Source organism: Sphingobium sp. CFD-1 (genome assembly GCF_024611115.1).
Classification (GTDB): domain Bacteria; phylum Pseudomonadota; class Alphaproteobacteria; order Sphingomonadales; family Sphingomonadaceae; genus Sphingobium; species Sphingobium baderi_A.
In genome coordinates this window covers 1,729,642-1,784,790 of the sequence record NZ_CP084398.1, presented here as the reverse complement: position 1 = coordinate 1,784,790, position 55,149 = coordinate 1,729,642, and the positions used below count along the sequence as shown (strand labels likewise).

The 55,149-nt window shown below is 64.3% G+C and carries 55 protein-coding genes and 5 pseudogenes (2 of these 60 cut by a window edge); 8 read left to right on the top strand and 52 right to left on the bottom strand.

Annotated elements, in window-relative coordinates; genetic code table 11:
• The 15 genes and pseudogenes from trbJ to LDB26_RS09025 all read right to left on the bottom strand — a co-directional run.
• Positions 1 to 239: the 5' portion of a P-type conjugative transfer protein TrbJ gene (gene trbJ, locus LDB26_RS09095; RefSeq protein WP_257541804.1), read on the bottom strand. 544 nt of this gene lie to the left of the window's left edge; 239 of the gene's 783 nt are visible here — the first part of the coding sequence; it begins with the start codon at positions 237 to 239; its stop codon lies beyond the left edge, outside the window.
• Positions 236 to 2,692 (bottom strand): conjugal transfer protein TrbE, encoded by a 2,457-nt coding sequence (gene trbE, locus LDB26_RS09090; RefSeq protein WP_257541802.1) that lies wholly within the window; start codon positions 2,690 to 2,692, stop codon positions 236 to 238. Before trbE ends, trbJ begins: the two co-directional genes overlap by 4 nt.
• 11 nt (positions 2,693 to 2,703) lie before the next feature.
• Positions 2,704 to 2,985 (bottom strand): VirB3 family type IV secretion system protein, encoded by a 282-nt coding sequence (locus LDB26_RS09085; protein WP_257541800.1) that lies wholly within the window; start codon positions 2,983 to 2,985, stop codon positions 2,704 to 2,706.
• Complete coding sequence (locus tag LDB26_RS09080; RefSeq protein ID WP_257541798.1) at positions 2,985 to 3,317, bottom strand: TrbC/VirB2 family protein; 333 nt, start codon at positions 3,315 to 3,317, stop codon at positions 2,985 to 2,987. Before LDB26_RS09080 ends, LDB26_RS09085 begins: the two co-directional genes overlap by 1 nt.
• Complete coding sequence (gene trbB, locus LDB26_RS09075) at positions 3,314 to 4,306, bottom strand: P-type conjugative transfer ATPase TrbB (RefSeq protein ID WP_257541795.1); 993 nt, start codon at positions 4,304 to 4,306, stop codon at positions 3,314 to 3,316. The genes LDB26_RS09080 and trbB overlap by 4 nt, the downstream gene beginning before the upstream one ends.
• Before the next feature lie 143 nt (positions 4,307 to 4,449).
• A complete protein-coding gene (locus LDB26_RS09070; protein ID WP_257541793.1) occupies positions 4,450 to 4,911 on the bottom strand; it encodes a CopG family transcriptional regulator in 462 nt (153 codons plus the stop codon).
• 10 nt (positions 4,912 to 4,921) lie between these two features.
• Complete coding sequence (locus tag LDB26_RS09065; protein ID WP_257541791.1) at positions 4,922 to 6,910, bottom strand: conjugal transfer protein TraG; 1,989 nt, start codon at positions 6,908 to 6,910, stop codon at positions 4,922 to 4,924.
• Positions 6,911 to 7,063: 153 nt separating this feature from the next.
• Complete coding sequence (locus tag LDB26_RS09060) at positions 7,064 to 7,963, bottom strand: LysR family transcriptional regulator (RefSeq protein ID WP_257541789.1); 900 nt, start codon at positions 7,961 to 7,963, stop codon at positions 7,064 to 7,066.
• Between the two features lie 80 nt (positions 7,964 to 8,043).
• On the bottom strand, positions 8,044 to 9,297 hold the full coding sequence (locus LDB26_RS09055; protein WP_257541787.1) for an MFS transporter: 1,254 nt from the start codon (positions 9,295 to 9,297) through the stop codon (positions 8,044 to 8,046).
• Positions 9,284 to 10,572: pseudogene (gene hemA / locus LDB26_RS09050) on the bottom strand (5-aminolevulinate synthase). The gene LDB26_RS09055 and the pseudogene hemA overlap by 14 nt, the downstream one beginning before the upstream one ends.
• Before the next feature lie 8 nt (positions 10,573 to 10,580).
• Positions 10,581 to 11,408 (bottom strand): pyridoxal kinase, encoded by an 828-nt coding sequence (gene pdxY, locus LDB26_RS09045; protein ID WP_257541785.1) that lies wholly within the window; start codon positions 11,406 to 11,408, stop codon positions 10,581 to 10,583.
• Positions 11,408 to 12,142, bottom strand: a complete 735-nt coding sequence (locus tag LDB26_RS09040) for a YggS family pyridoxal phosphate-dependent enzyme (protein ID WP_257541783.1) — start codon at positions 12,140 to 12,142, stop codon at positions 11,408 to 11,410. The genes pdxY and LDB26_RS09040 overlap by 1 nt, the downstream gene beginning before the upstream one ends.
• Complete coding sequence (gene glyA / locus LDB26_RS09035; protein WP_373886181.1) at positions 12,135 to 13,403, bottom strand: serine hydroxymethyltransferase; 1,269 nt, start codon at positions 13,401 to 13,403, stop codon at positions 12,135 to 12,137. Before glyA ends, LDB26_RS09040 begins: the two co-directional genes overlap by 8 nt.
• Positions 13,379 to 14,083, bottom strand: a complete 705-nt coding sequence (locus LDB26_RS09030) for a glutamine amidotransferase (protein WP_257541778.1) — start codon at positions 14,081 to 14,083, stop codon at positions 13,379 to 13,381. The genes glyA and LDB26_RS09030 overlap by 25 nt, the downstream gene beginning before the upstream one ends.
• A gap of 26 nt (positions 14,084 to 14,109) precedes the next feature.
• Entirely contained in the window at positions 14,110 to 14,346 is a 237-nt protein-coding gene (locus LDB26_RS09025) for a thioredoxin family protein (protein ID WP_257541776.1), read from the bottom strand.
• A gap of 113 nt (positions 14,347 to 14,459) precedes the next feature.
• Here LDB26_RS09025 and LDB26_RS09020 point away from each other — a divergent pair, with 113 nt between their 5' ends.
• A complete protein-coding gene (locus LDB26_RS09020) occupies positions 14,460 to 15,896 on the top strand; it encodes a PLP-dependent aminotransferase family protein (RefSeq protein ID WP_257541774.1) in 1,437 nt (478 codons plus the stop codon).
• 40 nt (positions 15,897 to 15,936) lie between these two features.
• Here LDB26_RS09020 and LDB26_RS09015 read toward each other — a convergent pair whose 3' ends face one another.
• On the bottom strand, positions 15,937 to 17,082 hold the full coding sequence (locus tag LDB26_RS09015) for an MFS transporter (RefSeq protein WP_257541772.1): 1,146 nt from the start codon (positions 17,080 to 17,082) through the stop codon (positions 15,937 to 15,939).
• Positions 17,082 to 17,996, bottom strand: coding sequence for a DMT family transporter (locus tag LDB26_RS09010; protein WP_257541770.1), 915 nt, complete (start codon positions 17,994 to 17,996; stop codon positions 17,082 to 17,084). Before LDB26_RS09010 ends, LDB26_RS09015 begins: the two co-directional genes overlap by 1 nt.
• 97 nt (positions 17,997 to 18,093) lie before the next feature.
• On the opposite strand from LDB26_RS09010, the gene LDB26_RS09005 reads away from it, so the two are divergent.
• Positions 18,094 to 18,612 carry a MarR family winged helix-turn-helix transcriptional regulator gene (locus LDB26_RS09005; protein ID WP_257541767.1) on the top strand — a complete coding sequence of 173 codons (519 nt, stop codon included), beginning with the start codon at positions 18,094 to 18,096 and terminating at the stop codon, positions 18,610 to 18,612.
• Here LDB26_RS09005 and LDB26_RS09000 read toward each other — a convergent pair.
• The 9 genes and pseudogenes from LDB26_RS09000 to LDB26_RS08960 form a co-directional block, all read right to left on the bottom strand.
• Entirely contained in the window at positions 18,601 to 19,722 is a 1,122-nt protein-coding gene (locus LDB26_RS09000) for a DUF3363 domain-containing protein (protein ID WP_257542037.1), read from the bottom strand. The two genes, LDB26_RS09005 and LDB26_RS09000, sit on opposite strands and share 12 nt — an antisense overlap.
• Positions 19,723 to 20,977: 1,255 nt before the next feature.
• On the bottom strand, positions 20,978 to 21,910 hold the full coding sequence (locus LDB26_RS08995; RefSeq protein ID WP_257541764.1) for a lytic transglycosylase domain-containing protein: 933 nt from the start codon (positions 21,908 to 21,910) through the stop codon (positions 20,978 to 20,980).
• Complete coding sequence (locus LDB26_RS08990) at positions 21,907 to 22,254, bottom strand: DUF736 domain-containing protein (RefSeq protein WP_257541762.1); 348 nt, start codon at positions 22,252 to 22,254, stop codon at positions 21,907 to 21,909. The genes LDB26_RS08995 and LDB26_RS08990 overlap by 4 nt, the downstream gene beginning before the upstream one ends.
• Before the next feature lie 67 nt (positions 22,255 to 22,321).
• Positions 22,322 to 22,867 (bottom strand): S26 family signal peptidase, encoded by a 546-nt coding sequence (locus LDB26_RS08985; protein WP_257541760.1) that lies wholly within the window; start codon positions 22,865 to 22,867, stop codon positions 22,322 to 22,324.
• Positions 22,864 to 23,382 (bottom strand): DUF2840 domain-containing protein, encoded by a 519-nt coding sequence (locus LDB26_RS08980; protein ID WP_257541757.1) that lies wholly within the window; start codon positions 23,380 to 23,382, stop codon positions 22,864 to 22,866. The genes LDB26_RS08985 and LDB26_RS08980 overlap by 4 nt, the downstream gene beginning before the upstream one ends.
• Complete coding sequence (locus tag LDB26_RS08975; RefSeq protein WP_257541755.1) at positions 23,379 to 23,633, bottom strand: hypothetical protein; 255 nt, start codon at positions 23,631 to 23,633, stop codon at positions 23,379 to 23,381. Before LDB26_RS08975 ends, LDB26_RS08980 begins: the two co-directional genes overlap by 4 nt.
• Positions 23,630 to 24,283 (bottom strand): ParA family partition ATPase, encoded by a 654-nt coding sequence (parA, locus tag LDB26_RS08970; protein WP_257541753.1) that lies wholly within the window; start codon positions 24,281 to 24,283, stop codon positions 23,630 to 23,632. The genes LDB26_RS08975 and parA overlap by 4 nt, the downstream gene beginning before the upstream one ends.
• Before the next feature lie 203 nt (positions 24,284 to 24,486).
• A pseudogene (locus LDB26_RS08965) lies at positions 24,487 to 25,320 on the bottom strand (replication initiator protein A); the annotation flags it as partial.
• Positions 25,321 to 25,593 carry an AlpA family transcriptional regulator gene (locus tag LDB26_RS08960; RefSeq protein ID WP_306812059.1) on the bottom strand — a complete coding sequence of 91 codons (273 nt, stop codon included), beginning with the start codon at positions 25,591 to 25,593 and terminating at the stop codon, positions 25,321 to 25,323.
• Positions 25,594 to 26,055: 462 nt separating this feature from the next.
• Between LDB26_RS08960 and LDB26_RS08955 the strand changes: the two genes are divergently transcribed.
• Positions 26,056 to 26,349 (top strand): DUF2285 domain-containing protein, encoded by a 294-nt coding sequence (locus LDB26_RS08955; protein WP_257541749.1) that lies wholly within the window; start codon positions 26,056 to 26,058, stop codon positions 26,347 to 26,349.
• A gap of 39 nt (positions 26,350 to 26,388) precedes the next feature.
• On the opposite strand, the gene LDB26_RS08950 is transcribed toward LDB26_RS08955, so the two are convergent.
• The 11 genes and pseudogenes from LDB26_RS08950 to LDB26_RS08900 form a co-directional block, all read right to left on the bottom strand.
• Positions 26,389 to 26,910 carry a DUF2285 domain-containing protein gene (locus LDB26_RS08950; RefSeq protein WP_257541747.1) on the bottom strand — a complete coding sequence of 174 codons (522 nt, stop codon included), beginning with the start codon at positions 26,908 to 26,910 and terminating at the stop codon, positions 26,389 to 26,391.
• 46 nt (positions 26,911 to 26,956) lie between these two features.
• The gene (locus LDB26_RS08945) at positions 26,957 to 27,172 is read right to left on the bottom strand and encodes a transcriptional regulator domain-containing protein (RefSeq protein ID WP_257541745.1); all 216 of its coding nucleotides are present in this window, start codon (positions 27,170 to 27,172) and stop codon (positions 26,957 to 26,959) included.
• 249 nt (positions 27,173 to 27,421) lie between these two features.
• A complete protein-coding gene (locus tag LDB26_RS08940; RefSeq protein WP_257541743.1) occupies positions 27,422 to 27,823 on the bottom strand; it encodes a single-stranded DNA-binding protein in 402 nt (133 codons plus the stop codon).
• Positions 27,824 to 28,549: 726 nt separating this feature from the next.
• On the bottom strand, positions 28,550 to 28,966 hold the full coding sequence (locus LDB26_RS08935; protein ID WP_257541741.1) for a hypothetical protein: 417 nt from the start codon (positions 28,964 to 28,966) through the stop codon (positions 28,550 to 28,552).
• 165 nt (positions 28,967 to 29,131) lie between these two features.
• On the bottom strand, positions 29,132 to 30,064 hold the full coding sequence (locus LDB26_RS08930) for a DUF2493 domain-containing protein (RefSeq protein ID WP_257542033.1): 933 nt from the start codon (positions 30,062 to 30,064) through the stop codon (positions 29,132 to 29,134).
• 332 nt (positions 30,065 to 30,396) lie between these two features.
• Positions 30,397 to 31,434, bottom strand: a complete 1,038-nt coding sequence (locus LDB26_RS08925) for a toprim domain-containing protein (RefSeq protein ID WP_257541738.1) — start codon at positions 31,432 to 31,434, stop codon at positions 30,397 to 30,399.
• Positions 31,435 to 33,297, bottom strand: a pseudogene (locus LDB26_RS08920) (strawberry notch C-terminal domain-containing protein); the annotation flags it as partial.
• Between the two features lie 45 nt (positions 33,298 to 33,342).
• Entirely contained in the window at positions 33,343 to 34,347 is a 1,005-nt protein-coding gene (locus LDB26_RS08915; RefSeq protein ID WP_030540398.1) for a tyrosine-type recombinase/integrase, read from the bottom strand.
• Positions 34,344 to 35,258 carry a tyrosine-type recombinase/integrase gene (locus LDB26_RS08910; protein ID WP_030540399.1) on the bottom strand — a complete coding sequence of 305 codons (915 nt, stop codon included), beginning with the start codon at positions 35,256 to 35,258 and terminating at the stop codon, positions 34,344 to 34,346. The genes LDB26_RS08915 and LDB26_RS08910 overlap by 4 nt, the downstream gene beginning before the upstream one ends.
• A complete protein-coding gene (locus tag LDB26_RS08905; protein WP_030540400.1) occupies positions 35,252 to 36,799 on the bottom strand; it encodes a tyrosine-type recombinase/integrase in 1,548 nt (515 codons plus the stop codon). The genes LDB26_RS08910 and LDB26_RS08905 overlap by 7 nt, the downstream gene beginning before the upstream one ends.
• Positions 36,800 to 36,947: 148 nt before the next feature.
• Positions 36,948 to 37,274: pseudogene (locus tag LDB26_RS08900) on the bottom strand (hypothetical protein); the annotation flags it as partial.
• A gap of 130 nt (positions 37,275 to 37,404) precedes the next feature.
• On the opposite strand from LDB26_RS08900, the gene LDB26_RS08895 reads away from it, so the two are divergent.
• Genes LDB26_RS08895 through LDB26_RS08885 form a run of 3 tightly spaced genes read left to right on the top strand, consistent with a single transcriptional unit; the run spans position 37,405 to position 40,990 of the window.
• The gene (locus LDB26_RS08895) at positions 37,405 to 38,637 is read left to right on the top strand and encodes a site-specific integrase (RefSeq protein ID WP_007015824.1); all 1,233 of its coding nucleotides are present in this window, start codon (positions 37,405 to 37,407) and stop codon (positions 38,635 to 38,637) included.
• The gene (locus LDB26_RS08890) at positions 38,634 to 39,989 is read left to right on the top strand and encodes a tyrosine-type recombinase/integrase (RefSeq protein ID WP_009823940.1); all 1,356 of its coding nucleotides are present in this window, start codon (positions 38,634 to 38,636) and stop codon (positions 39,987 to 39,989) included. The genes LDB26_RS08895 and LDB26_RS08890 overlap by 4 nt, the downstream gene beginning before the upstream one ends.
• Entirely contained in the window at positions 39,986 to 40,990 is a 1,005-nt protein-coding gene (locus LDB26_RS08885) for a site-specific integrase (protein ID WP_009823939.1), read from the top strand. The genes LDB26_RS08890 and LDB26_RS08885 overlap by 4 nt, the downstream gene beginning before the upstream one ends.
• 107 nt (positions 40,991 to 41,097) lie before the next feature.
• Here the strand turns inward: LDB26_RS08885 and LDB26_RS08880 are convergent.
• Positions 41,098 to 43,341: pseudogene (locus LDB26_RS08880) on the bottom strand (strawberry notch-like NTP hydrolase domain-containing protein); the annotation flags it as partial.
• Between the two features lie 166 nt (positions 43,342 to 43,507).
• Here LDB26_RS08880 and LDB26_RS08875 point away from each other — a divergent pair.
• Both LDB26_RS08875 and LDB26_RS08870 read left to right on the top strand, forming a co-directional pair.
• Positions 43,508 to 43,783, top strand: a complete 276-nt coding sequence (locus LDB26_RS08875) for an AbrB/MazE/SpoVT family DNA-binding domain-containing protein (RefSeq protein ID WP_257541734.1) — start codon at positions 43,508 to 43,510, stop codon at positions 43,781 to 43,783.
• Positions 43,770 to 44,159: a type II toxin-antitoxin system VapC family toxin gene (locus tag LDB26_RS08870; RefSeq protein WP_257541732.1), complete on the top strand. Its 390-nt coding sequence runs from the start codon at positions 43,770 to 43,772 to the stop codon at positions 44,157 to 44,159. The genes LDB26_RS08875 and LDB26_RS08870 overlap by 14 nt, the downstream gene beginning before the upstream one ends.
• A gap of 6 nt (positions 44,160 to 44,165) precedes the next feature.
• Here the strand turns inward: LDB26_RS08870 and LDB26_RS08865 are convergent, their stop codons facing one another.
• From LDB26_RS08865 to LDB26_RS08800, 14 genes are all read right to left on the bottom strand, one after another.
• Positions 44,166 to 44,810, bottom strand: coding sequence for an antitoxin of toxin-antitoxin stability system (locus tag LDB26_RS08865; RefSeq protein ID WP_257541729.1), 645 nt, complete (start codon positions 44,808 to 44,810; stop codon positions 44,166 to 44,168).
• Positions 44,803 to 45,219: a hypothetical protein gene (locus tag LDB26_RS08860; protein ID WP_257541727.1), complete on the bottom strand. Its 417-nt coding sequence runs from the start codon at positions 45,217 to 45,219 to the stop codon at positions 44,803 to 44,805. Before LDB26_RS08860 ends, LDB26_RS08865 begins: the two co-directional genes overlap by 8 nt.
• A 65-nt stretch (positions 45,220 to 45,284) precedes the next feature.
• On the bottom strand, positions 45,285 to 45,833 hold the full coding sequence (locus tag LDB26_RS08855) for a hypothetical protein (protein ID WP_257541725.1): 549 nt from the start codon (positions 45,831 to 45,833) through the stop codon (positions 45,285 to 45,287).
• A gap of 200 nt (positions 45,834 to 46,033) precedes the next feature.
• Positions 46,034 to 46,198 (bottom strand): hypothetical protein, encoded by a 165-nt coding sequence (locus LDB26_RS08850; RefSeq protein WP_257541723.1) that lies wholly within the window; start codon positions 46,196 to 46,198, stop codon positions 46,034 to 46,036.
• Positions 46,199 to 46,616: 418 nt separating this feature from the next.
• Positions 46,617 to 46,910, bottom strand: a complete 294-nt coding sequence (locus tag LDB26_RS21640; RefSeq protein ID WP_373886196.1) for a hypothetical protein — start codon at positions 46,908 to 46,910, stop codon at positions 46,617 to 46,619.
• Positions 46,911 to 47,002: 92 nt separating this feature from the next.
• Entirely contained in the window at positions 47,003 to 47,479 is a 477-nt protein-coding gene (locus tag LDB26_RS08840) for a hypothetical protein (RefSeq protein WP_257541718.1), read from the bottom strand.
• Between the two features lie 99 nt (positions 47,480 to 47,578).
• Complete coding sequence (locus tag LDB26_RS08835; protein ID WP_257541716.1) at positions 47,579 to 49,708, bottom strand: ParB/RepB/Spo0J family partition protein; 2,130 nt, start codon at positions 49,706 to 49,708, stop codon at positions 47,579 to 47,581.
• 159 nt (positions 49,709 to 49,867) lie between these two features.
• Positions 49,868 to 50,815: a hypothetical protein gene (locus LDB26_RS08830; RefSeq protein ID WP_257541714.1), complete on the bottom strand. Its 948-nt coding sequence runs from the start codon at positions 50,813 to 50,815 to the stop codon at positions 49,868 to 49,870.
• Entirely contained in the window at positions 50,815 to 51,768 is a 954-nt protein-coding gene (locus LDB26_RS08825) for an ArdC family protein (protein WP_257541712.1), read from the bottom strand. Before LDB26_RS08825 ends, LDB26_RS08830 begins: the two co-directional genes overlap by 1 nt.
• Before the next feature lie 81 nt (positions 51,769 to 51,849).
• Positions 51,850 to 53,058 (bottom strand): MFS transporter, encoded by a 1,209-nt coding sequence (locus tag LDB26_RS08820; protein ID WP_257541710.1) that lies wholly within the window; start codon positions 53,056 to 53,058, stop codon positions 51,850 to 51,852.
• Complete coding sequence (folE, locus tag LDB26_RS08815; RefSeq protein ID WP_257541708.1) at positions 53,055 to 53,681, bottom strand: GTP cyclohydrolase I FolE; 627 nt, start codon at positions 53,679 to 53,681, stop codon at positions 53,055 to 53,057. Before folE ends, LDB26_RS08820 begins: the two co-directional genes overlap by 4 nt.
• Before the next feature lie 23 nt (positions 53,682 to 53,704).
• Positions 53,705 to 54,439, bottom strand: coding sequence for a hypothetical protein (locus LDB26_RS08810; RefSeq protein ID WP_257541706.1), 735 nt, complete (start codon positions 54,437 to 54,439; stop codon positions 53,705 to 53,707).
• A 19-nt stretch (positions 54,440 to 54,458) separates the two neighbouring features.
• Positions 54,459 to 54,932, bottom strand: a complete 474-nt coding sequence (locus tag LDB26_RS21635) for a hypothetical protein (protein ID WP_373886180.1) — start codon at positions 54,930 to 54,932, stop codon at positions 54,459 to 54,461.
• Positions 54,933 to 54,969: 37 nt separating this feature from the next.
• On the bottom strand, positions 54,970 to 55,149 hold the 3' end of the coding sequence (locus LDB26_RS08800) for a glutamine amidotransferase (RefSeq protein ID WP_257541704.1). 570 nt of this gene lie beyond the right edge of the window; the window shows 180 of its 750 coding nt (coding positions 571-750); its start codon lies beyond the right edge, outside the window — the gene reads right to left on this strand; its stop codon occupies positions 54,970 to 54,972.

Below are 55,149 nucleotides of genomic sequence, written 5' to 3'. Positions count from 1 at the left end.
GCCTGATTGATGAGCATGGTCGCTTCGTTCTGAAGCGAGGTGATCTGGTTGTTGATCTGCTGCAGCGTGCGCGCGGCCGTGAGCAGGTTCTGCGCATAGTTGCTGGGATCATAGACGATCCCGCCCAGGCCGAACTGCGCGTGTGCCGGGCTGTTCAGCATGGGCGAAAGTGCGAGCGGCACGGCCAGCATGGTCGCGGCCAGGAACATGGCGCGCGGGCGAAAACTACGAATGGTCATGATTGGGACTCCTTCTCGGTCTGGGGGATGAGATTGCTGAGGTCGGGGATCAGGTCGGCCGCCCAATCGACGCCGCGCAGGCGTAGCCACTGGCCAAGGAAGCCATCCCGGCCATGCTCGGCGACGAGTTCGGCGATGCGGTTGTGATCGGATTTGGACGATGCGGCGCAAAGCGCGAGGCCGACTTCGCTGAGGCCCAGCTCGAACAGGCGATTTCCCCTGCGGCTCTGGCAGTAGTAATCCCGCTTGGGCGTTGCCCGCGCGAGGATCTCGATCTGCCGGTCATTGAGGCCGAAGCGGCGATAGATGGCGGTAATCTGCGGTTCGATCGCGCGTTCGTTCGGCAAGAGCAGCCGTGTCGGGCAGCTTTCGATGATGGCGGGCGCGATATTGCTGCCGTCGATGTCGGAGAGCGACTGCGTGGCGAAGATGACGCTGGCGTTCTTTTTCCTGAGCGTCTTCAGCCATTCGCGGAGCTGGCTCGCGAAGCCTTCATCGTCCAGCGCCAGCCAGCCCTCGTCGATGATGAGCAGGGTCGGCCGCCCGTCGAGCCGGTCGCCGATGCGGTGGAACAGATAGGCGAGCACGGCGGGCGCCGCGCCGGTTCCGACCAGTCCCTCGATCTCGAACGCCTGCACATCCGCCGAGCCGAGGTGTTCGGTCTCGGCGTCGAGCAACCGGCCATAGGCCCCGCCGATGCAATAGGGCCGCAATGCCTGTTTCAGATCGTTGGATTGCAGCAGCACCGTCAGGCCGGTGATGGTGCGCTCCCCGACCGGAGCCGACGCGAGCGAGTTCAGCGCCGTCCAGATATATTCCTTGGTCTCTGGCGTTACCGGGACACCTTCCCGACCGAGAATGGCGGCGATCCAGTCGGCAGCCCATGCGCGCTCATAGGTATCGTCGATACGGGCGAGCGGCTGGAGCGAGACGGATGCCTCGTCCCCTTCCGTCAGCCCGCCGCCGAGGTCGTGCCAGTCGCCGCCCATGGCGAGGGACGCGGCCCGGATCGAGCCGCCGAAGTCGAACGTGAAGATCTGCGATCCCGCATAGCGGCGAAACTGCAAGGCCATGAGGGCGAGCAGCACGGATTTGCCCGCGCCGGTCGGGCCGACGACGAGGGTGTGGCCGACGTCGCCGACATGAAGGGATAACCGGAACGGGGTGCTTCCCTCGGTCTTGCCATAGAGCAAGGGGGGCGACCCGAAGTGCTCATCCCGTTCCGGCCCCGCCCACACCGCCGAGAGGGGGATCATGTGGGCGAGATTCAAGGTGCTGATCGGCGGCTGCCGAACATTGGCGTAAGCATGGCCGGGCACGCTGCCGAGCCAGGCATCGACTGCGTTGACGGTTTCGGGCATCGCTGTGAAGTCGCGGCCCTGAATGATCTTCTCGGCGAGGCGCAGTTTCTCGTCAGCAATGCGCGGGTCGGCATCCCAGACGGTGATGGTGGCCGTGACATAGGCCAGGCCGGCGACGTCGGCCCCGAGTTCCTGCAGGGCCATGTCGGCATCGAGGGCCTTGTTCGCCGCGTCCGTATCCACGAGGGCGGATGCCTCGTTGGTCATGACTTCCTTGAGAATCGCGGCGATCGACTTGCGCTTGGCGAACCACTGCCGCCTGATCTTCGTCAGCAGCCGGGTCGCATCCGTCTTGTCCATGAGGATGGCGCGCGTGCTCCACCGATAGGGGAACGGCAGCCGGTTCATGTCGTCGAGCAGGCCCGGCGTCGTCGCGGTCGGAAAGCCGATGATGGTCAGGACGCGCAGATGCTGGTCGCCAAGGCGCGGCTCTAGGCCGCCGGTCAGCGGCTGATCGGCGAGCAGCGCGTCGAGGTGCATCGGCACTTCGGGAACGCGGACGCGGTGCCGGTTGGTGGAAACCGTCGAATGGAGATAGGTCAGCGTGCCGGTGTCATCGAGCCAGCGGCATTCCGGCATGAAGCCGTCGAGCAGCGCCAGCACCCGGTCGGTGCGATCCACGAAGCCGCGCAGCAGCTCCCATGGATCGACGCCGGATTGTTCGCGCCCCTCATAGAGCCAGGTTTCCGCACGGGCGGCGTCCTCGGCGGGCGGCAGCCAGAGGAAGGTCAGGAAGTAGCCGGACACGAAATGCGTGCCCGCTTCCTCGAAACCGGCCTTGCGCTCGGCGTCGAGCAATGCCGATGCGGCTTCGGGAAACTGGCTCGCGGGATAGGTCGCGGCTTCGCTGCGCTGTGCCTCGACGAAAATGCTCCAGCCGGAGCCGAGACGACGCACGGCGTTGTTGATCCGGCCCGCGACCGCGACCAACTCGGCTGCGACGGCGGAGTCGAGATCGGGACCGCGAAACTTCGCCGTTCTCTGGAACGAGCCGTCCTTGTTCAGCACGACGCCGGAGCCAACCAGCGCAGCCCAGGGCAGGAAGTCCGCGAGACGGCTGGCGGTGCGGCGATATTCGACAAGGTTCATCATGTGCGCCTCCGTCAGACCGACAAATGACTGGGGATGCGCAGATGCCTGCGGCCAACCTCGACAAAGAGCGGATCACGTTTCGCGGCCCAGACCGCTGCGACATGGCCGATGGCCCAGATGGCGAGACCGACCAGCCAGAGGCGCAGGCCGAGGCCCACGGCGCCGGCCAGCGTTCCGTTCAGAATCGCGATCGAACGCGGAGCGCCGCCGAGCAGGATATGCTCGGTCAGCGCCCTGTGGACCGGGATCGTGAAGCCAGGCACCGCGTCGAGTTGTTCGAGGCCGCCCGCCATCAGACGAGCGCTCCGCCGCCGAACGAGAAGAACGAGAGGAAGAAGCTCGACGCCGCGAAAGCGATGCTGAGGCCGAACACGATCTGGATCAGCCGCCGGAAACCGCCCGACGTGTCGCCGAACGCCAGCGCCAGGCCGGTGGCGATGATGACTATGACCGCGATAATCTTGGCGACTGGCCCCTCGATCGACTGGAGGATGCTCTGAAGCGGCGCTTCCCAGGGCATGGACGAGCCGGATGCGTGTGCGGCGGGCGCCAGGATCAGGCTGATGGAAACGGCGGCCGCCGATGTCGCCACGAAGCGGCAGGCGCGGGAGAATGTAGGGATCATGAGGGGTCTCCTTTCGAGGTGGTTGCCAAAGCGATGGGATGGGTGATGCGGTAGTCGCCGTCCGGTCCCAGCCCTTCGACGCGGGCGAGTTCGGCCAGCCGGCGTGCGGAACCGCGCCCGGCGAGGACGGCAACAAGGTCGATGGTCTCTGCGATCAGGGCGCGCGGGACCGTGATGACGGCTTCCTGGATGAGCTGTTCGAGGCGGCGCAGCGCGCCGATGCCGGAACCGGCGTGAATGGTGCCGATGCCGCCGGGATGTCCGGTGCCCCAGGCTTTGAGCAGATCGAGGGCTTCGGACCCGCGCACCTCACCGATGGGAATGCGATCAGGCCGCAAGCGAAGGCTGGACCGGACCAGATCGGAAAGCGTCGCCACGCCATCCTTGGTCCGCATGGCGACAAGGTTGGGCGCGGCGCATTGCAACTCGCGCGTGTCCTCGATGATGACGACGCGATCCTGCGTCTTCGCCACCTCGGCCAGCAGCGCATTGGTGAGCGTCGTCTTGCCGGTCGAGGTGCCGCCCGCGACGAGGATGTTGGCGCGTGCGGCAACGGCTTCTCGCAAGGTCATGGCCTGATCGGCGGACATGATGCCGGCCGCCACATAGTCTTCGAATGTGAACACCGCGACGGCGGGCTTGCGGATGGCGAAGGCGGGCGCGGAGACAACAGGCGGCAGAAGCCCTTCGAACCGCTCGCCGGTCTCGGGAAGCTCCGCCGAGACGCGGGGCGCGCGGGTGTGAACCTCCGCTCCGACATGATGGGCGACCAGCCGGACGATGCGCTCGCCATCGGCGGGGGACAGCATCTCGCCGGTATCGGCCAGACCTTCGGACAGTCGGTCGATCCAGATACGGCCGTCCGGGTTCAGCATCACCTCGATGACGCCGGGGTCTTCGAGAAACCGGGCGATGGAAGGCCCAAGCGCCGTGCGCAGCATCCGCGCTCCGCGTGCGATGGCCTCCGGTTTGTGCTGATGCGTCGTCATGTCGGCCCCATTCCGGCGGGGCGCAACAGACGGACCCCGCAACGGGGTCGATTAAAAGGGCCTGAAATTGGGCTGGTTCAACAAGTATTTACGCCCGTGCGGCGACCGGCGGCCATCGGCGGCAAATAGGATGGGTTGAAATCCTAGTCAGCATCGCCATCGGTCTTCGTCTGATCTTGCGGCGGACTGTCGTGAAGCGAATCCATGTCACGCGACAGTTCCTTCAGGAACCTGTCTCCGTTCGCCAGCCTGCGGCCGAGGTTCTGCATGAAGCCCTCGAACCTTTCATTCCCCTTGATCCGCGCTGACTGCCTGGCGCTGTCCGGCAAAGGCGGGGTCATCGTCAGCCAGAAGTGAACGAACAAGGAAAGGGTCTCGCCGAGCACGGCGAGATCCTCGTCCAATGTTCCGATCTGCCGGCCGATCTTGTCCAGGCGGCGCGACATGGCCGCTTCGAGCCGATCCGACGTGTCGCCCGACAGGAAGGAAGCGACCGCCGCCTCGACAATGGCGGACTTCGATACCTGCCGGCGCAGTGAGAGCGCCTCGACCTGTTTGAGCAAGTCGGGCGCGAAATAGACATTCATGCGGGTGCGGGTCGTCATGGGCGGCGCCTCAAAGATCGATGCCGTCATCGGGGTCGAGCGTCGCCTGCCGGGCGATCAGCCGCATACGCGCGCGAAGCGCGCGGGCCTTGGCGGCGTCCACGTCCGGTTCGTCGTCCAGAATGTCGAACTCCTGGGCCGGCGGTGTCGGCGGCGGGACGATTTCCTCTTGGCTTGGCAATTCCGGCTCACGGCGGATACCGGCATTGTCGGGATCGCTGTCGGTCCCGGTCGTGGCGTTGGTCGCGGGCTGGTTCGCCGTCCCGATGACGCGGCTTGTCCAGTCGTCGGTTGGCGCGGGCGGCCCGGCCGTTGCGGCGGCCAGTTCGGGCGGCGGCAGGATGCGTTCCTGAAGGCGTGCATCCTCGAAATAGCGCGCCTTCTTCGCCCGGATTGGCGGGGTGCCGGCGACCATGACGATTTCATCGGCGGGCGGAAGCTGCATGATCTCGCCGGGGGTCAGTAGCGGCCGTGCGGTCTCCTGCCGCGACACCATGAGATGGCCGAGCCACGGCGCAAGACGATGGCCGGCATAGTTGGTGGAATCGCGCATCTCGGTCGCGGTGCCGAGCGAATCCGACACACGCTTGGCGGTGCGCTCATCGTTCGTGGCGAAGGCGACGCGCACATGGCAGTTATCGAGAATGCTGTTGTTCGGGCCATAGGCGCGCTCGATCTGGTTGAGCGATTGGGCGATCAGGAAGCTCTTGAGACCGTAGCCCGCCATGAAGGCCAGGGCGGACTCGAAGAAATCGAGCCTGCCCAATGCGGGAAACTCGTCCAGCATCATCAGCAGGCGATGCCGTTTGCCCGATAGCGTCAATTCTTCGGTGAGCCTGCGGCCGATCTGGTTGAGGATGAGCCGGATCAGCGGTTTCGTCCGGTTGATGTCGCTCGGCGGAACGACAAGGTAGAGGCTGACGGGCAGCTTGCTTCCGACAAGATCGGCAATGCGCCAGTCGCAGCGCGCCGTGACGCGCGCGACAACGGGGTCGCGATACAAGCCCAGGAACGACATGGCGGTGGACAGCACGCCCGACCGTTCATTCTCGCTTTTGTTGAGCAGTTCGCGCGCCGACGAGGCGATGACGGGATGAACTCCTGCGTCGCCCAGGTGCTGTGTTTCCATCATCGCGCGCAAGGTCGCCTCGACCGGGCGGCGTGGATCTGACAGAAAGTTGGCGACGCCCGCCAGCGTCTTGTCCGGCTCTGCATAGAGGACATGCAGGATCGCGCCGACCAGCAGGCTGTGGCTGGTCTTTTCCCAGTGGTTGCGCTTGTCGAGACTGCCTTCCGGGTCGACCAATATGTCGGCGATATTCTGCACGTCGCGGACTTCCCACTCGCCCTGCCGCACTTCCAGCAGCGGGTTGTAGGCTGAAGACTTCGCGTTCGTGGGATCGAACAACAGGACGCGGCCATGCTTCGCGCGGAAGCCGGCTGTCAGGGTCCAGTTCTCGCCCTTGATGTCATGAACGATGCAGCTTCCCGGCCAGGTCAGCAGCGTCGGCACCACGAGGCCGACGCCCTTGCCGGACCTCGTGGGGGCGAAGCACAGGACATGCTCGGGACCGTCATGGCGCAGATAGTCGCGATCATAGCGTCCGAGCAGGACGCCATCGGGGCCAAGGAGACCGGCGCTGCGGATTTCCTTGGTCTCGGCCCATCGCGCCGAACCGTAAGTGGCGACGTTGCGGGCTTCGCGCGCCCGGATGATCGACATGAAGATGGCGGCGGCGATGGCGAGGATGCCGCCGGACGTGGCGATGACCGCCCCCTCCATGAAGATCGTCGGCGCATAGGCGTCGAAGGAGAACCACCACCAGAAGAAGGCGGGCGGATGGTAGAACGGCCAACCGGCTAAATCGAACCATGGGTTTCCGAGCTGAGGCTGAAAGCCGAGCCGGAACGCCACCCATTGCGTTGCGGCCCATGTCATCACCATGACAATGGTGATGACGATAGCAATTTGACCCCAGAGTATTCGACCTCCGCGCATACAGACTCCAATCGGCAAGAGAAGTGGAGCCGATCAGAAGATGGGCAAATTCGCAGGGATCAACAATAAAGGCGCAGTCGTAGGGCTGCCGGATACCATCGGCGGTAAATCGGAGGGGTTGCGGGGCGCGCCATCCGGCACCGTCAGGGTGAGTTACCGCGAATCAGGCTTCGGATGCTGGCGGCCTATGTTTGTCGCCAGAGTGAGCAGGTTGAAAAGCGCCGGATCATGGTTTCGTGGCGACCAGACGGCCGAGAAGGCGACGGCTTCAGGTTCGTCGCGGATCGGCAGGAAAGTGACGTTCGCCGTGCTTGCCGCCACGCCTTCCTCGACGAACAGCGAAATGCCATGCCCCGCGGCAATCATCGACAGGAGCGCGGTGCGCCCCACATCGATACGCTGGATCAGGGGCGTGGGCCATTTCCCGGCGGAGCGGACCACGATCATGTCATGCACCTGCGGGCCGGTGCCGCCATGGCGAACGAGGAAGGTTTCTTCCGCAAGCTCTCGCCATTCGACATCCGACCGGGCCGCCAGGGGATGATGCGCGGGCAGCCCCACCATCAGGCGGTCGCGCCAGATCACGCGGGAATTGAGGTCGGGAATCTCGTGGGTGCAGGCCATGAAGGCGACATCGAGCCTGCCTTCGCGCACCATGATCTGCGCCTCGCGCGCCGTGCCTTCGGCGATGTGCAGGCGGATGCCGGAATGCTCACTGCGGAACCGTTCAAACAGACGGTCGAGAGTGCAGCCTGGCGTGAGGGCATGGACACCGACGCAAATGTCGCCGTCCTCGCCGCGTGCCTGCATCCCGGCTGATATGATCGCGTGGTCGATGATGCCCAGGGCGTCGTGGACCTGATCGACAAAACGGCGGCCGGGCTCGGTGAGCCGGACGCCGCGTGTGTTGCGGTCGAAAAGAACCACGCCCAGATCCTTTTCCAGCGCCTTGATCCGCTGGCTGACGCTGGATTGGCTGGTGCCAAGCGCCTGCGCGGCGCGATGGAAGCTGAGATACTCGGCAACGGCAAGCGTCTGTATCAGCGTTGCCATCGGGAAGCGCCTGCTGAGAAGCGAAGGCGGCCCTCTTCCATCCGACTGTCGCAAAGGCCGCCTGCGCATTGCTCGCCCACCTAACCGATCGGCAGGCGGCGGGTCGCAGCCCATATCGACAGAGCGGCAGCGCTGAACGCGGCTCCCAGCAGCGCCACGCCTTGCCAGCCCGCCAGGGCGTAGATCATGGTGGAGGTGAACGCTCCGGTCGCGCTCCCTATGGAATAGAACACCATGTAGCCGCCAACGAGGCGGCTGCGCGCTTCGGGATGGCGATTGAGAATGATGCTCTGGTTGGTGACGTGGACCGCCTGCACGGCAAGGTCGAGAAGGACGACGCCGACGAGGAAGATCGGGATCGAGCGCGGCAGAAAGGCAATCAGTCCCCATGATGCCAGCAGCAGCAGGAGCGATACGCCGCTTGTCCATTGACCCCATCCCCGATCCGCGAGCTTGCCCGCTCCGGTCGCCGCCAGTGCTCCGGTGAGGCCGACGAGACCGAACAGGCCGATCTGTGTGTGCGAGTAGGAAAAGGGCGCGGCGCTGAGCGGCAACACCAGCGCGGTCCAGAGCGTGGCGAATGCCGCGAAGATGAGCATCGCCAGGAGACCACGAACGAGAAGTGTGCGGTCTGTCAGGAAAAGGACCGGCGTGGAACGAAGGATTGTCCCATAGCTGTCGGTGCTGCCTGATGATCTGCTCGAAGGAAGGACACGCGAGAGAAGGATGACCATGGCGAGCGTCAGAGCGGCGGAGGTCATATAGACTGCCCGCCAGCCTCCGAGATCGGCCAGAAGTCCGGCGACGAAACGCGCTCCGAGAATGCCGATGACGATGCCGCTGGGCACGATGCCTACGGTCGCGCCGCGTTCCTCGGGCCGCGCCAGAGTCGCGGCGAAGGCAACGAGGATTTGGATGACGACGGCCATCAGGCCCATCGCCACGAGGCTGACGAACAGCACCGCCGCCGATGCCGCCAGTGCGATCGAAACGAGGGCGATCACCGACAGGATGCCCTGACAGACGATGAGTCGGCGGCGATCGACAATATCGCCGAGAGGGACGATGAAGATCAGCCCCAGGCCGTAGGCGATCTGGGTCAGCGTCACGACGAGGCCGATGGTGGCCGGTGCAGTCTCGAAATCCCGCGCCATCGTGTCCAGTAATGGCTGCGCGTAATAGGTATTGGCGACGCTGAGGCCGGCGGCGAGCGCGAACAGCCACGTCGTGGTTCTGGACAACCCGGTGTCGCGCGGAATGGCCGTGGTCGGCGCCGGGCCGGTGGCAGGCGCATATTCGCGCGGAGGCGTTCCTGTTTCATCACGAGGCTGCATCGGCATCCTCCCGGATGGAAACGGGCGAGACAGAAGCGGGAATGGCCGGTCCCGCCTCCCGCGTGAGTTCTCTCCAGCGGGGAAAGGCTTCGCGCGCCGCGACCAGCGCCGCGATGAGTGCATCTTCGTCCTCGTCCGTGTGAAGCGGTGTCGGCGTGATGCGCAGCCGCTCGGTCCCGCGCGGCACGGTGGGATAGTTGATCGGCTGAATGTAGATTCCATCCTCGGCCATGAGCCGGTCGGTGACGGCTTTTGCGAGCGCTGCATCACCGATCATCACCGGCAGGATATGGCTTGGACTCGGCAGGACCGGGAATCGTTTGCGAGCATCTTGGCCTTGAGCGAGGCCGCGCGCCTCGCGAGCGCAACGCGCGCCGAGCCATCTTCCCTCACATGACGAAGGGCGGCGCGGATGCCCGATACGACCGAGGGCGGCAGAGCGGTGGAGAAAATGAAGCCGGGAGCATGGCTGCGGACGAAATCGACCGCATCGCGACTGCCAGCAATATATCCGCCGATCGCGCCGAAGCCTTTGCTGAGCGTGCCCTGGAACATGTCGATGCGGTCGAGCAGGCTGTCCCGCTCCGCCACGCCGGCCCCGCGCGCGCCATAGAGGCCGACCGCATGCACTTCATCGACATAGGTGAACGCGCCATGCCGCCGGGCGACGTCGCAGATCGCCTCCATGGGGGCGAAATCGCCATCCATGGAATAGCAGCTCTCGAAACATATGATCTTGGGCCGGTATTTGCAGACGGAAGCGATCTTCCGTTCGAGATCGCGCCAGTCGTTATGTCTGAAAATCCGCTTGTCGGCGCCCGAGTGGCGAATGCCCTCGATCATCGACGCATGGTTGAGTTCGTCGGAAAAGATGACGCAGCACGGCAGGAAACGGCCAAGCGATGACAATGCGGCGTCGTTCGCCACATAGCCGGATGTGAACAGCAAGGCGGATTCCTTGCTGTGCAGGTCGGCCAGTTCCCGTTCGAGCAGAACATGCTCATGGGTTGTCCCTGAAATGTTGCGCGTGCCGCTCGCGCCCGCGCCGTATTGCTCCAGCGCAGTCGCCGCCGCGCGAATGACGTCTGGATGAACACCCATCGCCAGATAGTCGTTGGAGCACCAGATGGTGACACGGCGGCCCGCCCTGTGGTCGTAGGCATGGATGCCGCTGCGCGCATCCCGTTCGAGATCGGCGAAAATCCGATAGCGCCCCTCGCGGCGCAGGGTTTGCAGCGTTTCGGCGAAGCAGGATGCGAAATCGAAGCCGTTCATGGGTTCCATCAATCAGATTGGGTGGCGACATGCGCCGTCATCGGAAAAAGACACATCTCCTCCGCGCCGGCCTGCCGTGTGCGCTCCAGCACCCGGTATGTGCCCGCGACGGCGCGGCGTAGCGCGGTTTCAAGGTCCATGCCCTGCGCGACATGAGCGGCGACCAGGCCGCTCAGGAGATCGCCGGTCCCGCATGGGCGGATCGGCAGGCGCGGCGTGGCGATCCGCGTCGTCAGCCCGTTCGCGCAAAGCACCGTCTCGAGCTGGCCATCCGGCGTATCGGCAAGCGTGCATCCGGTTGCGATCACGGCCAGTCGCTCGCCGTGCGCAATGCGGTCGCTCGCCGTCAGCAGCCCCGCCGTGTCACGCGCCTTCATCCCGGCCAGAAGCTCCAGCTCGAACTGGTTGGGCGTGATGATCGAGGCGAGCGGGACGAGCCGGTCACGGAATATGTCGGTCAGGCCGTCCGCGACGAAGATGCCGAGATCCTCGTCGCCCATGACGGGATCGCAGAGATAGACGAGGCTCGGATTGCGTGTCCGGGCGTCGGCTACGAAGCGGGCCACATGCCCGGCGATCTCCGGCGACCCGAGATAGCCGGTGAGCAGCACCGTGGCGCGTTCGACCAGCCCGCGTTCCTCGACCCCGCGCAGCAGGTCCGCCACAAGTTCGGCGTCCAGCACCGTGCCCCGCATCGTGGGGTAATGGGGATGATTGGAAAGGAGCGCCGTGGGAACGGCGGCCACCGTCACGCCTTCGGCCTGCATGGGATAGACGGCGGCGCTGTTGCCGACATGGCCGTGGACGACCTGGCTCTGGATCGAGATGACCAGCATCAGGCGGTCCCCGCCGCGCCCGGCCAATAGTGGGAGTCGGGAAGCGGCCGCGCGCCGAACACCGCCTGTCCCACCCGCACGATGGTCGCGCCTTCCTCGATCGCCCAGGCATAATCGCCTGACATGCCCATGGAGAGGTCGGCAAGGTTCGCGCCTTGCGGGGCGTCGGCCAGCGCGCGGTCCCGTATGCTGCGCAGCACACGAAAGCAGCGGCGCACCTCGGCTTCATCGGGCGTGAAGGTGGCAAGCGTCATGAACCCCCTCGGGCGCAGCGCGTCGAAGGCGGAGAGTTCGCGCAGAAACGCAGGCACGTCGTCGGGCGTAAGACCATATTTGCTGGCTTCGCCCGATGTGTTGACCTGCACCAGCACGTCGAGGCCGTGCCCGAGATGCTGGAGACGCTTTTCGAGTGCTGTCGCGAGAGACAGGCGGTCGAGCGATTGCACCTCATGCGCGAAGCGCAGCGCATCCTTCACCTTGTTGCTCTGGAGATGGCCGATCATCGACCAGCGGACAGGCTCGCCGGTGAGCGCCTGCGCCTTGCCGCGTCCCTCCTGCACCTTGTTCTCGCCAAGGTCGGTCGCGCCGGCGCGGATCGCATCCAGCACACGTTCGGGCGGTACGGTCTTCGTCACGAGGACGAAGCGCACCGCATCCGGCGAGCGTCCCGACCGGATCGCGGCGTCGGCGATCTTCTGCCGGACGGCTGCGAGGCTGGCGCCGATGTCAGCCATCTGCTCTTCCCTCGACCGGCCAGGCTTCGGTCAGCCGGCGAACCCGGTCGCGCACCGATGGATCGGGCTCGTGTCCGGCCCGAAGCGCGCCGAGCACTTCAAGGATCAGCGCGCCCACCTCGCGGAACGCCGCTTCGTCGAAGCCCCGCGAGGTCGCGGCGGGCGTGCCGAGACGGATGCCGGAAGTGACGGTCGGCGGCAGCGGGTCGAACGGAACCGCGTTCTTGTTGGCGGTCAGGCCGAAGCGCTCCAGCGCTTCGACCGCCGCCTTGCCGGTGACGCCGAAGGGCCGCAGATCGACCAGTAGGAGATGACAGTCGGTCCCGCCCGTAACGAGGCGCAGCCCCCCCGCGATCAGCACATCGCCGAGCGCCCGCGCATTGGCGACGACGGCGCGGGCATAGTCGCGGAACGTCGGTTGCAGGGCTTCATCGAAGCTCGCGGCCTTCGCGGCGATGACGTGCATGAGCGGGCCGCCCTGCGTGCCGGGAAACACCGCCTTGTCGATCTTCTTCGCCAGGACGGAATCTTCTGTGAGGATAAGGCCCCCACGCGGTCCCCGTAGTGTCTTGTGCGTCGTGGACGTGACGACATGCGCGTGTGGCAAGGGATTGGGGTAAAGTCCGGCGGCTATCAGCCCGGCATAATGCGCCACGTCCGCGACCAGCCAGGCGCCCGCCGCATCGGCGATGGCGCGCATCCGCGCGAAGTCGATCCCGCGTGGATAGGCGGACCCGCCAGCGAAGATCAGACGCGGTCTGTTCTCGCGGGCAAGGCGCTCCAGTTCGTCATAGTCGATCCGTTCGTCGTCCTCGCGCACGTTATAGGGAACGACTTCGAACCAGCGTCCAGACAGGCTGACCGGCGATCCGTGCGTCAGGTGGCCGCCACAGGCGAGATCGAGGCCCATGATCCGGTCGCCTGGATCGAGCAGCGCGAACAGCACCGCGATATTGGCGTTGGCGCCCGAATGGGGCTGCACATTGGCGTGCGCCGCGCCGAATAGCCGGCAGGCCCGGTCTATGGCCAGTTGCTCGACCTTATCGACCGCTTCGCAGCCGCCATAATAGCGCCGGCCCGGATAGCCCTCGGCATATTTGTTGGTGAGGATCGAGCCTTGCGCCGCGCGCACGGCCGCGCTGACGATGTTCTCCGATGCGATCAGTTCGATATGATCCTGCTGCCGCCGCGCTTCCTCCCCGATGGCATCGGTGAGTGCGGTGTCCATCCCTGTCGTCATTGTTCCAACCCCTGCAACCATTCCGTGAGCATCCTGCGCGCGGCATCGCGCAGGGCTGGTCCGTGGCAGACGGCCTCGTCGCGCAAGCTTCGCGGGTCGATGCCGACCGAGGCCAGTTCGGCTGCGTGGCCGACGAGCCAGCGTTCGATCCCGGCGCAGGCGTCCACCTCGGGATGGAACTGGAGTCCGAGGACGTTGCGGCCGAGCGCGAAGCCCTGCGCCGCGCAAAGCGGCGTCGTCGCAAGATTCTCGGCACCTTCGGGGATTTGGAAGGCGTCGCCGTGCCAGTGCAGGACGGAGACGCCTTCCAGATGCCGGAGCGGCCCAACCCGTCCGGCATCGGTCAGGGTCAGCTCCGAAAAGCCGATTTCCTTGTGTCCGCTCGGCGCGACCTTCGCGCCGAGCGTCGCCGCGATCTGCTGCGCGCCGAGGCATATGCCCAAAGTCGGACATCCCGCCTCCAGCCGTGCTTCCAGAATCTGCCGTTCCTCGGCCAGGAACGGATAGGCGTCGGTCTCATAGACCCCCACCGGGCCGCCAAGCACGATGAGCAGATCGGCAAGCGGCGGATCAAGCGTCCAAAGCTCATGCACACCGAGATCGTAATAGTGAATCCTGTAGCCGGCCGCCGTCAGCACGGCCTCGAAGGTTCCGAGATCCTCGAAATGGATGTGCCGGATGACGACCGCCGTCTTGAGCATGGCAGGGGCTCCTCTCGACATGGCGGTCAGCGCAGTGCCAAAAGATCGGCGCCGTGATTGATGTGATAGACCGATCCGGCGATGACGAGCGCGGGGACGGACTTCACGCCGGCCTGCTCGGCTTCCTCGATGCGGCCTTTGCTCTCGCCCAGGTGGACGATCTCGACGTCATAGAGGTTCCTGTCGAGGGCGCCGGCAAATCGCTGCTCGGCATCGACGCACACCGAACATCCGGCGTGATAGAACACTGCCTTCTCAGCCATGCTCCGTTCCTTCTCTCTCGGCCACGGCGGGATTGCGGTGGCTGGTCCCCCATGCAATAGCTTCTATCCGGCCTATTAAGGAGGGCCGGTTCGGAAAAAAGGGATAGGCCGGATTGAAAAAGCGCGCCGACATCTCGATCGAGCTGAAGGAAGACGGCGGACAGCCTGTCTTTCTCAACCTCTCCGCGACGCTCATCCGCGAGATCGAGCGCGGCCGCCTGAAGCCCGGCGACGCCTTGCCCGGCACCCGCACGATGGCGCGCAATCTCGGCGTTCACCGCAACACGGTCGATGCGGCCTATCATGAACTGACCATGCAGGGCTGGCTCATCTCCGAGCCGTCGCGCGGCACCTTCGTCGCACGCGACCTGCCGGACATCACCCAAACCGGCGGCAGGACGCGCAAGTCCGTTCCGGCCAGGACCGTGGTGACGGGAAAAAGCCCGCCTCCGCTGCGCGTATCGGACGGCGCGCCGGATTCCAGGCTCATGCCGCGTGCCGAACTGGCGCGGGCGTTCCGCCGTGCGCTTTCCGCTCCCGCTTTCCTGTCGGACGGGGGCTATGGCGATCCGCGCGGCGCGATCACGTTGCGAACGGCGCTTGCTGACTATCTCGGGACCGAGCGCGGTCTGGCCGTATCGCCCGACGATCTGCTGGTGACGCGCGGGAGCCAGATGGGTCTGTTCCTCGCCGCTTCCGCCATCATCGAACCCGGAGAGGCCATTGCCGTCGAGCAGCCGGGCTATCCGCTCGCCTGGGCGGCGTTCCGGGCGGCGGGAGCAAGGGTGATCGGCGTGCCCGTCGATGGCCAGGGAATCGACGTGACCAGTCTTGAGCATCTTGCGGGCCAGGAGCCTTTGCTGAAGGCGGTCTATGTCACGCCCCATCACCAGTATCCGACCACGGTGACGCTGGGCGCGGGCCGCAGGCTGAAGCTGCTCGATGTCGCGCGCCGTCGCGGACTGACGATCATCGAGGACGATTATGACCACGAATACCGCTTCGATGGCCGTCCCGTGCTGCCGCTGGCGGGACGCGCCGAGGCTGAACTACCGGTTATCTATGTCGGCTCGCTTTCCAAGCTGCTCGCGCCGGCCGTCCGCGTCGGATATGTGACGGCGCGGGCTGACCTGCTCACCCGCATGGCCTATCGCCGCGAAGCCATCGACAGACAGGGCGATCTTCCGCTCGAACAGGCGCTCGCGAGTCTGATCGAGGACTGCACCCTTCGCCGGCATGCGCGCAAGGCCCGCCGCATCTATCAGACGCGGCGAGACCATCTTGCTGGTGAGTTGATCGATAGGCTCGGCGATGAGGTAGCGTTCGATGTTCCTGCCGGCGGCCTCGCGATCTGGCTCCGGCTGCGATCCGGCCTCAGCGCCGAGACATGGGCAACCAACGCCCATCGCGCGGGTCTGGCGGTGACGCCCGGCTTGCAGTTCGTGCTCGAAGCCGCGAATGCGCCCGAGGCGTTTCGGATCGGCTATGCCAGTCTCGACGAAAAGGAACTGACGCGCCTTGTCGGGCTGCTCGCGCGCACGCGGCCGTGATTGCGCTAGATGCTGCGGGTGTTTTCGCCCTCCCATGAGATCACCTTCGGCTCGATGGCGAAAGCCGTGCGGCCATGGCAATGAGCGCGACTATACCTGCGGCCATCAGCATCCAAGCCTGAGAGAGATCGTCGAACCTGTCTCTTATGAGACCGGCGATGAACGGCATGGCGCTGGCGATAATATAGCCACCCCCCTGAACGAAAGCGGCCAGGTCTCCGGCCGTGATCGGGTTGTCCGCATGGTCAAGCGTCACGATCAACGACAGCGGGAACAGCGCGCCGATGCCAAGGCCGAGAAGAATGATCGCCGGGAACGCCAGTCCGATCGGCGCAAGGATGAGGCATGCGAGGCCAGCCAGCACGCAGAGAAGAACGGCGACCAACGGAGCGCGACGATCAGGGAAACGCCCTATGAGGGTCGAGACGCCAAGCCCCGAGACCACCTGCGTAATCGTCATGCCCGCCAACAGATAGCCGCTCATATCGCGGCTTTGGCCAAGGCTCATGTAAAATGGAGGAAGCCACGCCAACACAAGTGTATAGGCGCCTGTGCCGATGCCGAAGAAGATCAGCAACAGCCAAGCCCGGCGCTGGCGATGGAACGACTTCGGTGTGTGTTCTTGCTTCCGGGCCTGCTCGGCGTCCGGGTGGGTCAACCAGCAGACCAGCGCCGCGATGGCAGGCACGGACCAGATTGCCAGAGAGAATGGCCAGCCTCCTGCCCGTGCAAAGCCGGCGGCAGTTGCAGCCGCCAGCGCAGCTCCACCCATGATGCCGGTGGTGTAGAGGCCCATCGCTCTGCCGGTGCCCGCACCGAACCAACGCTTGACGACGGCCGGAACCATGGCCTGAACGATGGCGATGCCGAGGCCGGCACATGCCGCCGTGACAAACATGCCGAACGCATCATTCCAGACCCATCGGGCAGCACAAGCCACAGCGATCAGGATGATGCCGACGGCAACGCCTCGCTTGTCGCCGAGCCAGACGCGCAGATACGGCCCCGTAAACGCTCCAATCCCCATCAGGAAAACCGGCAAGGTCGTCAGCATCCCGGCACCGGCTGAGTTGAGCCCGGTGGACTGCTCTATGAGGTCGAGTAACGGGCCAAGCCCTGCCATTGCAGGACGCAGGTTCAGCGCGACCAACACGACGAGAAGAAGGGCAAGAGATTGTTTCTGCATTACCGAGCCCTCCGGCTGACCAGCACTATGCCGGTGAGAATCAGCAGGAAGGCTAGCGGCAGGATGGACGGAACCGTCTCGCCCAACCATAGGACCGCCAGAAGTTGGCCAGTCGCCGCGCCAATCCATCCGATCTGGCTAAGACCGACCGGCCCGCTGAGCCTCTGGAGCACGAAATAGAGAATGTAGGTCACGGCGATGATGACGATCTGTGCGCCAAGGAGCACGATGCCGACGCGCGGTGTTGCAGGCACAAGCGGAGCATGAATTGTCATCGCGCCGATACCCACCATCACGTCGGCCGTCAGGAGCATCGCTGGAGCTAGCAGGCGCGGCGATGTATCGCTCGGCCAATCAACGGTCCTGTAGATATTGCCCATTGCAATGATGATCGGAGCGATCAGGGCAAGTGCGACCCATATCGCGCTGGTATGGCCACCAGCCGGTCGTGAGGTTGCGAGCAGCACCGCGCCGCAAAGGCCGAACAAAATGCCCGCAATGCCCTTCACCGACAGACGGTCGAGCTTGAGGGGTAGCGCCAACCCGTAAGTCAGCAAAGGCGGGAAAGCCAGGCAGAGGGCGATAAAGCCGGCACCGACATGAGGAAGCGCAGCGAAGGACAGCATGTTCGGCAGGGCGAAGCTGAGCAGGCCGGACAGCAGTGCATAGCGCCTCAGCGCGAGCGACAGCCTCGGCCTTTCTCCCGACAGACCGGCGAGAATCGCGAGCACTAACCCGCCGCCCAATGCCGACCAGAAGAGGAAGGCGAGCGGATGCCAGCCGTGGCGAATGGCGACGCCGGCAATAACGGTCGTGAGCCCAAGCAGGCCGCCGGTTGAAAGAAGGCATAGAAGGGTTGTTGGCGCGGTTGGCGCAACAGCACCCGCCGCACCCAGGATGAGCGCGTTCCTCATTGTCGTCCTTGAATTTCTCGGCAACGCAAACGGTCGTTGCCATTGTGAACCTTGCGATCTACAATCTTTTTGAAAAGTATCTTGCTGTCAAGAGATAATGATGATGGAACTACACACCCCCGGAGATCGGGCCGCGCTGGCAGCCCACCAATGGCAACGCGAGCGGCCCGACATAGACGCCTTTCCCATGGAAGTGATTGGCCGGCTTACGGAGTTGGCGCAGGTCGTGACGCGCGACCGCCTCAATCCCTTCTTCGTCGACTTCGGCCTTCAGAACGGCGAGTTCGATGTGCTCGCAACCTTGCGTAGGTCAGGCCCCCCCTATGCGGTGACGCCGACGACTCTCTATGAGGCCGCTATGATCTCGTCTGGCGGAATGACAGCGCGGATCGACCGGCTGGAGAAAGCCGGCCTCATCGAGCGGCTCAAGCATCCGACCGACCGGCGCGGAACACTCGTGGCATTGACCGACAAGGGTAAGTCGCTGATCGACGGGATGCTTCCCGCTCATGTCGAAAATGAGCGGGCGATACTCGCAACGCTGAGCAACGAGGAACAGGTCGTGTTCAACGGATTGTTGGCGAAACTGCTTCGAGGGCCAACCTCACAATCCTAGCCCCCGCTGCCGTCCCAATTGCCACGATACCGATCCGCCCTGCACGACGCCCGCAACCTCTCGGCCAAGCTGGCGGTCGATCACCGGCCGCCACGGCACAAGCGTGAACTCGTGACTCTGTTCGACGATGGCGAACTTGCCGCTCGATAGCTGCACGGTGCCGGTGAACTTGCCGCCAATCTTCTCGCCGCCCGCCGTCGCCCTGAACGGCAGAGCCTTGCTCTCGGCCATTTCCGCGCCGACGCGGGCGACTTCACGCTCGCGCAGCGTGGCGAGAAGGCCGCGCCGGTAGAAGATGCGGCCGTCCCGCGCGTATATGGCGTCACCCTGTTCGATATGATGCTCGCGGCGCTGGTCCATAGCATCGCGGACCTGTTGCCCGAAACCGGCCGGAGCGAGATCCGAGGCGTCGGGTGTAACCAGCCGCCGATCAAGCCAGGTCGCGCCATCGGACCCGATCTGGCTTTCCAGATTGAAGGTCGAGATGACGCGGATACTGGCCTGCCGGTTGCGGCCAGCATCATAGGCGGCGGCGCGGCTCTCGAAATCCTCGGGGATGCGCCACTGGTCGGCGTCGATCCGCTCGACGATCCCGGCACGGCGCAGCGCCTCCAGCCGGCGGACATGGGCATCGACAAAGCCCTCATAGTCGCCGTCCGGCACGCGGCCGTCGAACTTCGCCTGTTCCAGATGGCGGCTCGGTCGATAGACGCCATCCTCGGCGATGGCGGCAATAGCGCGGTCGGATGGCCGCTGCGCCGTGTCGGCCGGGCCGATCTCGATGATGCTGCCGATCCGGGCATCGTCGACGCGCGCCGGGTCGATGCCCGGAACATGATGGGTTCGACCGTCGATCCCGTCCACCACAAGGGTCAGGTTCTCGCCCATCTCGTCGGTGAGATATTTGTCCACGACGCGGCCGACGATGGGCGTCTCGGGCGCGGCATCATGAAGCTGGAAGGTCATCGGATCGCGCTCCAGCCCGTCGGCCTTCAGCGCCTTGTGCATATTGCGGATGATGTCGCTGCGTTCGCCCAGTTCGCGCAAGGTCGGCTCCATGCGCTCGCTCAACTCCCAGACGCCCGGCGCGTGTTCGGTGGCAAGGCCCATCTGCTCCAGCTTACCCAGGCGGCGCAGGCGTAGCGTCCGGTCGAACTGGCGACGCGGATCGTCGGGTTCATGGCGCAGGTCGATGAAGCGTTCATCGGCTTCCTCAGTCATGGCCCGGTCGATGCGGGTGAAACGGTCCTGATCGACTTCGGCCGAGAGCTTACGGGTCTGCTCGATCTCAGTGACGGGACCAAGCTCCAGCGTGGTCAACTCGCTCGCCCGCTCGCGGATGCCATTGGCGAGATAGTCGCCGTTGATGACGAGGTTCTCGCCCATGTCATCCTTGCCCCGAACGATGACATGAACATGGGGATGGCCGGTATTGTAGTGATTGACCGCCACCCAATCGAGTTTCGTGCCGAGGTCGGTTTCGATCTGGCGCATGAGGTCGCGGGTGTGTGCGGTCAGGTCGGTCAGGTCCGCGCCGTCTTCCGGCGAGACGATAAACCGGAATTGGTGGCGATCGTCTTTGCCGCGATCAAGGAAGGCGTCGCCGTCGGCGCGGTCGTCAGCCGCGGAATAGAGCTGGCCGCGCTCGCCGTCGCGGGACGTGCCGTCGCGCTGGATGTAACGCAGATGGGCGGCCGCCTTGCCGTTCTTCCCGGCCTGCTGGACGTAGCGGGTTTTCACGACGACGCGGCGCATTCCCGGCGTGCTGTGCTTCCAGCCGCCCGACAAGGTGCGGGCACGCACGAACGACGCGCCGCGTCCACGCTTGAGGCCCGGCCCGCTGCTCCCCCGCGATGCCTTGCCGCCCTTGGCTGTGGCTGACGATCTGGAGCGTGGCGAGGATGATGCGGATGACCGCGACGGGCTGTTGCTGTGTTGGCGGGCGAGTTTCTTCGCCTGCGTCAGAAAGCTCTTGGCCTTGCCAAGCTTGGGGGCATCAGCGCGGATGCGGCCGGGCTTCGGCCGGAAGCGGTTCTCGTCGTCGGCGCTCATGGCTGCGCCTCCGGCCAAAATCGCGGAAAATCGGGCGTTCGGCGGCCATGGTGCCGGTCGAAACCCAGCAAAGCCAGGGCTTTGCGCAAGATCACGGCTCGCGCCGTCCAAAAACGGGGTGCCGCTCGCGGCGCACCTAACCAGTGTGCAGACAACAACAATTTCAGAAATCCGGCCAGCGGAGTGCCGGTTTCCTTTATCTTGCCCTCCCTTCCTGCCTTCTCTTCTGCCCTTCCTGCCGGGTTTCCAGACAGGAAGAAGCCTGCCTGGCTGAACACCGGATCAGAACGCGCCGAGCGCGGGAGTGCGCCTCTCATGGCGCTCCCCCGTCGTCGGCGCGGGCCACGAATATGCTGCCGGTCGGCGGCTCCGTATCGACGGCATCGCGCACCGGAACGGTCGCGCGGATGCCGCCGGATTGCACATCGGATGACGGCGCGGCGGCAATTCGCATGTCGGTCGAGCGCGCGACGAACAGCGGAGCCGCGCGCCAGTCGGGCGGCGGTGGCGGCGCCGGGCGCGCTGGTTCGGATGCAACCGAGCCGCCCAGAGCCGGCGCGAGTGCGGCGACATAGGCGCGCGTCTCAGCGGGCAAGGCGCGGCCGGTCGTGCGATGTTCGTCGTAGCGGCCGGGACCGGCATTGTAGGCCGCGAGCATCGCGGCGACATTACCGTAGCGGTCCCACATTTCGCGCAGGTAAGCCGCGCCCGCCATGATGTTGTCGCGTGGATCGTAGGGATCGCGACCGAGGCGATGGCGGACGCGCAGGCCCGCCCAGGTGCCGGGCATGACCTGCATTAATCCCATCGCTCCGGCCGACGAGATCGCGCGCACATCGCCCGCGCTCTCGGCGCGCAGCACCGCGCGAATCCAGTGTTCGGGAATGCCGAAGCGCTGCGAGGCTTCGGTGATGAAGCCGGCATAGGGATCGGTGGGATTGGCGCGCGCAGTTGGTGCAGCCTGCGCCGATACCGCGACCGGACAGGCTCCGACCGTGAGCACGCCGGCCAGCAGGAGACCGGCATATCGCACGATCGCCCTGCCTCCGTTCGACCTCCAGCCTGCCAGCGTGCTCGCTGCGGCCAAGGGTGCGCGCGAAGCGCCGGCCAATGGCCGCCCTTGACCTGCGCTGCGCGCCCCGGCCGTCCGGTGGCCGAGCGGGACGACGGGATGAGACGGCTTTTCCGCGAACAACGGGATGAGGGTTTTGAGCGCGGGGATGGCGCGGTATCGCGCGGTTCTCATGCCCGCTCCTCGCGCGGCTTCGGGCGGTTCCAATGCAGCGACCATGACGTGCCCGCATCGTCATCGCGGAACAGATTGGCGCGGATCGGCTGCGACAAAGCAGGATCGTCCAGCAGCACGGACAGATAGTCACCGGCCTTCTCGCCGGTGCGTTTCCACGCCGCGCCGATCTCCGGCCCTGTTTCGTTGCTCATGCCGTCGAAGAGGTGAACGCGATAATCCGGTGCGTTCTCCGCATCGGCCGGTTCCGCCGCGACGATGATGATGTCCTGATGCAGCAGGAGCGTTCCGAGGTTTCCGATGAAGCCGGTTGCCTCGCGTGTGAATTGACCGATCTGGGGCATGACAGTCTCCTTGGCGGTGCGGTTGAAAGACCATCGGCGGGCACCGCTCCCGCTGATGGGAAAGCGGTCATTGCGTTGGCGCACGCCATTCGTAGCGGCCGTCGCCTTCCTCATCGGTCCAGAGCGGCGTCGCCCTGCCGATGACGGAACTTGCGGGAATGGGTCCGAAATAACGGCCGTCCAGGCTGTCGCGGACTTGCCCGTTCATGAGGAAGATTTCGCCGTCGCCGATGACGCGGCAGCCCTGCCAGACGGGCAGATCGCGGCCGATCCGGTCACGCTCCAGCGCTTCGCCCATCTCTATGCCGTCCACGGTGATCGTGCGGCCGCTGCGGCAAACCCGTTGCCCAGGAAGGCCAAGGACGCGCTTCAGAAGCGGCACGCCATGACCGACATAGCCACGCTCGACCATGAAGGCAGCGAGCGGTTCGGGCGGCATGATGGCGACCAGTTCCGGCACTTCGATCCGGTCGGTCGGCTCGATGGTGTAGAAGCCGATCGGAGCGCTGGCCGTGGCGTTCCAGATGAGTTTCGTCGGCATGTCGGCGGCGCTGGTGGCGGCGATGCCGATCACGGCAAGCATCGCCGCCGCGAGAATGCGGCGGCGGCTCATGGCTCGATCCTCCGGCGACCGATCCAGGCGGCATGGCGCTCGGGTGTGTAATCGCGCGGCTCCAGACCGGCGATCAGGCGGTTGTGGACGTGCCGCCAATGATCGGGCGCGGCGTCGGCCGGATCGAGGCCGAGCGCTTCCACCGCGTCGATGGCGGCAAGCGCGCGCTGCACCTTCGTCCAGCTATCGAGGCGAAGCAGGATGTCGCCGCCGGGGCGGACGAAAGGCAGCGTCTGGAACGGCTCGGCGCGTCGCACCGCGCGCACAATGTCGATGCGCGAAATCACCGTGCCGTGTTCGCCGGCAGCCCAGCGGACGAAGGCGAATATGCACTCTGGCGCGAAGCCGACGACGCTGCGGCGCCGGTCGATGATCTGTTCGTAGTTCTTGCGACCGAACCGTATCCAGTGCTCGACCTTGCGCTTGTCGAACATCAGTTCGACCAATGTGGTGAAGGGTTGAGGCCCGTCCGGCAGCGGACGGCCGTGCAAGCGGCGGGGCGCGTTGCCGGTCATATCGGATCTCCTTCGGTGGATGGAAATTCGCGGGCGAGCAGTTCGCGCAGCATGTCGGCGACGGTGATGCCGCGCTGGAAGGCCGCGACCTTGATGCGCCCGCGCAGCACGGGCGTGATGTCGATCGTCAGGCGGGCGGTGAACGCCTCGCCGCTGGCCTTGCCGATCGGCGGCGTGTCGGCAGCCTTGACCCAGCTATCGGGATCGCCCGGCCGGGAGGCGAAGCCGGGTTTGTGGGTGTGTCCGCTCATGGTCCGATCCTCACGGCGCGCAGCCGATCGATCTCGGCGGCAAGCGCGGCGATTTCGCGCGTGGCCCGGCTGTCGGCGTCGATCTCGGATACGAGCCGGCCGGACTGCGCGGCCTCGGCGAAGACGACGCGCTGGCCGATGGTCTGGCCAAGCAAGGGCGGATCGTGATCGGCCAGCGTCTCGGCCGTCTCGCGGGCGATGACGGTGCGCGCGCCGCAACGGTTGAGCACGAAGCGGGCGGCGAGGTCGGGCCGGTAGATGCGCGCTTCCCTGAGAAGCGCCAGCATCTCGGCGGAGGCCCAGCCATCCAAGGGGGATGGCTGCACTGGGATCAGCACCAGATCGGCGGCGAGCAGCGCCGAACGCATCAGAGCGGCGACGCGCGGCGGGCCATCGATGACGACGCGATCGGCGTCGCGGGCCAGTTCCGGGGCTTCCCGGTGCAAGGTGTCACGCGCCAGGCCGATGGTGCTGAACAGCCTCGGCAGCCCTTCATGGCTGCGCGTCTGCGACCAGTCGAGGGCGGAGCCTTGCGGATCGGCGTCGATCAGGATGACGCGCTGGCCGCGCTGCGCCCAGGCTCCGGCGAGATGCAAGGCCAGCGTAGTCTTGCCGACGCCGCCTTTCTGGTTGAGGAGCGCGACGATCATGGCGCAGCTCGCCGGCCAAAAGCAGCACTGGCACCGGCACCACGGATCGCGTGCGCGCGCGTCAAAGAAGAAGAGTTAGATTCTTTGTTAGATTCTTCTATAGAGTCCGGAGAAGGATTTGCGCCTAATGTCCCGATACTGCGTGCGCCTAATGTCCCGATAGGATTCACATGGTTTTCCACAGGCACTGTGGATAGATTTTCGGGAAGAAACCGCATCAGTTCGCGCCCCTCTTCCCATTCGCTCTGGAGCAGGTAGCCGGGCAGAGATTGGCGGGCCGCGATCCGGCGCAGGTCGAGCGCAAAATCGGATGGCCGCGCCGCGCTGCCGGATTTCTGGTGAAGGTGAGAGACCTCGAACGCCCAGCCTTCGGGCTGGCGCCCGGCGTGCTTGCGGGCGACGCGATATAGCCAGCGTTCGATCCCGCCCGTCAGCCGGAAATAGGCCGGGTCGATGGTCAGGACCAGCGAGCGGTCGATGACGCTGCTGTAGAACCATTCGGGCAGGACGAACTCCATGCCCTCGACGCGGCCGGAGCGCGTGGTCATTTCCTCCCACTCGTTGATCCACGAGAATTGCCGCCGCCGCCAATGCTTGCCGTTGCGGATGGTGGTGGCGATGACGGTGGATTGCAGGCGCGCGAGCGCGGCCTTGAGCAGCAAATAATCGCGATTGCCGGTCGCCCGCCCGATCGAGCGTAGAAGCTGATAGGGCATGAAGCGGAAGAAGCGCGATGTGGGGATGCCGTTGTTCTCGGCCGCGACGATCTGCGAAGCAGCCCAGATCAGCACATCGGCGTCCCAGATCGTCGCCATGCCATGTTCGGGCATGGCGAAGACCTGAACTTCGACGTCGGCGGCGCGGTAGAGGATCGGCGTGGTGCGGGGGCGCTTCGCCAGCGAGAAGAACGGGCGCTCCATCAGATCGCGCTGGTCGCGGGGGGCAGCATCGCCGGTCGCGACGATGAACGGGTCCAGGCGTGTGCGCTCGCTGGATGGGTCGGGCTGCGTAGGTCTGGGATCGTCGTCGCGCAGCATTTACAGCTCGTCCCGCTCTTGCGGCGTTAGCGGACGCGCGGGAAAGACCGTGCCGACGTTTTCGTCGCGGGTGGATTTGCGGGAGCCGATGGCGCTCCACTCTTCCAGATCGCGGACGGCGTAGAGGACCCGGCCGCCGATCTTGCGGTAGGTCGGGCCGGTGCCATAGGTGCGATGCTTCTCAAGGGTGCGGATGGACAAGCCGAGGAAGCGCGCGGCTTCCTTTGTGCGCAGCAGGCGCGGCGGCAGGTCCGCATTGGGGCGGATGGCCATGGGATCTCTCTCCGGTTCGTCAAGCAGGCGGCTGTCGGAGCGACAGCGGGCTGTGGCGGACGATGGCGAGGGACCGGCGGCTTGTAGCGTGCCGCAGTTGCGCCCATGCGCTGGCGGCACCCCCTGACGGGCCGATTGTCGAGCCAAAAAGGCGAGAGATTTCAGCGTTTGACCAGTTTCTGCGCGGATTCGGTCAAGACATTCCCGCGCGGGTCGGCTATGAGTCGAAGCAGAGCAGACGCGCTGCTCCGGGGCGTCGAAACCCCTCTGTTACCGCTTGGTGCCGGCCGTTACGGCACCGCACTCCTTGACCTATGGTCGGGGAGCCTGTGGCGTATGCAACAGGCTTTCCAGCTAAAGGCCATGGGGCCGTGTAACAGCGGTTTCGAACTCCCCGATCACCAGGAGTCAGAGAGTCTTACTGCGGGGGCGCACCGCAGGCACTCTTCTGAAGAGAGGGGAATGACTATGCGGGTCCCTGTCGAACTTGATCCCGATGTGGATGACACAGCGCCGACCGGCGACGAGATCACCGCCTATGACGAACGGCATTTCGTGACCTATCTGCGGCTTCTCGATGCCAAGGCCGAGGGCGCTGACTGGAAGGAAGTCACGTCAATCGTCCTGCACCGTGATCCGGCGGCCGAAGAATTGCTCAGCTATCGGTGCTGGCAAAGCCATCTCGAACGCGCGCAATGGTTTTCGCGTGAAGGTTACAAGCGGATTCTGGAACAATCGGCAGCCAACAAGGCATGATCTCTGGGGATCGGCGGCAGTCTTCGATAGTGGCCGAAGTCAGGTTTTGCCGGTCTTGACCGGATAATGCAGCAATAGCCTGTAGCCGCCACGCATCATCCTGATGCCGTGAGCGACGAGGCGGCGGGATTTGTTCTTGGACGGATCGCTTTCAAAATCCTCCTTCGTGCCATGGAAGTCGAGAAGAACTTCGGCGATGGCGCGATAACTCTCGCCGCGCAGGCGTGCATCGAGCGCGCGCAGGGACAGCATATGCCATTCCCTAAGCTGGTCCGGCAGAACGCCGATGGGAGGCCCAGGCGATCGCCGGGTCAGGGATCGCCATAGCCGGCGCACGGCATGGACACGAAGCTCCAGAAACGAATCCATCGGCAAGGTCACGGCATAGAAGGCAGCGACGTCGGGCTCCGTATCCGGCAACCAGAACTGGTGCGCGATGTCCCCCGCCTGCCACACACCATGCCAGCCATCGGCGGCGCGGCGCAGATCGAGACCATCGAGATGGGCGAGCGTCAGCAGCGGCTCCCTTTCGGCATCACCCTGTTCGACAGGCGACAGCATGACGGCCTGCGGTTGAAGGCGCGGAGACCAGAACGGGGGCTGGCGATCAGGCGATGCGTCGGGATCGCTCGGGAAATCGTAACCCCCAGCGTTGCGCGAAAGCCTCCAATCGCCGTGCGCTGGCGCGTCCGGTCAGGGCAATGGCGTTGAAGTCGTCGCGATATTCGTCGTTGCGACGAAGAAATTCCCAGGCGAAACCGGCGGCAGGCAGATTCTTGGTGTGTTTGTAAGCCGCCGGAGCACGCCAATCGATGCTGAGCATGGCGTCATCTCCCAATGGCGGGCTGCTCAGGGCAGACCCGAATTGGAAGCCTGCTGGATTTCAGGCGGTGGCTGTAGCTGCACCAAGAGTATAACTGGTGCTGGTAACTCGATAAATTGCTTGGTTATTTTTGTCTTAACGGCAACTTTGCAGATTGGCCAGTCGGGCGTCAGTAGTGAAGGTGGGCCATGGGGCGCGACCAAAAAGAAACCCGGCGGCTTGCGCCACCGGGCTCCCGGCGTCCCCGGCTCAGAACGGGATGTCATCGTCGTCGATGAACTTGCCGTCGTCGTTCTGGGTCTGCCTGGCGCGGCTCAGGAAATCGACCGTCTCGGCGATGATCTCGCAACCGTAGCGGTCGTTGCCCTGCTGGTCGGTCCACTTGGTGTAGTGGATGCGGCCGCGAACCAGAACCTTCATGCCCTTATCGCAATATTCCTGGATCGTCTTGCCGAGGCCGTTGAAGGCGGTGATGCGGTGCCATTCGGTATCCTGGACCCGGTAGCCGTTGTCGTCGCGGACAACCTTGCCTTCCGAGTAGCGTGGGCGCGAGGTGGCCAGAGTGAAGTGGGTGATGCTGGTGCCGCCCTGGGTGGTGCGGGTTTCGGGGGCCTGGCCGATGTTGCCGGCGAGAATGACGATGTTCTGCATTTTAAGTCTCCGTTGCTTCTTCGGAGGGACCGTCCCTCCGACGAGACCCGGCCAAGGCCGTCGGGAGACTCCTGCACTGTCGCCCTCGGGCGGCAGCTTGACCCGCAAGGCCCCAGGTGGAGCGGGCAGCCGCGCGCAGCGCGGCAACACGGCTGGGTGCCGCGGGGGTTGCCGGTGGAAACCGAACGGACTTAGGGGATCAGTCAGTCGGAGGGATTGGCGCCTCTGGGCAGCTTTCGGGAGAGACGCACAGCGGAGCCTTCGTCCATGCTGGCACGATCGACCTGACAGGTCCAATCCTGTCGCCACCCCGGCATAATGAGCGCCAGCGTCGCTCACCGGCCCGCCGTTTGCCCCGCCGGAAAGGCTGGTCGCCACGACAACGGCTGCCGGGTTTCAGAAGAATGGCGTCGCCGAAACCGCTCAGGGTGGCTGGTCGCGATCCTGCGGACAATGCGAAGGGCGACCATGAAGGTGACGGAGGTTGTCGGCACCCCACGGGATACTGGACCGACCAACAGGGTTCGATGCCGCCGCACGGATTGCCGCAATCAGACCGAGGGCCGATTTCCAGGTCAGAGCGGTAGGAACAGACCGGGGGCACATATGGCATGGCCGCTCGATGCCGCTATTCCTGCCTGAGTGGGATGGCGCAGATCCAATGGCGCAAGCCGCCGGGTTTCTGTCAGGGGGAGTGAAAAAGGCCGCCGGTCGCAGCGTTTCGTATCACCGAGACAGGACGGAGGTTCCCAGAGCATTGAGGTTGAGCATGGACGCGACGCCTATGAAGAGGCCGCCGGCACCGCCGAGCAGGTTCAGGGCGATGGTCGAATCCACCGCGTTTTTGGTGATGCCATAGACAAGTGCATAGCCGGCGATGGCGGCGGGCACGGCGAAGACCGCGAGCGCCGCGAAGCGCAGCACTGGGTTCTTGGCAAAACCCAGAATGGCGATCACGAAGCCGATGGACAGCAGAGCCGCGCCGATCGCGGCAAGACCGGACATGAAGAATCCGGCGTCGGTCGCAGAGACCCACTGGAAGGCTGTCAGGCCAACCATGAATGGCAAGGCATAGATCGCGAAATTATAGGCCAAGATGCAGGCCGTGACGGAAAGAAAGATCGCGAGCAGAATGAGATACATGGAACCCTCCAAATGAACGGTTGGACGATCACGGCAGGCTGCCCGAAGATACGCTCCGCCTGCCCCACTGTTGCTTCGCCGGTTCTGCAAGGATGCTTCATGTGAACCTGAAGATGGCTCACAGTCAAGAATTGGCGGCTGTTCTAGCCGCCGAGCGGCGGCGCTTTACGCGCCGCCGTCGAACTTCATCACCGGGATTCCGAGCTTGCGGGCCTTGTCCGCAAGGTTTTCCTGAATGCCGGTGCCGGGGAAGACCAGGACGCCGACCGGGAGCGTATCGAGTATCGCGTCGTTGCGCTTGAAGGGCGCGGACTTGGCGTGCTTCGTCCAGTCGGGCTTGAACGGGATATCCGTGACCTTGCGGTTGGCGGCCCATTTCGCCGCGATCAGCTCGGCGCCCTTCGGCGATCCCCCGTGCAGCAGCACCATGTCCGGGTGCTTGGCGTGGACCTGATCGAGTTTGGCCCAGATCAGGCGATGATCGTTGAAGTCGAGACCGCCGGTGAAGGCGACCTTGGGACCGGCGGGCAGCAGCACCTCGTTTTCAGCCCGGCGCCTGGCGGCGAGGAAGTCGCGGCTGTCGATCATGGCCGAGGTCAGGTTGCGGTGGTTGACCATCGACCCGGAGCGCGGCCGCCAGGCCGATCCGGTATGGCGCTCGAACTGTTCGGCGGCGACATCGCGGAAGAGTTCCATGCTGTTGCGCCGCTCGATGAAGGTCTGCCCCTCTGCCGTCAGGCGCTCCAGCTCGACGGATTTCACCTCGGAGCCATCCTGTTCGCGCTGCCCGCGCCGCTGTGCGAGTTCGTTGTCGTCCAGATCGCGCTCGATCCGGCTGACGGCGCGGTGGAAGAGATTGACGGTGGACCAGAGCAGCTCGTCGAGGTCGGGTTCGAGGCGGGTGTCGCCAAGGGTGGCGATCAGGGCGTCGAAGATGTCGGCGACGGCGCCAGCGACGTCATTGCCTTCGGGAAGCGACCTTGGGTCGGGTTCATCCTCGAATGGACGGTAGCCATAGAGCTGGAGTTCGGTGAGGACGTGATCGGTGGGGGATGAGGCGTGCGGCGGCTCGAAACCTGCGTCATCGTAGTCGGTCATCATGGTGTTCGCCCTTGTCGGATCGACCGCGCCCATCGCGGCCTTCGTGGCGTCGAAAAGCCCATGGGCGGGACGGGCTGGCAGCCCTCGCGTCTTCGCGAGGGCCTTGATGGCCGGGCACGGCTAATTTGTTTCGCGATGCAAAGGCGGCTTTGCCGCCGGCGGAAATTAGCCAGGGCGCGGCCATTGCCCGACCGGCCCGTTTGTGGGCCGATCGCCCTCTCAGAAGGCCGTGGGCTGCGTCTTTCTCGACATGGGGGGCGAGCACCACGACCGGCTGCGGCAGGTTTCGGGAGGACGTGGCTTATCCCCCTGCCTGACCGATGCCGCACTCACCCCGCGAAAAAACGGCTGACGTCCTCCGGGATCATCTGAACCCGCAAGGCCGCCCGGAGCGCATCGATGCCGTATCGACGGAGATCCTCATTGAAGTCGCCCAGCACCGGCGACAGCACCACAGCCTCGATCCCGACGCTGCGCGCCCGTTCGACCAAAGTATCTCGCGCGCTTGTTCCCGCCGGATCGCTATCGCGGACGACATAGAGCCGCCGCAGCGACGCGGGGAACAGGATGGCGGCCAGGTGCGCCGCAGAGAGCGCTGCCATCATCGGCATTTTCGGCAGACCCGAGCGTGCCGACAGCACGGTCTCGATGCCTTCGCCCGCCGCCAGGACATCCTGCGCCCTGCCGAAGCGGACGCCGTGCCCCAGGAGATGACCCATCGCTCGCCTCGGCGTTTCGACAGGCGCCTTGCCGCGACCATCGGGACGAAGCCAGGTGCGATGCGCGCCGGTCTGGGAGCCGCCAAGGTCGGTGACGGCAGCGATCATCGCCGGCCATGTCTCGGTCAGGCCATGCCCCTCGGGACGGTAGTAGCAGCGCGGGTGGAACCGAAGGTTTCCGGTTTCGTGCAAAGCCGTAATCGCGCGGTTGCGCAGATGCGCTTCTACGGCGGTGCCGCCTATCGGTCCCGACATCGCAAACAGACGCCGCGCTGCTTCCGGTGATCCGGCTGGCGCCTTTCCCGGTTGGGATCGGGGAACCGGATCAGGCTCGGGTCTCGGCAGACTGAGGAAGGACCGGGCTTCGTCGGCGACATCGCGAAAGTCGATCAGGCCGCAGCTTTCGCGGATCACGTCGAGCAGATCGCCATATTCCGCCGTTGCGGCATCGGTCCAGTGGCCTACGGCTCCCTTGCTGGAATCCGGGCCGGTCAGACGCACGAACATCGATCGGCCTGGCGTATTGCGCACGTCACCCACGGACCAGTAGCGGCCCTGCCGCCGACCGTTGGAGAGATAGTGTTTGCACACCGCCTCGGCCTGTCGGCCGAGACGTTGCGCGAGTTCGGAGGCGTTTTCGCGGGTCATTTACGCAGCCTCGCGTTCGCCGATGCGCTGGACCGGATAATGATCCAGCACCCTGGCGATGATAGCCGGGCCGGAGGCATCGGTCGGCACGAACATCCTCAGTTTCCACGAGATGATTTCGTGGAACAGACCATAGGCGCGCAGACGATCGCGCATGACATCGGTGAAGCCCGACAGTTCGATGCGGTTCGCGCCCATGACGCGGCTGCGCCGAAGCTGAAGCCCCTCGGCGAGATCGAGTATGGTCCTGCCGTCCATGAGCGCCATGAAGGCGGCATCGGGCGTCAGCGACGACGTGCCGGTCGTCGTGGCGGCCGCGACCCAGGCCGGAGAGACGCGGCGTCCGACGATGCGCTCGCCGTCATCGGTCTGGAGCCGGTAAACCCGCGTCGAGTCGTTGGGAAGACGCTTCCAGATCGGTAGCAGCAGGCCGCTGACGACATGGATGGTGCTGTCGGCAAATTCCGGAACCTCGGCAACCTCGGCGTTCCATGCTGCTATGAAAGCCGCCTGTTCGGCCTCGATCCAATGGGTCTCGCCCATCATCTTGACGGGAATGTTCTGCGCTTCCATCGGCCGGATCAGGCGGATGCGCCGCTCGATCTCGCCATCGTCGAGCATGACGCTGGTAGTCGGAGTCTGGACGGCGGCGCGGCCGGAGCGCTCGTTGATGAGCAGTTTCGCGCGGCGGTCGGCATTGAGGTCGAGCGCCTCGGCGAGCGTGACTGGCCGATTGCGCTGGCGCTGCGTGATGGTGAGCAGCCGCGCCTCGGCGCCGGTGGCCGGATGGACATGGATGGTTTGCCGGTCGGTGACGGTGAAGCTCTCGGCCCGCAGCGTCTCCAGCCCGACATCATAGCTGCCCGACGCGATGGCGCCCTCGATGCGGGCGTTCAGCAATTGCTCGAACGCCGTGAAGAGGATGCCCTGCAGATTGATGGTGAGCGCCAGCAGCCGGTTGAGAAAGGTCGTGATCGGCGGCAACTCGTCTTTGATGCCGGTGTCGTCCATCAGCTTGAGGCCGGTCGCGTCCTCGAACATCTGGAGCGAGCAGCCTTCGACCTTGCCGCGCACGAGCAGCATGTAGAGCTGGCGCAGCGCGTCGCGTGCATAGTGCGATTCCAGATTGTCCTCGGGCCGGAACAGCCCCTGTCCGCCGGTCTGGCGCTGGCCGCGCGTGATCGCGCCCAGCGTGTCGAGGCGGCGGGCGATGGTCGAGAGGAAACGCTTTTCGGCCTTCACGTCGGTCGAGATCGGGCGGAACAGCGGCGGCTGCGCCTGGTTGGTCCGATTGGTGCGGCCGAGACCCTGGATGGCGGCGTCGGCCTTCCAGCCCGGCTCCAGCAGATAGTGGATGCGCAGGCGCTGGTTCTTCGCGTTGAGGTCGGCGTGATAGGACCGGCCCGTGCCGCCCGCATCGGAGAAGATCAGGATGCGCTTGCTGTCATCCATGAAGGCGGCGGTTTCCGCGAGATTGGCGGAACCGGCACGGTTCTCGACGGCGAGACGATCGACGCCGCCGGGGCTGGTCTTGCGCACGATGCGGCGCGAGCGCCCCGTCACCTCGGCCACGAGGTCGGTGCGGAAGCGCTGGACTATCTGGTCGAGCGCGCCGGGAACGGGCGGAAGCGATGCCAGCTTCTCGATCAGGCGGTCGCGGCGGGCGACGGCTTCACGGCTTTCGACGGGCTGGCCATCGCGATAGACAGGCCGCGACGACAGGTTGCCGTCATCGTCGGTGAACGGCTCATAGAGCTGCACCGGAAAGCTATGCGCGAGGTAGTCCAGGACATATTCTTTGCAGTCGCAGTTTATGTCGAGCGTGGCGGCGGTAGGCGCAGGTTTCCTTCGGTTTTCCATGATTTCACTCCAGATAATATGAGTGCCAGGGGGTTGTCCGGAGACGGGCTAGGCCCGCCTTCGAACGTCGGTGAGCATCGTGATCAGGGCATCGGATGGCGGCTTGAAGCGCCCGGGCTTGATGGCAGGAGCGCCGTGCGCCGCGAGAATCTGCAGCTTCTCCTCGGGATCGGCGCGCAAATAGGTCTCGGTGCTCTGGATGCTGGCATGGCCGAGCCACAATGCGACTTTGCGAATGTCCCCTGTCGCCGCGAGCGTGTGCATTGCGCAGGAGTGGCGCAGCACGTGCGGTGTTACGCGCTTGCCAAGGATCGACGGCTGCTTCTCTGCCGCGCGCTTGACGTGCTCCGCCAAACGGAACGCAAATCCGTCGCGGGTCATGGGTTGCCCGCTGGCATTGAGGAATATCTCGGCAGCTTGCGCATCGGGGCGGATCGCAAGCCACGCGCGCAATGCGAACTGAGTCTCCTTCCAGAGCGGGAGGACCCGTTCACGCCGTCCCTTGCCCATGATGTGCACGGTGGACAGGAAGCGGTCCGGGAAATCGCGCAGTTGTAGCGTTACGAGTTCCGACACCCTCAGCCCGCCAGCATAGGCCAGATGCAGCATTGCGCGATCGCGGGTGCCAAGGCGTGTCCGGGGATCCGGGGCGTCGAGCAAAGCCTTGATCTCTGCCCGGTCGAGGTAGTCGATCAGCGCCTTGTCGGTCTTCTTGGTAGGGATCGATCTGACGCGAAGGGCCTGATCCAGGCAGGCCGGAATACGATACTCGATGTAGCGGAAGAAGGACCGGATCGCGGCGAGCCTGCCATTGCGGGTCCGAACACAGCTGCCGCGACCGTTCTCGACATGGTCAAGGAAGGCCATGATCATGTCGGTGCCGAGATCCTCGATCTCGAGATCGGTCGGCCGACGCTTCAGCCGATCGGCAGCGAACTGGACCAGGAGGACAAAGCAGTTGGCATAGGTCTTCACCGTGTGCGGACTGACAGCACGTTCGCGCGGCAGATGTTCACGCAGGTAGATCGAGAGGTGCGGAGCGAGTGCCGTCATGCCGCTTCTCCCCGGTAAAGTTGCTCGCTGGCGACAGCGATATCGCGCAGCAGCACCGGAGTGGCCTCGAGATACCAATAGGTGTTGGCGACCGACGCATGCCCCAGATATACGCTGAGTCCGGCCATGTGGTGTGCGATGGCTTCCCTGTCGCGCGGACAGGACTCAAGGGAACGCACGGCGAAAGTGTGCCGCAGGTCGTGTAACCGCATCCCGGCCGTTCCGGTCGGTCCGCGGTATCCGAGCTGCCGGGCCAGCCTGACGAACACCACGTGGGCGCGCACCTTGTGTGGTGCTCTCCCCCGAATGGTCACGAACAGGTCATTGCCCGTGGCGCCAAGCCTTGCTCGGGTGGCGAGATATGCTTCGAGCGCCTGACGGGTCGATGGCTGCAAGGTAATCAGCCGCTGCTTGCCGAACTTGCCGTTGCGGACGATCAGGCCATCCTCGACCAGATCGTTGCATTGAAGAGCGAGGGCCTCGGAAATCCGGAGACCTGTCGCCGCCAGCAGGCCGAACAGATAATGATACGTGTACGGGCTGATCGTGCCTTGGGGCGCAACGTCCAATACCGCGGTCATGATCGCCCGGACCTGTTCCGGTTCGATGATGGTCGGGGTCGGGCGTGGCCGCTTGCCCCGACCGAAGACGCCCGCAGGCGGAACCTCGTGAGCTGGATCTTCAGCATGAGCGAAAAGGCTGAAGTTACGTACGGCGTCGAACCTATGGCGGGCCACGTTCTGCGAGCTTGCCGTGTGGCACCAGTCGTAAATGCGCTGCACTTGGGTGTGCCGGTCACCGGCGCGGCCGGCGAAATCGGCGTATTGGCGCAGCAAGCGTTCCTGTTCGGAGAACTTCCGTCCCAAGCTGCGATGGAGCGAGACGTATCTGGAAATGTGCATGTTCAGCATGACGGTTCTCCCGGCCATGGCTGCGCGATCTTCATGAGCATCGGCAGATCGACCTTGGCGTAGATGGCAGTGGTCTCAGGCGAGCTGTGACGCAGGATGGTCCCAACGGACTCCAGGCCTGCGCCCGCGCGCAGCAGGTTGGTGGCAAGCGAATGCCGGAATATGTGCGACCCGGTCGGCACTCCTTCGATCCCACCGCGGTCGCGCGTTCGAGCGACGATGCCCGCGATCTCGGCGGACGAGCGGAATGGCCGAAACGGTGCTTGTGCACGCAGGAACAGATGCTCTTCGGCGGCCTCCGGGCGGGCTGCCGCAAGATATGCCAAGATCGCGTCGCCGACATCCTGCGGCAATGGCAGACGGTCCGGTCGACGCGTCTTGCCCTTGACCGTCAGGTGGCCGGACCGCCAGTCGATGTCGTCGAGACGCATGTCCTGAACATCGGCAGCCCTCAGGCCGAGCCTGGCGAGCAGGAGAATGATGGCCTTGTCCCGGACTTCTACCGGACGATCTGTCGGGCAGGCCGCAATGATCCTCTCGATCGTTGCCGGGTCGACGTGGCGCGGCAGCGTCGAAAGGCGGTAGCGCTGCACTGATGGAACTGCATGCAACAATGCAGGCCGGCACTCGCCACGCACGACCAGAAACCGGATGTAGCTCCTCATTATCGTGACGAGCAGCGATGCCGAGCCCGGCGTCTCCTTGCTTCGTCGTTGAAATGCGCTCCTGAGTCCGGCGGCATCCCATTGCGAAGGCTCGCCCAGCATCGGCATGAGCCGTCTGATATCGGTCCGGTAGCGCCGGATCGTCTCATCGGTGACGCCGCGATGTTGCTTGAGCCACGTGAGGTAAGCCGACATGTGCGGGTCATCGTCAGCCACCGGTTCAACCGATGGGATGACACCGCGGCCTCGCAGGAACTCGACGAAGTGCCGTGCGCATCGCCGCCGCCGCTTCGTGCCCGTGGCGACCAGCTTGCCGCGCTTGCGCCATACCGGGCATCGGCAATCATGCGCAGCGTACTGGTCGATGATCGTGTCGTCGATATCGATCCATTGGCGTCGCGTAATGCGAAGCCAGGCCATGAAATGCTCGGCCTCGGACCGATAGGCCTGCGCGGGTCCCTCGGCGAGTTGCAGGCGATCGATCGCATCGGAATAGTCAGCGAGGTGCCGTGGCAGATCGTCGATCCCGTCGTCGACTTCGACGTAGCCTTGATCTTCCAGGAACCGGACGAAGCGCCTGACCCTTGCTGCTTGGTCAGCCTTGTAGTGCGCTTGCTGCGCCGAATACCGGTGGCACCGACACCGATGCTTCTCGAACCGCCGGACAGCCCGATCGTCAATCGTGCGGATCGCGATCTCGTGCAGGTCCAGCCAATGCAGGAAATGGCGGACCGCCGCGCCATACAGAACCGCACAGCCTGACCTCTCGTCGAGCGACAGAGAGGAGAGAAATGCGGCGAGAAGAGTGCCGTGACTGGGCGAATCTTCGACCCGGAGCGGGGCAGTCCGAAACGGCAGTGATGATCGTGTTCGCATGTTGGCTCCTTCGACTTGCTGAGGTCGACGGAACCGTAGTTATCTGGAGTGAAATCATGGAAAACCGAAGGAAACCTGCGCCTACCGCCGCCACGCTCGACATAAACTGCGACTGCAAAGAATACGTCTAATGTTGAGCTCAACATTACACATATTCCCTCGGCGTGATGTCCACCCGGACGTCGTTCCATTCCTCGGCCGGAAGCTCGGCCAGGCGGCGTTCCATCAGGGCTTCGCCCGTGGAAACGATCTGGATCACGGCGGCGTGCCCGTTCTCCAGATCGTGTTCGACCGAGCGGATCAGGGTCGGCGTCTTCATCGAGGTCAGCAGATGGCCGAAGAAGCGCTGCTTTGCAGATTCGAAGGCCGAGCGGGCGGCGGACTTGGCCTGCCGGTTCAGCGTGCCCGAGCCGCTACCGCCGCCGGTGATGTTGGCGGCCTCCATGGCGGCGTCGAGATTGTTATGGATGACGGCTTATCGCGAGGAAGCGGTAATGCGGAGGAGCGCGGCGTAACCGGCGAATTCCCATGATAGTGTGCGCAGTTGCTGCGCATTATATTGGTTGCGAACCTCGGCGGTCCCTGGACCAGCTGAGGAGGCAATCATGTTGAAGTTGCATGACGAGTTGATCACCGAACTCTCGAATTCGCTCACCACACAGAATTACAATCCCGTGGTCGTGGCGAACCACCGTCTCTACGCCCGCGCGTTTCTCGATTATCTGGCCGAGTGCGATATACAGGTCGAGACTGTGACGCCGCAGCAGGTCGATCAGTATTTTGGCTATGCGGTTCAGGATTTTGAGATCCAGTACGGTCGGCCTCCCAGTGCGCGTTGGCACATGTTGCCCCGCACCGCGATCGCCAAGCTCCTCCGGCTTGCTCAAGGCAATTGGCCCCCGGACGCAGAAATGATCGGTCCCGATGACGAGCATCGACATGAAATTTGCCGCGAATACGAGGCATGGCTGCGCGAGGAGCGCGGTTTGGCAAGCGCGTCCATTGCGGCGCTGATGTGGGAGGCGCGAAACTTCCTGCGATGGCAGTTCGACCGGGCCGGTGCCGCCAGCCTCGAAACGTTGAGCATCGTGGACATCGATCTCTACATGGACATGCGCGCGCCTGGTTTACGGCGCAAATCATTGGCCGATGTCGCTGAGCGTCTCCGTTCGGTGGTTCGCCATCTGCATCGGACGGGTCGCATCCCGACCGATCTGACGCCACACATCATCGGCCCCATGCTCTATGCCTACGAAGATGTGCCGTCGACGCTGGAAAGGAGCCAAATCGCCGCGGTTCTGGCGACAACGCAGGAGGACAGATCGCCACGCGGACTACGCGATTATGCGATACTTCAGCTGCTTGCCACGTATGGGCTGCGCGAAGGTGAGATATGCCGCCTTCGGCTCGATGACGTGGACTGGCGCGCAGAATCCCTCCGGATCTGCCACACCAAGACCAACGCGTACTCGTACATGCCGCTAATGGTGACTGTTGGTGAAGCGCTGCTGGATTATCTGCGCCTTGGGCGGCCCCAGGTTGAAGTGCGGGAAATCTTCGTCCGATCCTGCGCACCCTATATCGCAATGACGAACCTGTACGGCATGATCCGCGGTCGGTTGGCCGCCGCAGGCGTAGTGCCAGCAGGAAAGCGGGGGCCGCATGTCTTCCGCCACGCACGTGCGGTCGAAATGCTGCGGGCATCGGTCCCGCAAAAGATCATCGGCGACGTGCTCGGGCATCGATCCACCGAATCCACCAATACTTATCTCAAACTGGCAACAGATGATCTCCGAGCCGTGGCACTCGAGGTGCCTGGAATGGAGGTGCTGTCATGAGCGCCTGGCACGATCCCGATCGCACCGTCGTCGACGCCTTCCTGGTAAAATCGCAGTTCCGGCCGGGAAGCGTACCGACATATCGCTGGTTCCTTTGCACCTTCGAAGATGTTGCCCGCCGGCATCCGGCGGTGGACCGGCAGATGCTCGACGCCTGGCTGAAGGAGATGCAAAAACGTTGGCGATTGTCGACGCTGCTCAATCAGGTCTGCATTGTCGACCGCTTCCTCGACCACCTCGTCGAAATCGGGCTGATCGCCGACAACCCTGTTGCTGCACTTCGCCGTCGGTACAACGTCAAGCAAAGCAAGCCGATCTGGCGGGCCTTGGCTTCCCCGAATCCCGACGAATCCTTGGCCGCGTTACGACGGCCTGCGCCCTTCGGCAGCGTGCTGGGTGACTTCATGCAAGACCATGTCATGCTGATGCGCAGCCGGGGATATCAATATGAAGCGCAGGCTCACTGGCTGCTGCGGTTCGATCGGTTCCTTCAGGCCCGTCCCGACCTCGCGGAGCAACCACTTGAGGCAATGATTGCGAGCTGGGCGGCTGCCAAGCCGACCCGCAACCACGCGGCTGAATGCCAGAAGCTGGCGCGCATCCTGACCAAGGCGCGGTTCCGCCTCGATCCGACTATCCCGCCAAAGCGCTTCAATCCCCGGCCAGAGCGGGAAGTAGCGCGGGAGCATCGGCAACCGCATATCTTCAGCCCGGCTGACGTTCGGCGTATGCTCGATACCGCACGGACTTATCCGTCGCCGGACGCTCCGCTGCGGCCGTTGACCCTCTACACCATGATCATGCTGGCCTATTGTGCCGGGCTACGGCGAAGCGAGCTGGCATGGCTCGATCTTGGTGACGTGGACCTGCAATCAAGCACGATCACGATCCGGGAAACGAAGTTCTACAAGACCAGGATCTTGCCTCTATCCGACAGTGTCGCGGTCGAACTGCGCGCGTACATCGATGCGAGGCGGCGCGCTGGCGGCCCACAGAACCCGAAATCAGGGCTGTTCTGGCATGCCCACTTAAATGACCGCTACAGGCCCGAGGCGGTTACGACAATGATTACCAACGTCATGCGCCGTGCTGGGCTCAAGCCCGCTTCGGGCCGGACCGGGCCGCGGGTCCATGACCTTCGTCACTCGATGGTGGTGAACCGCATCCTCCAGTGGTACCGGTCCGGCATTAACCCTCAGGAAAAACTGCACTTCCTCTCGACCTACATGGGGCACCGGGATCTCCACTCCACGCTGGTCTACATCACCGTCACGCAGGATCTGTTGCAGGAAGCCAGTGAACGGTTCCGCGCGCTCGGCGCCCCGTGCCTTGTCACGGAGGCGCGGCCATGAGGAAAGGCAATCCATTGCCCGCGTTGTTGCGGGCGTTCTTCCAGGAGTGGCTGGCCGAGCAGCGCAGCGCGTCAATCCACACGATCCGCTCTTATCGCGACACCTGGCGGCTGCTGCTTCGGTTCGTCGCGGAGCGAAAAGGCTGCGGGGTCGCGCGGCTGACGCTCACCGACGTCTCGGCCGGCGAGGTGCGCGCGTTCCTTCATCATACCGAGCATGGCCGCAAGACCACGATCGGCACGCGGAACTGCCGACTGGCCGCCATCCGCAGCTTCTTCAGCTTCGTGGCGGACAAGAATCCGGAATACATCGCGCAGTGCTCAGAGGTCCTGGCTGTTCCGTTGAAGCGGGAGCCCACCTCCGCGCCGTGCTACCTCGAGCCCGAGGAGGTCGAGGCCATCCTCGCCCAGCCCAACCGATCGACACTCGAAGGGCTGCGCGACCATGTACTGCTCTCGTTCCTCTATAACAGTGGCGCGCGAATCCAAGAGGCGCTTGACCTCTGTCCCGAAGCAATCCGGTTCGATGCACCGAACTTCGTGCGTCTTTACGGCAAGGGGCGCAAGGAACGCATCTGCCCGCTCTGGCCAGAAACCGTGGCATTGCTCAGGAAGCTACTGGAGCGACAGCCGCGTGCGCCCGATGAGCGGATCTTCGTCAATCGATACGGTGAACCGCTAGGGGCGTCAGGGGTGCGGTTCAAGCTCAACGCCTACGTGGAACAAGCCGCGAAATCGACGCTGACCCTCCAGTCAAAACACGTTACGCCTCACAGCTTCCGGCACGCGACCGCCGTCCACCTCGTTGCCGCCGGAGTCGATATCACCGTCATCCGCAGTTGGCTCGGGCACGTCAGTCTCGATACGACCAATCACTATGCTCAGGCCAATCTGGAGACCAAACGAAAGGCGCTGGAACAGGTTGGCGCCCCGGCGGCGAGCAACGTGCCACCTTCGTGGAAGCGAGATGCCAATCTGATGGGATGGCTCGACACCCTATAGAATAATGTGAAGGACGTGGCGAAATGTTCCGCAGCTTTGCAGGACTACGCCGCGTTCCTCCGCATTACCGCTTCCTCGCGATAAGCGATCTTATGGCGAGCTGCGCATAAGATCGCGAAGGCCCCGGCATAGGCATCGTAGATGCGCGTCTGCTCGGGGGTGAGCTGGTGTTCGACCAGTTCATATTCAACGCCATCATAGGAGAGCGAGCGGGCGGTATAGAGGCCGAGCGCACGAAGGTCGCGAGCCAGAACCTCCATGGCCGCGACGCCACCAGCCTCGATCGCCTCGACGAATTCGGCACGGGTCGAGAACGGGAAATCCTCGCCGCCCCAGAGGCCGAGCCGCTGGGCATAGGCGAGATTGTGAACCGTGGTCGCGCCGGTGGCCGAGACATAGACGATGCGGGCGTTGGGCAGCGCGTGCTGGAGACGAAGCCCGGCACGGCCCTGCTGCGATGCGGCCACGTCGCCACGTTCGCCCTTGCCTCCCGCCGCGTTTTGCATGGCGTGGCTCTCATCGAAAATGATGACGCCATCGAAATCCGCGCCCAGCCAATCGACGATCTGGCGCACGCGGGACGCCTTCTCGCCGCGCTCGTCGGAGCGCAGGGTGGCATAGGTCGTGAACAGGATGCCTTCGGGCAGCCGGATGTCCTTGCCCTGCGCGAAGCGTGACAGGGGTGTGACCAGCAGGCGCTCCATGCCGAGCGCCGACCAGTCGCGCTGCGCATCTTCGAGGAGCTTGTCGGACTTCGAGATCCAGACGGCCTTGCGGCGACCCTGCATCCAGTTATCCAGAATGATCCCGGCCGACTGGCGGCCCTTGCCGGCGCCGGTGCCGTCGCCGAGCATGAAGCCCCGGCGGAAGCGGATGGCGTTCGGTGCATCGTCGGGCGCGGCCGAGACGACATCGAAGGTATCGTCCAGCGTCCATGATCCGGCGAGGAAGTCCGAATGGGCTTCGCCGGCATAGATCACGGTCTCCAACTGCGCGTCGGACAGGATGCCGTCGGTGACGATGCTGGCCGGCAGGCGCGGCCGGTAGCTCGGTCTGGGCGGCGCGACCGAGGCCATGGCCGCCGATTGCACCAGCTTGGTCGGATGAGCCTGAGAGCCGGGAATACGGATCGCCTGCAATCCATATTCTTCATAGATCGCATCGGTGATGCGGCCGCCCTCGGCGGCGATCCAGTCCAGAGTCTCATAGACGAGTTCGACGCCTTCGGGCTCGGCGACAACGCGAGCGGGCGCGGATGCAGAGGTGCGGGCCAGATAGCCGCGCACGGTTTTCGGAGCGGCGGGGACAGCGACAGGAACCGAGACTGCGGGATCGACTGGCAGGCGTGGCGGCACATGCTCGCCGACCCAGCCCAGCAGCGTGGCCGCATCAGATGCGATGCCGATCGAGGCCGGAAACGCGGCCGGATCATCGGCGGGCAGCTTGTCGATGACGGTCAGCCGCGTGTCGATGGTCGTGCCATGCTTGGCATAGACCGCACCGTCGATCGCGGCGGTGAACACCACGCGGCCATGCTCCTGAAGCCGGGTGAAGGCGTCCCGCCAGGCCGGAATATCGGGAGCGAAGCTCGATCCGGTGATGGTGACGAGCCGCCCGCCATCAGCCAGGCGTGCCAGCGCCGAGGCGACATGGCGGTAGGCGGCGTCGGCCATCCGGCCGGATACGTTCGCCATCACCGAGAATGGCGGGTTCATCAGCACGACGCTCGGGACCATGCCGGGATCGAGGTGATCGTGAATCTGCGCCGCGTCGAAGCGCGTGGCACGATCAGCCGGAAACAGGTGCGAAAGCAGATCGGCGCGGCTGTCGGCCAGCTCGTTCAACGTCAATGTGCCGCCGGCGATCTCGGCGAGGATGGCGAGCAGACCCGTACCGGCCGAAGGTTCCAGAACCCGGTCGGCGGGCGTGATCGCGGCGGCGCTCGCGGCGATCAGGCCGAGCGGGATCGGCGTCGAGAACTGCTGGAAGGTCTGGCTTTCTTCGGAGCGGCGCGTGTGCGTGGGCAACAGCCCCGCGATCTTCGTCAGCAGCGGCAGGCTCGCGGCCTGAGAACCGGCTTTACGGAAAAGCGCCTTTCCGTATTTGCGCAGGAAGAGCACGGTGGCTGCCTCGCAGGCTTCATAGGCGGTCTTCCAGGTCCAGGCGCCGGTGGCATCGGAGGCGCCGAAGGCGGTTTCCATCGCACCGCGCAGCGTGGCGGCATCGACGCGCTGGCCGCGTTCAAGATGGGGAAGAAGGAGAAGCGCTGCCTGATGGACAGCGGCGCCGGTATCGACGACAGGCGTGATGATCGCGGCCGGAAGGGCCACGGCGGTGGAAGCATGGGACATGGGAAGAACCTCGGAGAGCGGGACAGGATCGAGCCGCGCAGCGCTCTCTCTCGACCGCACTGGCTCAAATCCGTCCCGGCCTTCCTCTTCCTCTCCCGTCGAAGCCTTGAACAAGAAGCCGCGCCACGCTATCTTACGTTTGTCTTACGCCTGAAAGGAGCGCCCGATGGCCGCCGCCGAAAAACTGACCACCACGGTCTCCACCAAGGGACAAATCATCCTGCCGACCGGGCTGCGGCAGCGGCGCGAGTGGAGCGCCGGCACGAAGCTGACGGTCGAGGAAGCCGATGGCGGCGTGCTGCTGAAGCCGGCGCCTGCCTTCGCGGAAACGCGGCCGGAAGATGTCTTCGGTGCGCTGCCCTTCAAGGGCAAGCCGAAGACCATCGCCGAGATGGATGCTGGCGTGCTGGCCGAAGCGAAGCGCCGACATGCTCGCGATTGATACCAATATCGTCGTTCGCTACCTGACCAACGATCATCCAAAACAGTCGCCGAAGGCGCGAACACTGATCGACGGCCAGCCGGTGTTCGCGTCCGTCACGGTGATTCTCGAAACCGAATGGGTGCTGCGCAGCAGCTATGAGTATCGTCCGGCCGACATCGCCCGCGTGCTGCGCGCCTTCGCGGGCCTGCCGACCGTCACGGTCGAGGACGGGCCGGTCGTAGCTGCCGCGCTCGACCTGGCCGAGCGCGGCATGGATTTCGCCGATGCGCTGCATCTTGGAAAGGCGGCGCATTGCGAAGGCATGGCGAGTTTCGACCGCAAGTTCGTCAAGGCGGCGAAGGCTGCCGGATATGACGGTGTGCGGGAAGCCTGAGACCGATCAGCCGAAACGCCGGCCCGCCTTCGTGAAGGTATAGTCGTTGGCGAGGATGGTTTCATCGACCGCCTCGTCCGAGGACAAATAGTGATATTCCCGCTCCAACTGGCGATAGAGCCAGCGGGCGAGATCGCGTAGCGCCTCGATAACAACTTCCTCGGCATCGGCGGTCATGTCCTGATATGTCGGACTGTCGCGCTCGACCGAGATCGCCATGCTATATTCGTGATAATAGTGGCCGCGATGGCTGACATCGGCGCGAAGCTGGTAGAAGTTGCGCCGCTGGACCGTCTGCAAGCTGTCAGCGATGCCGTGCAGTTCCGTGTCCTTCGGCGCATGGGATCGGATTTCGGCGACGGCATTCTTACGGTAGGCATAATAGCCCTCCCAGCACGCGCCATCCCCTTGCGACCAGAAGCCCCGGAACCAGATGCGCGGTTCCTGCCGCGAACCGCCGCCCATTAGGCGGACGGTGCGCGTTTTGAAATCGACGCCGAGGATGTCGGCAATGCGCTGAAAATCCTCATAGACGGCATCATACCACTCATAGTCGAAGCCGCCTTCGCGATACCAGGCACGGGCCTTGTCCTTCGCCGCATCGGAAAGCTCTCCCAGACGATAGACGGTGGTTTCGATGATCTCAGGCATAGGGGTCTCTCCCTTCGAGAACCGAGGACAGCCAGCCATCGGTATCGGTCCAGTCCATCGTCTCGCCGGTGGCGAGATCGAGGACATGCGCCCCGCCACCGAACCCGTCGAGACGGGGTTTGGAGCAGCTATTGGCCCATTGCATTCCCCATCGCCCGGTCAGGCCGAAGGTGGCGGCGCAGCGGATGACGAACCGGATGACATGCTCGGGATCGCCGGTGTCGTCATCGCGTATCCAGAGCTCCGTGCCGTCATGCTCGGGCTGGATCGAGAGCAGGAATCTGTTGGCCGGGGGATCGTCGGCGCTGCTTTCATCCGGCAGCGTATCGTAGAGAGCGACGGCGCGGACGGCATTTTCATGCGTCCCAACGTCGAGCAGACAGGAAAAATGGGTGAAATAATCGGCCATGGCAGCCTCCTGAAACGAGAAAGCCCGGCGCGAAGCCGGGCGTGATGACGGAAAATGGGTGAAGATCAGGCCGCCTGCGGCAATCGGAGCAGGTTGGCGGCGGCTTCGCGCCAGAAGGGATCGACCAGCCGGGCCTCCAGCACAGCGGCGCGGTAGCGCAAGGCACGGGCATCGGCCTCGGCAGGTGTCCTAAACGCCATGCCGCGCAAACGGCTGGCCTCGGTCACGATCCGGCTGGCCTCGGCGTCGGAAGCGACGGGCTGTTGCCAAAGGATGAGGCTCGCGCGGATGTCGCCCGCGAGGACCAGGCGCCGATCCTGGTCCTGAATCAGCATGATGCGCGGGGTAAAATGCGGGAAGCTGTCCGGCGCCGTGCATATGTCGCCCCGCGACAGGCGCAACGATGCGAGCCGCATGGCGCCTTCGGGCGACGGGCATTCGCCGAGCGGGATCACACTATCGACGCAGCCGACATCGACACCCGCACCATAGCTGGCGACACCAAGACAGGAGATCAGCAGCGGCAGGTTTTGCGCCCGGTAAAGCGCGGGCAGAACATCGGCAGCGAGAATCTGACCGATGGAACGAAAGGTATCAGGGGGCGAACAGGTCATCGGGATCACTCCATGACGGGCGCCGGTGAGCCTCTCTCTCCGGCCCTCAACCCGTCACGGCCAACCGGCCCGCACTCTCCCTCTCTGACCGGGATTTCGTCCCCGGTTCTGCTGCCGACGATGGGCGTGCATCGCAGGGCTGAAGGCCCGGCCGCGAACCTGCCGCGTCCGGGCCATCGGGGATGAGGCGCTTTCGCGCCTTATGCCCACGGGTCCAGTTCCAGCTTCACCATGTCGTCTTCGCCGTCGAACTCGGCGGCGGGGCAAGCGGCGTGGGTGCCGTCCCCGGCCTGGAACACGACGATCGAGACCATCAGCGTGGCGGCGAGGCTGGCGGCGAAGGCAGTGGCATCTGCATAGGACATGGGTTCCGGCTCCTGTCTTGGGAGGCGGGGGACCATCCCCCGCGCGACAGGCGCCCGAAGTGTCTGACCGGATCTGCAATCACCCGAGGGCGTTCGGACTTTTTCCGAATCCCCGAGGGCGGCACGCGCGCGCAAGCCGACCCTTCACGGGTTGATTGCTGAAGAGACGGATCGGACCAAGGTTTGCGAATGGAAGCGGGGGTGGTTCTTCGCATCTGACAGACACCGGATACCCGTCGCGGATGTCCCGCCGCGCCAGCCTTGCCGCCATGCTGGCATCAGGATCGTGTTCCCTTCCGGCCGGGACGGCTGCCGCTTGCCTGGACACAGGACGACAAACTTCATGGTGAAGCTGGATATGAACCCGTCCAGGCCAGAAACCTCATCCCTATGGTGGGGACGTCCGGTGGCCCGGTCCTCAGTTCCACAGCCCATCGGCGATTTCGCGGGCGATCATGGCGTGCGCTTTCATCATCAAATCGTCGCCCGACATGTCGATATGACCATAGAAGCGCGCCCGGCCGCCATGGGCGGCCCATTCGGCGTAGCGGCAATGCTCGCGAGCATCGAGTCGGAACACCCGCATATCCTCGGCCCAATGGGGTTTGGGTTCCACGACGACGGTGATGTCGTCGCGGGTCTCTACCCAGGGCAGCGTGCGTTCGTTCGGACGGTTCTGCCGATCCTGGGCAAAGATTTCGTCGATGGTAATGGCATGGGAGCCTCCTGAAACAATGAAAGGCCCGGTCTCCTGCGGAAGACCGGGCCGAAGAATGCAATCGTGATGCGGTTGCGCGTGCCGGATCAGGCAGCAGCACGACCTTCGACGACATCGGCGCCGATCTCTTCGGCCGTCACCTCCTCCAGACGCGCCGCGCTGTGTCGGTTCTTCGCCAGCCACAGTTCGGCGGCCTCCCGGCTTTCGGCCAGATGCACCAGTTCGCTGTTGCCAGCGGAATCCCGAATGACACGCACCATCCCTACGACCGGACGCTCGGCGATCTCGAAAGACAGATCGCTATCGACCGAATGGGTGCGCATGACGGTGACGAGGATGACACCGGCACTGGCGAAATTACCCTCATGCAGGGTGATGGAAGCCGGAGAGGAATAGGTCGGACGCTCGCGCGCCGGTTCCTTCTTCACGAGGCGGCCGACGCCGTTGCGCCGTTCCCAGGCGGCCAGCTTCTTTGTGAAGCGCGCCGGTGGTTTCGGAGCGTGGTCGGTATAGCGGATCAGCGCACCGAGGGGTGCCGTATCGTGAATGATATGTGCGGACATGGAAATTATCTCCAGAAACGAGAAAGGCCCGGCGGATGCCGGGCCAGATGGATCGCGGTGATGGAAAGAGGGGCGACCGAAGCCGCCCCTCGGATGAGATTATTCGGCGGCGATAAGATGGGCCGCGTCATTATCGGCATGGCCGTCATCCTCGTCATCACCGGCGAGAAAGTCCGGCAACGCCTCGATGTCGTCCTGCGCGCCCGCATCTTCGGGGGCCTGTTCCGGCTCGAACAGACGCAGCGGTTCGGGCAGCCAGCCGGTATCGGCCAGAAGACGCTCGGCCTCCTTGGCCATGTCGCCTTTCTTCAGATGCTCGATCAGCGAAGCGGCCCGCTCGCCGGCCCCTTCGCGCACCGCCTCAAGAATGCGGGGCTTGGTGACGCGGCCGAGATAATTCTCTGCGGTCGGCCGCCATCCCGCGGTCCCGACCATATCGAGGCCGGTCGCGCGCGCCATCCGGTCGGCCTGGGCGAGCCGGCGTTCCAGCCCGTGCTGCGAGATGCCGTTGCCACCGAACGGATTGGGCTTCTCGTAGAGGGCATTGACGCCATAGGCGACGCAATGGGCGAGCAGCGTCATGCGCCTGGTGTCGTCGAGCGCGGCGATCCAGTCCCACAGCGCGTCGTCATCGGTCGGCAGGTCCGCCTTCCAGTCCTCATAGCGCGTTTCGATGGCCTGGGCCGAAGGGCTGTCCTTCAGGTCCGTGCCCTGCGAGGAGAAGAAGTGATGGCGCACGCCAACTTCCAGGCATCCGTTGGGAGCGGAATAGTTGTAACGCTCCATCACGAGCCGGTGCAGCAAGGCCGTCATGGCGACATGGGGATTGTTCGCCAGCGCATCGTGCAGCGCGAGCGTGCGGTGCGCCGTCAGTTCCGCGACCAGTCGTTCCGGCAACGGCTTGATCGTATCATCTTCCTCCTCCGGTTCGGCGGGCTGGCCGCCCACGGTGATGACCGCGCGCTGCACGACCGGGGCCGAGGACGATGCGCCATCGGGATCGTTGCTTGCGGCATCGTCGTCGCCATCGACGGTCACGGGCTTTTCGTCCTCGGGACGGACATAGCCGCGATCCACCGACAGGCGGCCTTCGCGGTCGATGCTGAGGAACACGCCGGCCTGCGTGATCTCGGCCGGATCGTAGATGACGGGCCGATCCTCGAAGGCGGCCAGCGCGGTTTCGATTTCGCCGACGCGCTCATCCACCTCGTCGGGATATTCCTCGGCCTCGGCATATTCAGCCTCCAGCGCCTCATATTCTGCCGTGAGCGCGTCGAAACTGGCCTGTTCCTCCTCGCTCATCGGCGTGGTCGCGCCGATCAGCCGGCGCAGTCCGTGACCATAGCCATAGGGAACCTCTACCCGCGCATCGACCCACTTCCAGCCTTCGGCGGCGATGGCCTCGGCCTCCGCCTTCAGCTTGTCGTCGGTCAGCTGGTCGAGCAGAGCGACATCCTGCAACCAGCCACCATCGTCGGACTGGAACAGGTCGTTGAGCACGATGCCGCCGGCCGCTTCATAGGCATCGACGCCGACGAATTGCGCCCGCTTGTCGCTCGCGCGCACGGTCGTTTCGGTCAACATGCGGCGGATCTGATGCGGCTCGTTCGCCCAGCTATCCTTGATCGCCTCCCAGACCTGTTCCTGCCGGGCATGATCGGGATTGACGGTGAAGGCCATGAGCTGTTCGAGCGTCACGCCGTCTTTGGCATAGAGGTCGAGCAGCGAAGGCGCGACGGACGCCAGGCGCAGACGCTGCTTGACCACATTCACCGAGACGAAGAAGGCTGCGGCGATCTCTTCCTCGGACATGCCCTTGATGCGCATGTCCTGGAACGCGCGATACTGGTCGAGGGGGTGGAGCGGCGCGCGCTGGATATTCTCGGCCAGGCTGTCGTCTTCGGCGAGAATGCTGGAACCTGCTTCGCGCACGATGCACGGGACCGGCGCGGTTCTGGTGAGGCGCTTGGCCTTCACCAGCAATTCCAGCGCCCGGTAGCGGCGACCGCCGGCGGGAATCTCGAACATGCCGGTTTCAGCGCCATCGGCATCGACGACGGGGCGCACATTGAGACCCTGAAGCAGACCGCGCCGGGCGATGTCCTGCGACAGTTCCTCGATCGACACGCCGGCCTTGATGCGCCGGACGTTCGACTGGCTGAGGATCAGCTTGTTGAAAGGAATGTCACGCGAGGGCGACAGGGTGATTTTCTGAACGGCGGTAGCCATGGTGGTATTCTCCGCGACGAGCGCCGAGAGCCTCTCTCTCGATCTCAAACCCGTCACGAAGCGAAGCCCCGCCCTCTTACTCTAAGAAGGCAGGGCCGCAGAGCCGAGGAGGCGTAAAGCCGGAAACCCGGCTTTACGCTTTTGTGGAGTTACTGCGGATCAAACCCCGCATAGGCCTTCACACTCGTTCGGCCAGAGATCGAGCTGGCCGTGATCGGCCGGGGTCGAAAGATCGGCCCGGTCGAGCGGCACGGCGGAGCGGTGCAGATAGACCTCGCCGCGAATGCCGTGGAATCCGGTGCGAATGGTGGCATCGACCAATATAGCATCGGCCCATGCCTCGGGATCATGGTCGCGCATGTGCCGCCAATGATCGTCGGAATGGAACGGGCAGCCGACGCAGGCGCTCTTGGGGGGCAGCGGATAGCCGTGCCGCTCCAGCCAGCGCAGGCAATCGCGGCGGGTCAGGCCCCGCTCGATCAGGGGCCAGCGGTTGAGCTGCCACGTCTCGAACGAGGGTTTCATGCGCAGCGCCTCGTCGAGCGAGATGCCGAGCCATTGCTCGGCCACGGGCGATGCCGGCGAGCGCCGCCGGGCAATGCCGAGAAGCTCGCGCACCTTCCGGCGGATCGGCACGATCTTGTAATCACCCGTGCATTGGCGCCGGATCATGCCGACGCCGACCTGATCGGTTGGCAGGATGCGGGAGCCGACGACAACAAGATCGCCGTTGTCGTCCTCATCATAGACGGGAAGCTCGGTTCCGGCCGGCGTCACGTTGCGGGTGAAGGCCGGGATCGAGGCCCATCGCGCCCCGCGCGCACCGGCGATCAGATCGGCGCGCAGATCACCGGCCGAGACGATATGGATTGGAAACGGCAGGACGTTGGGCGATGAGAGCCAGGCCAGATGCTCATAGACGGGCTTCGGCTCCCAGCCCGTATCGGCGAAGATGGCGCAATCGGGCATGGGGCCGATTTCGCCATGGGCGGCCATCAGCGCCAGCGTGGTGGACTGGACGCCGGCACCGAGGCTGAGGACGCGCAGGCGGACGTCGGCCGACTGCGCGGGATCGGGCACGAAGCCGGGAAAGGCGAGCGCGTTCATCACGCTGCCTCCCGCTTGGTTTCCGCCGCGAAACCGTCGTCTGACTCCGCCAGGAACGACAATATCCAGTCGGCGCCCTTGCTGGCCTGCGAGGCGGCGCGGACGATGGCGCGGGAATCCTCGCGCATGACCTCCAGCCACGCGCCTATATAATCGGCGTGGCGGACGGTCGGCACGATGCCGAGGGCGGCGCAACTGAAGGCCGAAATCTGTTCGGCGATCATCTCCTCGAAGGCGTATTTCTTCGAGCCGAAGGAGCCGGTGAGATCCCGGTTGAGACGGCTGTGATGGCCGCTGGCGTGACCGATTTCGTGCAGCGCCGTCCGGTGCCAGTTAATCGGCTCGAAATAGGCCTGTGGCGGCGGGACCATCACGAAATCCTGCGATGGCGCGTAGAAGGCGCGATCGCCGCCGATGCGGAAGTCGATGCCGGTGGCGCGGATCAGCGCCTCGACCTTCGGCTCGATCAGGCCCGGAGGCGGTGGTGGCGCAACAGTGGCGATGTCGTCGGGCAGTCCCTCGCATTGCGCCGCGTTGAAGACGGTGAACCTCTTCAGGAACGGGATGGACTGTGCGTTGTCGCCGGTTTCCCGGGCGCGGCGCTTCTCGTCCTCGGGCGTGAAGCGGTCGGCATAGACGACGGTGGTGCCGCGCTCGCCCTTCATGACATTGCCGCCGAGCGACAACGCCTGCCGAAAGGTCAGCCAGCTCTGGCCGGGGAAGCCGTGCTGGATGACCGCGCCCCAGAGGATGAGAATGTTGATGCCGGAATAGGCGCGGCCGGTGCTGGCATTCTTCGGCAGGCCGAGCGGTGCAGTGCCCGGCGACGCGCCCCATGGCTGCACCCACGGCAGGCGGCCTTGCTCCAGCTCGGCGATGATCTTGTTGGTGATGTCGTCGTAGAGGTTCGTGCGGTCAGCGCCGGTGCGCGCGCCGCGATCATATCTGGCCATCGGGATTGCTCCGCGACGGGCGCCGGAAGCCTCTCTTCCAGCCCTCAACCCGTCACGGAAAACCCGTCCGCACTCTCACTCTCAGGGGGCGTTGCGGGGGCTCGCGGCAGGGAGGCTTCGCTGTGTGCTGGGGATGAAGGCTGTTCCCGAGATACAGATGCCAGCGATGACGACACAGAACCAGCCAAGTGAAAGGTGAGGTGTCATGATCGCATATAGGCCCGACACCGCGAAAATTCCGAGATTGAGCAGGCTGGCATGATAGGAGTTGATCGTGCTGCGCCACCGTTCGGAAAGATGATTAAGTCGCGCGTGGTGAAGCGGCCCTGCGGCGCCGTAGCCGAAGGCCCAGGGTGTTCCCAGGAGCGCGAGAAGATAGGGCGAGTCCACAGGCAGGGCGAACAAAGCGATGCCTGTTGCCGAGGCAACAGTGAGCGCAGGCAGCGCCAATATCGGCCATCTCCTTTCGAGATCATGGCCGCACAGATTCCCGGCGATGACGACAAGTCCAAACCAGGCCGCGATAAGCCCCGCGCCGGAGGTGGTAAGCGTCAGGCTGCGAGCTGCGACGTTTGCCACGATGGCTCCGAAACCGGCAGCGCATCCTAGCCATAGAAAGCTGGTCGCAAGACCGGTGCGGACGCCTACCGTCTGCAAGGCTGCCCCGTGAGTGGAGAAGAAGGATGTTGGGCGCCCCTGCTTACCAGGGGGGCATCGGACGACAACCCCGATAGCGCAGAGAAGCGCAGTTCCTCCAAGGATATGATACGCATGTTGCCAGCCAACTTCGCTTGCCATCCAGCCGGCCAAAACGGGCGTGACCACGAAGGAAGTCATCAGCCCTACAAAGACCCTTGCGATCCGCCGGCCAATTTCATCGGGAGGCGACTCATCGGCGACCATCGTCAAGGCGTTCGGTTGGATGATCGCCGCGCTGCAGCCCGCCAATCCTGACAGCCAGACCGCAATGGTGAGGCTGCCGCAATGCGGCAGAACCGACAGCGTTGCTGCCTGACCGAGAAGGCCAGCCACCAACATGTATTTCCGACCAAAGCGGTCGGACAGAGGTCCTGCGGCAAGTGCGACTGCCGCGTATACTAGACCATAGGCCGCAGGAAGAAGAGCGATACGGCTCGATGGCACGCTGAAATGACTGCCCATCACGGTCATCATCGGCCCGGCGATGACTTCCGCCGAGCCGATGATGAATAAACAGACCCATAGAATCGCGAACTGGATGCCCGTGCCCCCGCTTCTGCGGGCATTTTTCAAAACATTGATCAAATTCAACCGGTTCCCTCCAGACTGGCACCGGGCCGCATGCCGAGGAGAGAAAAAAGCTCCAGTCTTGTACCGAGATCTTCCCTGAAACTTCCGGTCATCCGGCTTGTGATCATCGCGACACCCGGTTTATGCACGCCGCGCGTCGTCATGCATTGGTGCGATGCCTCGACAATGACCGCAACCCCGCGCGGTTCGAGAACAGTGGTAATGGCATTAGCGATCTGTGCCGTCATCTTCTCCTGGATTGTGAACCGTCTCGCATAGCCTTCGACGACACGCGCCAGTTTGGAGATACCCACGACCCTGGTCCGGGGCAGATATGCGACATGGGCGGTTCCCACGATAGGCACCATATGGTGCTCGCAATGGCTTTCGAACCGAATGTCGCGCAAGGCGACGATCTCATCGTACCCTTCAATCTCCTCGAATGTTCGCCCAAGAACCTCTTGCGGCTCCATCGCGTAGCCGGCGAAAAATTCGCCATAGGAGCGCACGACCCGATCTGGCGTACCAAGCAATCCTTCGCGGTCCGGATCGTCACCTGCCCAGCGGAGCAGTGTCCGTACAGCTTCTTCGGCTTCAGTGGCTGTTGGTCGTGCGTCGGGCGCGATCGATACGGCATCAAACATGGTCAATCCCCTTTCGCACAATCCTAGAAGAAATGGATTTCCAGTTTGATGTCCTCGATATAGTCCCAGTCGATACCGTCGACGCGGAAGCTGGTTGCGTCGTAAACGCCATCGTCATAGGTATCATCGGGATCGATCGTAAGACCGGCGCAAACATATTTGCGCAGATAATCATCGTCGGTCGGAACGATGGCCTTTTTGCCGAAACCCGAGACATCGACGATGTAATTTATATCACCGGCCTCATAGGCCCGCACAACATTCGCGCCGTTGGCGAAACCGATGTGGCGAATCAGGTCGACCGCGAAATTATTCGCGCCGACTTCGAACGAAACCCGATCTTTGCGCTTCTGGTCGGTCATCTCCGGTGGCGCATCGAGTCCGTTGGCTTGGCCTTCCGTTTCATAGTAATGGAGCGCCGATTGTACGCCTCGTAGGTCGTAGATGTACGCGTAGCGCTCGATATTCTTCTGCTTCGCCGCGCAAATGAAGAAATAGTGACCAAGGCTATGCAGAAGCATGAAAATCCGGGACGGTAAGGACACGCCCTGCGCAAAGGAGATATCGCGCCCTTTGATGATGGTCTTGATGTTGAGCGGATGCCCAGCAGCCTCGCTGTATCGCAGCCCGTACATGCGCCCCAGTTGATCGCAGGCGGCTTGGTATTCCTCCTGCGTGACGAGAGCCAGAACGTCGCGGACGTAATCGTCGGTGGCGACGGCGGGGGCGAGGTGGAAGTTTTCGGAAACATGCGACATACATCTTCTCCTTATGTAACTAACTGGTGGGATTTGCTCTGCGGATCTTCGGACTTCCTCTGCTTGAGTTATGGCGGGCGCCCGCGTTAGTGGGCGCCGCTGGGTTGGACGTTGACGGAGGTGGGCCAGTAGTAGGCGTCCGATAGGACGCGTGGACCGAACATGGTCTGGTCCCCACCCGGGCGATCGTGGCGCCTTCCTCGATAGCGGTCTCGAAATCACCCGACATGCCAATCGACACGTGATCGCAGCAGGCTTCCACGATCGTATCGGCCAGTATGCAGCCGCCATAGTAGCGGGCGCCGGAATAACCTTCGGCATACTTGTTGGTAAGGATCGATCCCCGCGCGGCACGAACCTCATCGCTGACAGTGTTTTCAGAGGCAATCAGCTCGATATTCTCGTCCTGATGGCGAGCCTCCTCTGTGACGGCCGACCAGAGCGCTGTGTCGCTCTTCGTGCTGGAGGGGCATGGGTCGGCCGTCTGCAACATAGAGGTATCCTTCAATCAGGGAGGCTGGGAGCGATCACTACGAGCCGCTCGCCTGCGGCGGGGTTCGAGCGTACGAGTCGAAAGTGTCTGACCTGCGCAAGGTTCGAAGCCAGGATTCAAGCATTGGCCCGGCTGCGGCAGCGAGCGGTTTGGCATATCGTTCGCTGTCGGCGCGTAGGACGCTCAGATCGACATTTGCTTCCGACAACTCAAGCGC

What these genes read in the sequence shown, in the direction of transcription:
- LDB26_RS09025 (WP_257541776.1), bottom strand. Translation starts at nt 14,346, where the DNA reads ATGGCTGAGAAGGCAGTGTTCTATCACGCCGGATGTTCGGTGTGCGTC.
- glyA (WP_373886181.1), bottom strand. Translation starts at nt 13,403, where the DNA reads ATGGTTGCAGGGGTTGGAACAATGACGACAGGGATGGACACCGCACTC.
- LDB26_RS08895 (WP_007015824.1), top strand. Translation starts at nt 37,405, where the DNA reads ATGTTGAAGTTGCATGACGAGTTGATCACCGAACTCTCGAATTCGCTC.
- LDB26_RS08990 (WP_257541762.1), bottom strand. Translation starts at nt 22,254, where the DNA reads ATGCCCCAGATCGGTCAATTCACACGCGAGGCAACCGGCTTCATCGGA.
- LDB26_RS08870 (WP_257541732.1), top strand. Translation starts at nt 43,770, where the DNA reads ATGCTCGCGATTGATACCAATATCGTCGTTCGCTACCTGACCAACGAT.
- LDB26_RS08825 (WP_257541712.1), bottom strand. Translation starts at nt 51,768, where the DNA reads ATGGCCAGATATGATCGCGGCGCGCGCACCGGCGCTGACCGCACGAAC.
- LDB26_RS08910 (WP_030540399.1), bottom strand. Translation starts at nt 35,258, where the DNA reads ATGCTGAACATGCACATTTCCAGATACGTCTCGCTCCATCGCAGCTTG.
- LDB26_RS08975 (WP_257541755.1), bottom strand. Translation starts at nt 23,633, where the DNA reads ATGAGCGGACACACCCACAAACCCGGCTTCGCCTCCCGGCCGGGCGAT.
- LDB26_RS09030 (WP_257541778.1), bottom strand. Translation starts at nt 14,083, where the DNA reads ATGCTCAAGACGGCGGTCGTCATCCGGCACATCCATTTCGAGGATCTC.
- LDB26_RS08940 (WP_257541743.1), bottom strand. Translation starts at nt 27,823, where the DNA reads ATGCAGAACATCGTCATTCTCGCCGGCAACATCGGCCAGGCCCCCGAA.
- LDB26_RS08835 (WP_257541716.1), bottom strand. Translation starts at nt 49,708, where the DNA reads ATGGCTACCGCCGTTCAGAAAATCACCCTGTCGCCCTCGCGTGACATT.
- LDB26_RS08865 (WP_257541729.1), bottom strand. Translation starts at nt 44,810, where the DNA reads ATGCCTGAGATCATCGAAACCACCGTCTATCGTCTGGGAGAGCTTTCC.
- pdxY (WP_257541785.1), bottom strand. Translation starts at nt 11,408, where the DNA reads ATGCTGGTCATCTCGATCCAGAGCCAGGTCGTCCACGGCCATGTCGGC.
- LDB26_RS08980 (WP_257541757.1), bottom strand. Translation starts at nt 23,382, where the DNA reads ATGACCGGCAACGCGCCCCGCCGCTTGCACGGCCGTCCGCTGCCGGAC.
- LDB26_RS08950 (WP_257541747.1), bottom strand. Translation starts at nt 26,910, where the DNA reads ATGCTGTCGCCTGTCGAACAGGGTGATGCCGAAAGGGAGCCGCTGCTG.
- LDB26_RS08945 (WP_257541745.1), bottom strand. Translation starts at nt 27,172, where the DNA reads ATGCTCAGCATCGATTGGCGTGCTCCGGCGGCTTACAAACACACCAAG.
- LDB26_RS08995 (WP_257541764.1), bottom strand. Translation starts at nt 21,910, where the DNA reads ATGAGAACCGCGCGATACCGCGCCATCCCCGCGCTCAAAACCCTCATC.
- LDB26_RS09005 (WP_257541767.1), top strand. Translation starts at nt 18,094, where the DNA reads ATGATGATGGAACTACACACCCCCGGAGATCGGGCCGCGCTGGCAGCC.
- LDB26_RS08985 (WP_257541760.1), bottom strand. Translation starts at nt 22,867, where the DNA reads ATGAGCCGCCGCCGCATTCTCGCGGCGGCGATGCTTGCCGTGATCGGC.
- LDB26_RS08840 (WP_257541718.1), bottom strand. Translation starts at nt 47,479, where the DNA reads ATGTCCGCACATATCATTCACGATACGGCACCCCTCGGTGCGCTGATC.
- LDB26_RS08930 (WP_257542033.1), bottom strand. Translation starts at nt 30,064, where the DNA reads ATGACCGACTACGATGACGCAGGTTTCGAGCCGCCGCACGCCTCATCC.
- LDB26_RS08850 (WP_257541723.1), bottom strand. Translation starts at nt 46,198, where the DNA reads ATGTCCTATGCAGATGCCACTGCCTTCGCCGCCAGCCTCGCCGCCACG.
- LDB26_RS09070 (WP_257541793.1), bottom strand. Translation starts at nt 4,911, where the DNA reads ATGACGACCCGCACCCGCATGAATGTCTATTTCGCGCCCGACTTGCTC.
- LDB26_RS09055 (WP_257541787.1), bottom strand. Translation starts at nt 9,297, where the DNA reads ATGCAGCCTCGTGATGAAACAGGAACGCCTCCGCGCGAATATGCGCCT.
- LDB26_RS09015 (WP_257541772.1), bottom strand. Translation starts at nt 17,082, where the DNA reads ATGCAGAAACAATCTCTTGCCCTTCTTCTCGTCGTGTTGGTCGCGCTG.
- LDB26_RS08955 (WP_257541749.1), top strand. Translation starts at nt 26,056, where the DNA reads ATGACTATGCGGGTCCCTGTCGAACTTGATCCCGATGTGGATGACACA.
- parA (WP_257541753.1), bottom strand. Translation starts at nt 24,283, where the DNA reads ATGATCGTCGCGCTCCTCAACCAGAAAGGCGGCGTCGGCAAGACTACG.
- LDB26_RS08890 (WP_009823940.1), top strand. Translation starts at nt 38,634, where the DNA reads ATGAGCGCCTGGCACGATCCCGATCGCACCGTCGTCGACGCCTTCCTG.
- LDB26_RS08860 (WP_257541727.1), bottom strand. Translation starts at nt 45,219, where the DNA reads ATGGCCGATTATTTCACCCATTTTTCCTGTCTGCTCGACGTTGGGACG.
- LDB26_RS08925 (WP_257541738.1), bottom strand. Translation starts at nt 31,434, where the DNA reads ATGACCCGCGAAAACGCCTCCGAACTCGCGCAACGTCTCGGCCGACAG.
- LDB26_RS08935 (WP_257541741.1), bottom strand. Translation starts at nt 28,966, where the DNA reads ATGTATCTCATTCTGCTCGCGATCTTTCTTTCCGTCACGGCCTGCATC.
- LDB26_RS08905 (WP_030540400.1), bottom strand. Translation starts at nt 36,799, where the DNA reads ATGCGAACACGATCATCACTGCCGTTTCGGACTGCCCCGCTCCGGGTC.
- LDB26_RS08960 (WP_306812059.1), bottom strand. Translation starts at nt 25,593, where the DNA reads ATGGCCATCCGCCCCAATGCGGACCTGCCGCCGCGCCTGCTGCGCACA.
- LDB26_RS08830 (WP_257541714.1), bottom strand. Translation starts at nt 50,815, where the DNA reads ATGAACGCGCTCGCCTTTCCCGGCTTCGTGCCCGATCCCGCGCAGTCG.
- folE (WP_257541708.1), bottom strand. Translation starts at nt 53,681, where the DNA reads ATGTTTGATGCCGTATCGATCGCGCCCGACGCACGACCAACAGCCACT.
- LDB26_RS08855 (WP_257541725.1), bottom strand. Translation starts at nt 45,833, where the DNA reads ATGACCTGTTCGCCCCCTGATACCTTTCGTTCCATCGGTCAGATTCTC.
- trbE (WP_257541802.1), bottom strand. Translation starts at nt 2,692, where the DNA reads ATGATGAACCTTGTCGAATATCGCCGCACCGCCAGCCGTCTCGCGGAC.
- LDB26_RS08885 (WP_009823939.1), top strand. Translation starts at nt 39,986, where the DNA reads ATGAGGAAAGGCAATCCATTGCCCGCGTTGTTGCGGGCGTTCTTCCAG.
- LDB26_RS09065 (WP_257541791.1), bottom strand. Translation starts at nt 6,910, where the DNA reads ATGCGCGGAGGTCGAATACTCTGGGGTCAAATTGCTATCGTCATCACC.
- LDB26_RS09080 (WP_257541798.1), bottom strand. Translation starts at nt 3,317, where the DNA reads ATGATCCCTACATTCTCCCGCGCCTGCCGCTTCGTGGCGACATCGGCG.
- LDB26_RS09060 (WP_257541789.1), bottom strand. Translation starts at nt 7,963, where the DNA reads ATGGCAACGCTGATACAGACGCTTGCCGTTGCCGAGTATCTCAGCTTC.
- LDB26_RS08915 (WP_030540398.1), bottom strand. Translation starts at nt 34,347, where the DNA reads ATGACGGCACTCGCTCCGCACCTCTCGATCTACCTGCGTGAACATCTG.
- LDB26_RS09000 (WP_257542037.1), bottom strand. Translation starts at nt 19,722, where the DNA reads ATGGGCCTTGCCACCGAACACGCGCCGGGCGTCTGGGAGTTGAGCGAG.
- LDB26_RS09040 (WP_257541783.1), bottom strand. Translation starts at nt 12,142, where the DNA reads ATGGCTGACATCGGCGCCAGCCTCGCAGCCGTCCGGCAGAAGATCGCC.
- LDB26_RS08810 (WP_257541706.1), bottom strand. Translation starts at nt 54,439, where the DNA reads ATGTCGCATGTTTCCGAAAACTTCCACCTCGCCCCCGCCGTCGCCACC.
- LDB26_RS08875 (WP_257541734.1), top strand. Translation starts at nt 43,508, where the DNA reads ATGGCCGCCGCCGAAAAACTGACCACCACGGTCTCCACCAAGGGACAA.
- LDB26_RS21635 (WP_373886180.1), bottom strand. Translation starts at nt 54,932, where the DNA reads ATGTTGCAGACGGCCGACCCATGCCCCTCCAGCACGAAGAGCGACACA.
- LDB26_RS09010 (WP_257541770.1), bottom strand. Translation starts at nt 17,996, where the DNA reads ATGAGGAACGCGCTCATCCTGGGTGCGGCGGGTGCTGTTGCGCCAACC.
- trbB (WP_257541795.1), bottom strand. Translation starts at nt 4,306, where the DNA reads ATGACGACGCATCAGCACAAACCGGAGGCCATCGCACGCGGAGCGCGG.
- LDB26_RS09085 (WP_257541800.1), bottom strand. Translation starts at nt 2,985, where the DNA reads ATGGCGGGCGGCCTCGAACAACTCGACGCGGTGCCTGGCTTCACGATC.